This window comes from Variovorax sp. J31P207, from assembly GCF_030316965.1.
Lineage (GTDB): Bacteria > Pseudomonadota > Gammaproteobacteria > Burkholderiales > Burkholderiaceae_C > Variovorax > Variovorax ginsengisoli_B.
Window position 1 is genome coordinate 55,630 of record NZ_JASZYN010000010.1, and the last position, 57,671, is coordinate 113,300.

The 57,671-nt window shown below is 66.1% G+C and carries 48 protein-coding genes and 1 pseudogene (2 of these 49 only partly in view); 32 read left to right on the top strand and 17 right to left on the bottom strand.

Annotation, left to right across the window (positions count from 1 at the left end; translation table 11 throughout):
• Positions 1 to 1,189, top strand: partial view of an FAD-binding monooxygenase gene (locus tag QTI68_RS28560; protein ID WP_286526524.1) — the 3' portion only. The gene continues 737 nt to the left of window position 1, outside the view; only the last 1,189 of its 1,926 coding nucleotides appear in the window; the start codon falls outside the window, past its left edge; it ends in the stop codon at positions 1,187 to 1,189.
• 77 nt (positions 1,190 to 1,266) lie between these two features.
• Positions 1,267 to 1,845, top strand: a complete 579-nt coding sequence (gene msuE / locus QTI68_RS28565) for an FMN reductase (RefSeq protein ID WP_286526525.1) — start codon at positions 1,267 to 1,269, stop codon at positions 1,843 to 1,845.
• A gap of 35 nt (positions 1,846 to 1,880) precedes the next feature.
• Here msuE and QTI68_RS28570 read toward each other — a convergent pair whose 3' ends face one another.
• Complete coding sequence (locus QTI68_RS28570) at positions 1,881 to 2,867, bottom strand: CysB family HTH-type transcriptional regulator (RefSeq protein WP_286526527.1); 987 nt, start codon at positions 2,865 to 2,867, stop codon at positions 1,881 to 1,883.
• Between the two features lie 243 nt (positions 2,868 to 3,110).
• Between QTI68_RS28570 and QTI68_RS28575 the strand changes: the two genes are divergently transcribed.
• From QTI68_RS28575 to QTI68_RS28590, 4 genes are read left to right on the top strand one after another with little or no spacing between them, the layout of a single operon-like run.
• A complete protein-coding gene (locus QTI68_RS28575; RefSeq protein WP_286526529.1) occupies positions 3,111 to 3,995 on the top strand; it encodes a TauD/TfdA dioxygenase family protein in 885 nt (294 codons plus the stop codon).
• A gap of 8 nt (positions 3,996 to 4,003) precedes the next feature.
• On the top strand, positions 4,004 to 5,014 hold the full coding sequence (locus QTI68_RS28580) for an ABC transporter substrate-binding protein (RefSeq protein WP_286526530.1): 1,011 nt from the start codon (positions 4,004 to 4,006) through the stop codon (positions 5,012 to 5,014).
• A gap of 4 nt (positions 5,015 to 5,018) precedes the next feature.
• Positions 5,019 to 5,885: an ABC transporter ATP-binding protein gene (locus QTI68_RS28585; protein WP_286526531.1), complete on the top strand. Its 867-nt coding sequence runs from the start codon at positions 5,019 to 5,021 to the stop codon at positions 5,883 to 5,885.
• A complete protein-coding gene (locus QTI68_RS28590) occupies positions 5,882 to 6,754 on the top strand; it encodes an ABC transporter permease (protein ID WP_286526532.1) in 873 nt (290 codons plus the stop codon). The genes QTI68_RS28585 and QTI68_RS28590 overlap by 4 nt, the downstream gene beginning before the upstream one ends.
• Positions 6,755 to 6,762: 8 nt before the next feature.
• Here QTI68_RS28590 and QTI68_RS28595 read toward each other — a convergent pair whose 3' ends face one another.
• Positions 6,763 to 7,092 carry a hypothetical protein gene (locus tag QTI68_RS28595; RefSeq protein ID WP_286526533.1) on the bottom strand — a complete coding sequence of 110 codons (330 nt, stop codon included), beginning with the start codon at positions 7,090 to 7,092 and terminating at the stop codon, positions 6,763 to 6,765.
• 19 nt (positions 7,093 to 7,111) lie between these two features.
• Positions 7,112 to 7,393 carry a hypothetical protein gene (locus QTI68_RS28600; protein ID WP_286526534.1) on the bottom strand — a complete coding sequence of 94 codons (282 nt, stop codon included), beginning with the start codon at positions 7,391 to 7,393 and terminating at the stop codon, positions 7,112 to 7,114.
• A gap of 298 nt (positions 7,394 to 7,691) precedes the next feature.
• Here QTI68_RS28600 and QTI68_RS28605 point away from each other — a divergent pair, with 298 nt between their 5' ends.
• A complete protein-coding gene (locus tag QTI68_RS28605; RefSeq protein WP_286526535.1) occupies positions 7,692 to 12,248 on the top strand; it encodes a PAS domain S-box protein in 4,557 nt (1,518 codons plus the stop codon).
• Here QTI68_RS28605 and QTI68_RS28610 read toward each other — a convergent pair.
• The 3 genes from QTI68_RS28610 to QTI68_RS28620 all read right to left on the bottom strand — a co-directional run bounded on the left by QTI68_RS28610 (position 12,236) and on the right by QTI68_RS28620 (position 14,337).
• A complete protein-coding gene (locus QTI68_RS28610) occupies positions 12,236 to 13,618 on the bottom strand; it encodes a sigma-54-dependent transcriptional regulator (protein WP_286526536.1) in 1,383 nt (460 codons plus the stop codon). The two genes, QTI68_RS28605 and QTI68_RS28610, sit on opposite strands and share 13 nt — an antisense overlap.
• Positions 13,603 to 13,986 carry a histidine kinase dimerization/phospho-acceptor domain-containing protein gene (locus tag QTI68_RS28615; RefSeq protein WP_286526537.1) on the bottom strand — a complete coding sequence of 128 codons (384 nt, stop codon included), beginning with the start codon at positions 13,984 to 13,986 and terminating at the stop codon, positions 13,603 to 13,605. Before QTI68_RS28615 ends, QTI68_RS28610 begins: the two co-directional genes overlap by 16 nt.
• Before the next feature lie 99 nt (positions 13,987 to 14,085).
• Positions 14,086 to 14,337, bottom strand: coding sequence for a hypothetical protein (locus QTI68_RS28620; protein WP_286526538.1), 252 nt, complete (start codon positions 14,335 to 14,337; stop codon positions 14,086 to 14,088).
• Between the two features lie 215 nt (positions 14,338 to 14,552).
• Here QTI68_RS28620 and QTI68_RS28625 point away from each other — a divergent pair, with 215 nt between their 5' ends.
• Positions 14,553 to 14,936: a hypothetical protein gene (locus tag QTI68_RS28625; protein ID WP_286526539.1), complete on the top strand. Its 384-nt coding sequence runs from the start codon at positions 14,553 to 14,555 to the stop codon at positions 14,934 to 14,936.
• Between the two features lie 7 nt (positions 14,937 to 14,943).
• Here QTI68_RS28625 and QTI68_RS28630 read toward each other — a convergent pair whose 3' ends face one another.
• Together QTI68_RS28630 and QTI68_RS28635 are read right to left on the bottom strand one after the other, a co-directional pair.
• Complete coding sequence (locus QTI68_RS28630; RefSeq protein WP_286526540.1) at positions 14,944 to 16,221, bottom strand: toll/interleukin-1 receptor domain-containing protein; 1,278 nt, start codon at positions 16,219 to 16,221, stop codon at positions 14,944 to 14,946.
• Positions 16,222 to 16,273: 52 nt separating this feature from the next.
• Positions 16,274 to 16,486, bottom strand: coding sequence for a RyR domain-containing protein (locus QTI68_RS28635; protein ID WP_286526541.1), 213 nt, complete (start codon positions 16,484 to 16,486; stop codon positions 16,274 to 16,276).
• Positions 16,487 to 16,997: 511 nt separating this feature from the next.
• Between QTI68_RS28635 and QTI68_RS28640 the strand changes: the two genes are divergently transcribed.
• Positions 16,998 to 17,735: an ABC transporter substrate-binding protein gene (locus tag QTI68_RS28640; RefSeq protein ID WP_286526703.1), complete on the top strand. Its 738-nt coding sequence runs from the start codon at positions 16,998 to 17,000 to the stop codon at positions 17,733 to 17,735.
• 37 nt (positions 17,736 to 17,772) lie between these two features.
• Positions 17,773 to 18,435, top strand: a complete 663-nt coding sequence (locus QTI68_RS28645) for a MarC family protein (protein WP_286526542.1) — start codon at positions 17,773 to 17,775, stop codon at positions 18,433 to 18,435.
• A gap of 92 nt (positions 18,436 to 18,527) precedes the next feature.
• On the opposite strand, the gene QTI68_RS28650 is transcribed toward QTI68_RS28645, so the two are convergent.
• Together QTI68_RS28650 and QTI68_RS28655 are read right to left on the bottom strand one after the other, a co-directional pair.
• Positions 18,528 to 19,037: an HXXEE domain-containing protein gene (locus QTI68_RS28650; RefSeq protein WP_286526544.1), complete on the bottom strand. Its 510-nt coding sequence runs from the start codon at positions 19,035 to 19,037 to the stop codon at positions 18,528 to 18,530.
• An 84-nt stretch (positions 19,038 to 19,121) separates the two neighbouring features.
• A complete protein-coding gene (locus QTI68_RS28655) occupies positions 19,122 to 19,694 on the bottom strand; it encodes a TetR/AcrR family transcriptional regulator (RefSeq protein ID WP_286526545.1) in 573 nt (190 codons plus the stop codon).
• Positions 19,695 to 19,880: 186 nt separating this feature from the next.
• On the opposite strand from QTI68_RS28655, the gene QTI68_RS28660 reads away from it, so the two are divergent.
• The 17 genes from QTI68_RS28660 (at position 19,881) to QTI68_RS28740 (ending at position 41,914) form a co-directional block, all read left to right on the top strand.
• Positions 19,881 to 20,069, top strand: coding sequence for a hypothetical protein (locus QTI68_RS28660; protein WP_286526546.1), 189 nt, complete (start codon positions 19,881 to 19,883; stop codon positions 20,067 to 20,069).
• Positions 20,062 to 21,522, top strand: a complete 1,461-nt coding sequence (cls, locus tag QTI68_RS28665; RefSeq protein WP_286526547.1) for a cardiolipin synthase — start codon at positions 20,062 to 20,064, stop codon at positions 21,520 to 21,522. Before QTI68_RS28660 ends, cls begins: the two co-directional genes overlap by 8 nt.
• Before the next feature lie 143 nt (positions 21,523 to 21,665).
• A complete protein-coding gene (locus QTI68_RS28670; protein WP_286526704.1) occupies positions 21,666 to 22,835 on the top strand; it encodes an ABC transporter substrate-binding protein in 1,170 nt (389 codons plus the stop codon).
• 22 nt (positions 22,836 to 22,857) lie between these two features.
• Complete coding sequence (locus QTI68_RS28675; protein ID WP_286526549.1) at positions 22,858 to 24,693, top strand: ABC transporter permease; 1,836 nt, start codon at positions 22,858 to 22,860, stop codon at positions 24,691 to 24,693.
• 23 nt (positions 24,694 to 24,716) lie between these two features.
• A complete protein-coding gene (locus tag QTI68_RS28680) occupies positions 24,717 to 25,295 on the top strand; it encodes an OsmC family protein (RefSeq protein WP_286526551.1) in 579 nt (192 codons plus the stop codon).
• Positions 25,279 to 26,127, top strand: a complete 849-nt coding sequence (locus tag QTI68_RS28685; protein WP_286526552.1) for an ABC transporter ATP-binding protein — start codon at positions 25,279 to 25,281, stop codon at positions 26,125 to 26,127. The genes QTI68_RS28680 and QTI68_RS28685 overlap by 17 nt, the downstream gene beginning before the upstream one ends.
• On the top strand, positions 26,124 to 26,978 hold the full coding sequence (locus QTI68_RS28690; RefSeq protein WP_286526553.1) for an ABC transporter ATP-binding protein: 855 nt from the start codon (positions 26,124 to 26,126) through the stop codon (positions 26,976 to 26,978). Before QTI68_RS28685 ends, QTI68_RS28690 begins: the two co-directional genes overlap by 4 nt.
• A 12-nt stretch (positions 26,979 to 26,990) precedes the next feature.
• Entirely contained in the window at positions 26,991 to 27,875 is an 885-nt protein-coding gene (locus tag QTI68_RS28695; RefSeq protein ID WP_286526555.1) for a VOC family protein, read from the top strand.
• 41 nt (positions 27,876 to 27,916) lie between these two features.
• Positions 27,917 to 28,987 (top strand): putative FMN-dependent luciferase-like monooxygenase, encoded by a 1,071-nt coding sequence (locus QTI68_RS28700; RefSeq protein ID WP_286526556.1) that lies wholly within the window; start codon positions 27,917 to 27,919, stop codon positions 28,985 to 28,987.
• Positions 28,984 to 29,634: a CMD domain protein gene (locus tag QTI68_RS28705; protein WP_286526557.1), complete on the top strand. Its 651-nt coding sequence runs from the start codon at positions 28,984 to 28,986 to the stop codon at positions 29,632 to 29,634. The genes QTI68_RS28700 and QTI68_RS28705 overlap by 4 nt, the downstream gene beginning before the upstream one ends.
• Complete coding sequence (locus tag QTI68_RS28710; protein WP_286526558.1) at positions 29,631 to 30,245, top strand: alkylhydroperoxidase domain protein; 615 nt, start codon at positions 29,631 to 29,633, stop codon at positions 30,243 to 30,245. Before QTI68_RS28705 ends, QTI68_RS28710 begins: the two co-directional genes overlap by 4 nt.
• A 154-nt stretch (positions 30,246 to 30,399) precedes the next feature.
• The gene (locus QTI68_RS28715) at positions 30,400 to 30,552 is read left to right on the top strand and encodes a hypothetical protein (RefSeq protein ID WP_286526712.1); all 153 of its coding nucleotides are present in this window, start codon (positions 30,400 to 30,402) and stop codon (positions 30,550 to 30,552) included.
• A gap of 60 nt (positions 30,553 to 30,612) precedes the next feature.
• A complete protein-coding gene (locus tag QTI68_RS28720) occupies positions 30,613 to 31,350 on the top strand; it encodes a protein-L-isoaspartate(D-aspartate) O-methyltransferase (protein ID WP_286526559.1) in 738 nt (245 codons plus the stop codon).
• Between the two features lie 13 nt (positions 31,351 to 31,363).
• Positions 31,364 to 33,835 (top strand): spermidine synthase, encoded by a 2,472-nt coding sequence (locus QTI68_RS28725; RefSeq protein ID WP_286526560.1) that lies wholly within the window; start codon positions 31,364 to 31,366, stop codon positions 33,833 to 33,835.
• Positions 33,832 to 34,635, top strand: coding sequence for an alpha/beta hydrolase (locus QTI68_RS28730; protein WP_503011752.1), 804 nt, complete (start codon positions 33,832 to 33,834; stop codon positions 34,633 to 34,635). Before QTI68_RS28725 ends, QTI68_RS28730 begins: the two co-directional genes overlap by 4 nt.
• Positions 34,636 to 34,815: 180 nt before the next feature.
• Positions 34,816 to 35,316, top strand: coding sequence for a GNAT family N-acetyltransferase (locus QTI68_RS28735; protein WP_286526562.1), 501 nt, complete (start codon positions 34,816 to 34,818; stop codon positions 35,314 to 35,316).
• A gap of 412 nt (positions 35,317 to 35,728) precedes the next feature.
• Complete coding sequence (locus tag QTI68_RS28740; protein ID WP_286526563.1) at positions 35,729 to 41,914, top strand: autotransporter outer membrane beta-barrel domain-containing protein; 6,186 nt, start codon at positions 35,729 to 35,731, stop codon at positions 41,912 to 41,914.
• Positions 41,915 to 42,005: 91 nt separating this feature from the next.
• Here QTI68_RS28740 and QTI68_RS28745 read toward each other — a convergent pair whose 3' ends face one another.
• The 3 genes from QTI68_RS28745 to QTI68_RS28755 form a co-directional block, all read right to left on the bottom strand.
• Entirely contained in the window at positions 42,006 to 44,774 is a 2,769-nt protein-coding gene (locus tag QTI68_RS28745; protein WP_286526564.1) for an autotransporter outer membrane beta-barrel domain-containing protein, read from the bottom strand.
• Positions 44,771 to 44,881: an ESPR-type extended signal peptide-containing protein gene (locus QTI68_RS28750; protein WP_286526565.1), complete on the bottom strand. Its 111-nt coding sequence runs from the start codon at positions 44,879 to 44,881 to the stop codon at positions 44,771 to 44,773. The genes QTI68_RS28745 and QTI68_RS28750 overlap by 4 nt, the downstream gene beginning before the upstream one ends.
• 815 nt (positions 44,882 to 45,696) lie before the next feature.
• Complete coding sequence (locus QTI68_RS28755; RefSeq protein WP_286526567.1) at positions 45,697 to 45,885, bottom strand: ankyrin repeat domain-containing protein; 189 nt, start codon at positions 45,883 to 45,885, stop codon at positions 45,697 to 45,699.
• A 601-nt stretch (positions 45,886 to 46,486) separates the two neighbouring features.
• On the opposite strand from QTI68_RS28755, the gene QTI68_RS28760 reads away from it, so the two are divergent.
• The 3 genes from QTI68_RS28760 (at position 46,487) to QTI68_RS28770 (ending at position 51,468) form a co-directional block, all read left to right on the top strand.
• The gene (locus QTI68_RS28760; RefSeq protein WP_286526569.1) at positions 46,487 to 48,055 is read left to right on the top strand and encodes a hypothetical protein; all 1,569 of its coding nucleotides are present in this window, start codon (positions 46,487 to 46,489) and stop codon (positions 48,053 to 48,055) included.
• A gap of 945 nt (positions 48,056 to 49,000) precedes the next feature.
• The gene (locus tag QTI68_RS28765) at positions 49,001 to 49,297 is read left to right on the top strand and encodes a hypothetical protein (RefSeq protein WP_286526570.1); all 297 of its coding nucleotides are present in this window, start codon (positions 49,001 to 49,003) and stop codon (positions 49,295 to 49,297) included.
• On the top strand, positions 49,294 to 51,468 hold the full coding sequence (locus QTI68_RS28770; RefSeq protein WP_286526571.1) for a hypothetical protein: 2,175 nt from the start codon (positions 49,294 to 49,296) through the stop codon (positions 51,466 to 51,468). Before QTI68_RS28765 ends, QTI68_RS28770 begins: the two co-directional genes overlap by 4 nt.
• A 28-nt stretch (positions 51,469 to 51,496) precedes the next feature.
• Here the strand turns inward: QTI68_RS28770 and QTI68_RS28775 are convergent.
• A pseudogene (locus QTI68_RS28775) lies at positions 51,497 to 51,862 on the bottom strand (Tn3 family transposase); the annotation flags it as partial.
• Between the two features lie 47 nt (positions 51,863 to 51,909).
• Complete coding sequence (locus QTI68_RS28780; protein WP_286526572.1) at positions 51,910 to 52,599, bottom strand: hypothetical protein; 690 nt, start codon at positions 52,597 to 52,599, stop codon at positions 51,910 to 51,912.
• Between the two features lie 1,082 nt (positions 52,600 to 53,681).
• On the opposite strand from QTI68_RS28780, the gene QTI68_RS28785 reads away from it, so the two are divergent.
• Positions 53,682 to 54,671, top strand: a complete 990-nt coding sequence (locus QTI68_RS28785) for a Bug family tripartite tricarboxylate transporter substrate binding protein (protein WP_286526573.1) — start codon at positions 53,682 to 53,684, stop codon at positions 54,669 to 54,671.
• Between the two features lie 17 nt (positions 54,672 to 54,688).
• Positions 54,689 to 55,672 carry a D-2-hydroxyacid dehydrogenase family protein gene (locus QTI68_RS28790; protein ID WP_286526574.1) on the top strand — a complete coding sequence of 328 codons (984 nt, stop codon included), beginning with the start codon at positions 54,689 to 54,691 and terminating at the stop codon, positions 55,670 to 55,672.
• A 23-nt stretch (positions 55,673 to 55,695) separates the two neighbouring features.
• Here the strand turns inward: QTI68_RS28790 and QTI68_RS28795 are convergent, their stop codons facing one another.
• Positions 55,696 to 56,964 (bottom strand): PepSY-associated TM helix domain-containing protein, encoded by a 1,269-nt coding sequence (locus QTI68_RS28795; protein ID WP_286526705.1) that lies wholly within the window; start codon positions 56,962 to 56,964, stop codon positions 55,696 to 55,698.
• A 44-nt stretch (positions 56,965 to 57,008) separates the two neighbouring features.
• Positions 57,009 to 57,671 carry the 3' portion of a TonB-dependent receptor gene (locus QTI68_RS28800; protein ID WP_286526707.1) on the bottom strand. It continues 1,554 nt past the right edge of the window, so 663 of the gene's 2,217 nt are visible here — the last part of the coding sequence; its start codon lies beyond the right edge, outside the window — the gene reads right to left on this strand; it ends in the stop codon at positions 57,009 to 57,011.

Here is a 57,671-nt window from a genome sequence, read left to right on the forward strand (position 1 = left end):
GCTCATCCCGCGCGAGGGCGGCTACATGGTGCGGCTCTATGTCGACCTCGGCGACATCGACCCGAACCATCGCGAAGCCGTCAAGGACTTCACCCAGGAGAAGGTCATCGCCACCGCCCAGCGCGTTCTGCATCCCTACTCGCTCGACGTCAAGCGGGTGGTGTGGTTCGCGGTGTACCAGGTCGGCCAGCGCGTCACCGACCGCTTCGACGACGTCCCCGCGGACCAGGTCGGCTCGCGCCTGCCACGCGTCTTCATCGCCGGCGATGCCTGCCACACCCACAGCGCGAAGGCCGGCCAGGGCATGAACGTCTCGATGCAGGACGCCTTCAACCTGGGCTGGAAGCTCGCCTCGGTGCTCGAAGGGCGTGCCGGCCCTGAATTGCTGCGCACCTACAACACCGAGCGCCATGCGATCGCGCAGCGGCTCATCGACTTCGACAAGGAGTGGTCGAAGATCATGGCGTCGCCGCCCAAGGATCCGGAGCATCCGGAACTCGGCGGTGTCGATCCGCAGGAACTCCAGGCCTACTTCGTGAAGTCGGGTCGCTATACGGCCGGCGTCGCGACCCACTACACCCCGACGACGCCGCTCACAGCCGCAGCGACCCACCAGGACCTCGCCAAGGGTTTCACGATCGGCATGCGCTTCCACTCGGCCCCCGTCGTGCGCCTGGCCGATGCCAAGCCGGTCCAGCTCGGCCATGCGGCGCGCGCCGACGGGGCCTGGCGCCTCTATGCGTTCGCCGATTCGACCGGCACCCGCCTGCGCGACCTCATGGCCTTCCTGGCGGATTCGCCGGACTCGCCGATCCGCCGCTTCACGCCCACCGGGACCGATGTCGACATCGACAGCGTCATCGACGTCCGCGCGATCTTCCAGCAGGGGCACCTCGAACTCAAGGTGGAGGCGCTGCCTTCGATATTGATGCCGCGCAAGGGCTGCTTCGGCCTCATCGACTACGAGAAGGCCTATTGCCCGGATCTCAAGAACGGCCCCGACATCTTCGATCTCCGTGGCATCGACCGTGCGCAGGGTGCCATGGTCGTCGTTCGTCCGGACCAGTATGTTTCGAACGTGCTGCCGCTGGATGCGCATGCCGAGATTGCGGCCTTCTTCGGACGCTTCCTGCGTGATCGAAAGCCGTCGCGGACGCCGTCGCTTCCAGAGAATTCCGCATATGGATAACTGAAATGCTTCTGGCCCGACAGGGCCGGAACGCACGCGGCGGGGGCACAGTCAGGGTGCTCTCCTCATTAATCATCATGGCCAACACACTCAAGATCGTCGCCGTCTCCGGCGGCCTGCAGCGTCCGTCCCGCACCCTGGCATTGGTCGAGCATCTGCTCGAAGGACTGACCGATGCGCTTCCGGCCGAAGCGCGCCTGATCCAGCTCGGCGACATCGTGCCGAAGTTCGGCAACGTGCTCCAGCGCAAGCATCTGCCGGCCGAGGTCGAATCGCATCTGCGCGACATCGAGACCGCCGACCTCCTGCTGGTGGCGAGCCCGATCTACCGAGGCTCGTACACGGGCCTCTTCAAGCACCTGTTCGACTTCGTGCACCACGAGTCGCTGATCGATGTGCCGGTGCTGCTTGCCGCCACCGGCGGCAGCGACCGGCACGCGCTCGCGATCGACCACCAGCTGCGCCCGCTGTTCAGCTTCTTCCAGGCGCACACGCTGCCGATCGGCGTCTACGCGACCGACAAGGAGTTCGACGACTACCGTGTCGCGAGCGCGTCGCTGCAGGCGCGGATCGACCTGGCGGTCGAACGCGCGCTGCCGGTGCTGCGCCAGCGCGCGAAAGGCGCTGCGGCAGTGCCGGTGCTCTCGCTGGCCTGAGCCTCTTCGGCGCCTCGCAGCGCCGAACGGCCGCGTCAGTGCTGGGCGTGTGCGAGCAGCTGCTCCATCGCCGACGCGGGGACCGCCTCGCCCTCGTCGGCCGCAGGAGTCCCCAGTGCTTCTTCCACCGCCGCGCGCGACAGGGTGGGGGAGAAGGCTTCGATGAAGGCATAGACGTAGGCGCGAAGGTAGCTGCCGCGCCGCACCGCGACCTTGGTCAGGTTGATTCCGAACAGCCGGCCGGCATCGACCGCGCGCAACCGGGTGTCGCGCTCCGTTTCGAAGGCGATGCCGGCGACGATCCCGATGCCCAGGCCGAGTTCCACGTACGTCTTGATGACATCGGCATCCATGGCGGTGATGGCCAGGTTGGGTTTCAGGCCGGCCGCCGCGAAAGCCTTGTCGATGCGCGTGCGGCCCGTGAAGCCGCTGTCGTAGGTGACCAGCGGATAGGCCGCCAGCCGCTCCAGGGTCAGCGGGCCGTCGAGAAAGGGATGCCCGGGCGGCGCGATGATCGAATGGGTCCAGCGGAAGCTCGGCAGGGCGACCAGTTGCGGATAGTCGCTGAGTGCCTCGGTCGCGATGCCGACGTCGGCCTCGCCGTCCAGCAGCATCTGGGCGACCTGCTTGGGCGAGCCCTGCCGCAGGTGAAGCTGCACATTGGGAAAGCTGCCCCTGAACTCCTGCACCGCCACCGGCAACGCATAGCGGGCCTGCGAATGGGTGGCGGCGATCGACAGCAAACCCTCGTCCTGCGCCAGGAACTCCTGGCCGGCCTGGCGCAGGTTGTGGCTTTCCAGCAGCATGCGCTCGATGATCGGCAGCAGGTGATCCCCGGGGGCCGTGAGTCCTGTCAGCCGTTTGCCGACGCGGGCGAACAGCGCGACGCCCAGTTCGTCTTCGAGTTCACGGATCTGGCGGCTGACGCCCGGCTGCGAGGTATGCAGCGCATGGGCTGCTTCGGTGAGATTGAAGCCGCAGCGCACGGCTTCGCGCACGGAGCGCAACTGTTGGAAATTCATGGCGTCCAGGCAAGCAAGCAAGAAGGAGGTGCCCGATGGCACTCGGCGGCCGATTGTGCGATCGCCGCCCCGGATCTCGAACGAATGAATCGTTGATTTCAAATAAGCGAATGATCTGAGGCGCCGCCAGGCCAGGGACGGCGCTTCAGATGAGTTATTCATAAGCAAGCAAGAAATCAGTCGTTCCCCGTTGATTGCGCGATCCCTAGAGTGGCGGACTTGTTCACTTGTCCGTCGCTTCCAATGGCCGTCGCAACAGCCCCCACGGCACCCACCCAGACTTTCGAGGTTCGCCGCTTCGACGCACCCGTCGGCGCCGAGATCATCGGCCTCGATATCTCGAAGCCCATCAACGAGGTCGATTTCGCGCGCATCCACCGCGCCCATCTCGACCACCACGTGCTCGTCTTCCGCGACCAGCAGGTGGCGCCGGCGGACCACGTGGCCTTCAGCAGCCGCTTCGGGCCGCTGGAGATCCACGTGCTGCACCAGTTCCAGCTCCAAGGCCAGCCGGAGATCCTGATCGTCTCCAACATCAAGGAGAAAGGCGAGCCGATCGGGCTCGGCGATGCAGGCGTCTACTGGCACTCCGACATCTCCTACAAGGACAAGCCCAGCCTCGGCTCGCTGCTGCATGCGCAGGAACTGCCGAGCGAAGGCGGCGACACGCTCTTCGCCGACCAGCACCTGGCGTGGGAGGCGCTCGCTCCGGCGTTGCAGACGCGCATTCTGGGGTTGAAGGCCGAGCACAGCTATCTCGCCAAGTACGAGGAACTGCGCGCGAAGAACCCGTGGCGCCCCAAGCTCTCGCAGGCGCAGATCGACCAGGTCGCGCCCGCCATCCAGCCCGTGGTCCGCACCCACCCGGAGACCGGCCGCAAGGCGCTCTTCGTCAGCGAGCATTTCACGACCCGCATCGTCGGTCTGCCGCAGGACGAAAGCGAGGCCCTGCTGGCCGAACTTTTCGCCCACAGCGTCAAGCCCGAATTCGTCTATCGCCACCAGTGGGCGCCGCACGACCTGGTGTTCTGGGACAACCGCTCGCTCATGCACCTGGCGGCCGGCACGCCGGACGCGCTGCGCCGCAAGCTCTATCGAACCACCATCCAGGGCGACACGCCTTTCTGATCCGCACCATGAAGAACATCACTCGCAAGACCGCCGCGGTCCTCGCCGGCCTCGGCCTGCTGGCCGGCAGCCTGGCCGCCCGCGCCGAAGGCCAGATCCGCATCGCCGAACAGTTCGGTGTCGTCTACCTGCTGCTCAACGTGGCGCAAGACCAGAAGCTCATCGAGAAACACGCCAAGGCCGCCGGCATCGATGCGAAGGTCGAGTGGGTCAAGCTCTCGGGCGGCTCCGCGGTGAACGATGCGCTGCTCTCGGGCAACATCGAGATCGCCGGCGCCGGGGTCGGTCCGCTGCTCACGATCTGGGACCGCACCAAGGGCCGGCAGAACGTGAAGGGCGTGGCGTCGCTCGGCAACTTCCCGTACTACCTGGTCAGCAACAACCCCGCGGTGAAGAGCATCGCCGACTTCACGGACAAGGACCGCATCGCGCTGCCGGCGGTCGGCGTGTCGGTGCAGTCGCGCGTGCTGCAACTGGCATCGGCCAAGCTGTGGGGCGACAAGGACTTCGCCCGCCTCGACAAGATCAGCGTGGCGCTGCCGCATCCCGATGCAGCCGCGGCGATCATCAAGGGCGGCACCGAGATCACCGGCCATTTCGGCAACCCGCCGTTCCAGGAGCAGGAGCTCGCCGGCAACCCGCAGGCGCACATCGTGCTCAACTCCTACCAGGTGCTGGGCGGGCCGGCCTCGGCCACGGTGCTGTACGCCACCGAGAAGTTCCGCGCCGAGAACCCGAAGACCTACCAGGCCTTCATCGAGGCGCTGAACGATGCCGCGCAGTTCGTCGCGGCCCATCCCGAGCAGGCGGCCGACATCTACATCAAGGTGAGCAACGCCAAGATCGACCGCGACCTGCTGATCAAGATCATCAAGAACCCCGAGGTCCAGTTCAAGACCACGCCGCAGAACACCTACCAGCTCGCCGAGTTCATGCACCGGATCGGCGCCATCAAGAACAAGCCCGCCTCGGTGAAGGACTACTTCTTCGACGACGCCCAGAACGCGGCGGGGAACTAAGCGCATGACAACGACGATGCTGCGCGCCGGTCCGGCCTTCGCGCGGCCCGTGACCGCGCCGCAGCCCGCGCCCGGGCGCGCCGCGGAGGCCGCGTCGCTGGCTGCGCCGCTGCTGCAGGTCGACGGCGTGAGCCTCGAATACCGCACCCGCGAGCGCGTGGTGCGCGCCACGCACCGCGTGAGCTTCGACCTGCACGAGGCCGACCGCTTCGTGCTGCTCGGCCCTTCGGGTTGCGGCAAGTCGACGCTGCTCAAGGCGATCGGCGGCTTCATCCGGCCGGTCGAAGGCGAGATCCGGCTCGACGGCCGAGGCGTGAGCGTGCCGGGGCCCGACCGGATCGTGGTGTTCCAGGAGTTCGACCAGCTTCCGCCCTGGAAGACAGTCCATCAGAACGTGATGTTTCCGCTCCTGGCCTCGCGCACGCTGGGCCGGAAGGAAGCCGCCGAGCGCGCGCTGCACTACCTCGACAAGGTGGGCCTGGCCAGGTTCGCCGACGTCCATCCGCACCAGCTCTCCGGTGGCATGAAGCAGCGCGTGGCGATCGCCCGCGCGCTGGCGATGCAGCCGCGTGTGCTGCTGATGGACGAGCCCTTCGCCGCCCTGGACGCGCTCACGCGCCGCAAGATGCAGGAAGAGCTGCTCGCGCTGTGGGACGAGGTGCGTTTCACGCTGCTCTTCGTCACCCATTCGATCGAGGAGGCGCTGGTGGTGGGCAACCGCATCGCGCTGCTGTCGCCCCATCCGGGCCGCATGCGTGCCGAGATCAACAGCCACGGCTTCACGCTCGAAAGCCTCGGCGGCAGCGAGTTCCAGGCGGCGGCGCAGCGCATCCATCGGATGCTGTTCGAGGAAGAGGGCGCAGGCGCATGAGCGGTTTGCTGAATCCGCCGGTCCGCGGCGAATACGAGCGCAGGCTGGAGCCGTTCACCGAGCTGCCGGTCGAACGCGCGCTGCCTTTCGCGACCCGTGTCTGGGCGCAAGGCGGGGTACGCAAGGGACTGATCCTGGCGGTGCTCGCCGTGCTGTGGGAGTTGTTGGCGCGCTGGCAGGACAACGACCTGCTGTTGCCGACCTTCAGCGCCACCGCGCGCGCGCTGGTGGACGGGCTCGCGAGCGGCGAGCTGATCGACAAGGTGCGCATTTCCTTTGCCGTGCTGCTGCAGGGCTACCTGGCCGGCGTGCTGCTGGCCTTCGTCCTGACCACGCTCGCGGTGTCGACCCAGCTCGGGCGCGACCTGCTGGACACGCTGACCTCGATGTTCAACCCGCTGCCCGCGATCGCGCTGCTGCCGCTGGCGCTGCTGTGGTTCGGGCTGGGTCGCGGCAGCCTCGTCTTCGTCCTGATCCATTCGGTCCTGTGGCCACTGGCGCTGAACACCTATGCCGGCTTTCAGGGGGTGCCCGAGACCTTGCGCATGGCGGGCCGCAACTATGGCCTGCGCGGCCTGCGCTACGTGCTGCAGATTCTGGTGCCGGCCGCATTGCCCGCGATCCTGTCGGGGTTGAAGATCGGATGGGCCTTCGCGTGGCGCACGCTGATCGCGGCCGAACTGGTGTTCGGTGCCTCGTCGGGCAAGGGCGGGCTCGGCTGGTACATCTTCCAGAACCGCAACGAGCTCTATACCGACCGGGTGTTCGCCGGCCTCGCCATGGTGGTCCTGATCGGGCTGCTGGTGGAAGGCCTCGGCTTCGCGACGCTGGAGCGGCTGACGGTCCGGCGCTGGGGCCAGCAGCGATAGCGACCGGCTCAGGTCGCCGGGATGAAGCGGGCGACCGACAACAGCAAATAGATCACCAGGCACAAGGCAACGACGTCGAAGCCCTCGCCCCGAACGATGCCCAGAACGCGCGCGGCCCAACGGGAATCGCGCGGGCGAGCCGCCGCGTAGGCGGCCGGGAAGCGATAGCCGCAGCATTTGCAGGCCTTGGAATGGAGCCGGTTGGCGGTGCTGCACAGGCCGCAGACCTCCACCGTCGAGTGGGTGGCGGTGACCAACGCCAGATCGACGAGGCTGCCGAAGCCCGCGACGGAAGGCGTCGGTCGCGGGGCCGCCTGGGATGCGCGCGGAGGGATCATGGTCATCTCCTTGGCTGGGTCAACGTGACGCGATCCTGTGAACCTGCTCGCGCGGCAGCGCATGGGCGTCGCCGTGCCCCGTCAAGGCATGAATCACCTGCCGGACGAAATCGCGTGCCGACTGCTGCTCGTCCGTCTCGGCCCGGATTCCGGCCTGCTCGAAGCCTTCCTGCCGAACCCACGACAGCAGTGCATGGTCCGAGGCGGACAGCTCGGGGTTGCCCTGCGCCTCGCGATGCGCCAAGGCCACCCGCAACGAAAAGCGCCACTCGACAGGGATGCCGAACAGGTCGTCGAGCAACCTGCTGGCGATCCGCGCCGCCCGCGGTCCCAGGGCGCAGGCCGCACTGTAGTGCGCAGCAAGGGCGGCCGAGACATCGGGAGGGGTCATGGGGGCGGGTAGAGCAAGCCTTGGGCCTGTTCGATTTCCAGGCCGCGGCCGCCGGCCATCCTCGGCGCGTTGGCCGGTGACTGGCGCCAGCCCTTTCCCGGGTCGGCAAGTTGTGCGCGGCGCAGGCCGATCTTGCGGCAATCCTTGCATGCGGACGCTGCTTTTGCTGGGTCGGCGAATCGCATAATGAGTCTTGCGCGGAGCTGCCGTGACCGGCTCCGCCGGCGCCATGAAGACCCTGACCCCGGACCATCTCGAAGAGGAACTCGGCAGCCTGATCGACAACGTCGTTCCGACCCGCGGCTATGCCATGACGCCGCTGGTGGGCATCGGCGGCTCGGCCGGCGCCATCCCGGCCCTGCAAACCTTTCTGAGCAGCCTCCCACCCCACTCGGGCATCGCCTACGCGGTCGTCCTGCACCTGGCGGCAGAGCGCGAGAGCATGGTGGCCGAGATCCTGCAGCGCAGCACCTCGATGCCCGTGCTGCAGGTCAACGAGGCATTGAAGGTACAGCCCGACACCGTCTACGTCATTCCGCCCGGCAAGGCCCTCGAATCGGCGGACGGCTATCTGCAGCTGGCCGACCTCGACCGTGCCCCCGGCAAGCGCGTGGCGGTCGACCTGTTCTTCCGCGGGCTCGCCGACACCCATGGCCCGCATGCCGGCGCGGTCGTGCTGTCGGGCGGCGACGGCGACGGCGCCATCGGGATCAAGCGGATCAAGGAACGCGGCGGCCTCACCATCGCGCAAGATCCGGCGGAGGCCGAGCATGCCAGCATGCCCGCAGCGGCGATCGCCACCGGCATGGTGGACTGGATCCTGCCGGTCGCCGAGATCTCGTCCCGCCTGCTCGACTACTACGGCATCGAGAAGCGCCTGCGCCTGCCGCCGGAGGAGGGCCCGCATCCGGCCGTCGCGCCCGGCTCGGCGCAGGCCGACGAGGCGCCGCTGCGCGACGTCCTGGCCTTCCTGCGCGCACGCACCGGCCGCGACTTCGCCTATTACAAGCGCGCCACCATCGTGCGCCGGATCGCGCGCCGCATGCAGGTCAACGGGGTGGACAGCCTGACGGCGTACCTCGACTGCCTGCGCACCCGTTCCGGGGAGTCCGGGGCGCTGCTGCAGGACCTGCTGATCTCGGTCACCAACTTCTTTCGGGATGCCGAGTGCTTCGACGCCCTGAATCGCCACCTTCCGGCGCTGTTCGAGGGCAAGGGACCGAACGACGTCGTGCGCGTCTGGGTGGCCGCCTGCGCGACCGGCGAGGAGGCCTACTCGATCGCGATCCTGCTCCTCGAGTACACGCGCACGCTCGAGGCCCCGCCCACCCTGCAGATCTTCGCCTCGGACCTCGACGAGAGCGCCGTCCAGGCAGGCCGCGACGGCCGCTATCCGATGGCCATCGAGGCCGACCTGTCGCCCGAGCGGCTGCGACGCTACTTCATCAAGTCGCACGATGGCTACCGCGTTCGCCGCGAGGTGCGCGAGATGGTCCTGTTCGCCTCCCACGACCTGCTGCGCGACTCGCCCTTTTCCCGGCTGGACCTGATCAGCTGCCGCAACCTGCTGATCTACCTCGACCCCCTGGCGCAGGCGCGCGTGTTCGAGGTGCTGGGCTTCGCGCTGATGCCGCATGGCCGTCTGTTCCTCGGCGTCTCCGAATCGGTGGAGGACGGCAACCCGCATTTCCGCGTGCTCGACAAGAAGCACCGCATCTACGCCCGCCGCGACGTCCCGATCGCCGGCATCCCATTGCCGGCCGGGCCCAGCAGCCTGGCCCTCGCGATGGACGTGGGGCGCGCCCTGCGCGAAGCGCCGGTCGTGGCCGGGCATGTCTTCCAGCAGGCCGTGCTCGGGTCGAGCCGCGCCGGCCCGGACGGGCGCAACGCGTCCTGGGGCGACGTGCACCTGAAGCTGCTGGAGCACCTCTGCGCGCCGTCCCTGCTGGTCGATCGAAACGACGACATCGTCCATCTGTCGGCCAGCGCGGGCCGGTTCCTGCAGTACGGCGCCGGCGAGCCGACGCGCAACCTGCTGCGGCTCGTTCTTGCCGACCTGCGCATCGAATTGCGCGCGGCGCTGCACCAGGCAACGCGCACCGGCCTGGCGGTCGAGTCTCCACCCACCGCGGTCACGGTCGACGGCAGCGCGCGCCGGATCGCGATCCGGGTGATCCCGGTGCGGGACGGAGGGCTGGACTTCACGCTGGTCATCTTCGATTCCCCGCCCCAGCCGGCCGCCGACGCCGATGCGTCGCCGGCGGTGCGCGTGGATGCCGATCCGCTCGTCCAGCAGCTCGACCACGAACTCGAGCGCATGCGCTCCCACCTTCAGGACACGGTCGAGCAGTACGAGAACTCCACCCAGGAACTCAAGGCCAGCAACGAGGAACTGCAGGCGATCAACGAGGAGCTGCGCTCGGCCACCGAAGAACTGGAGACCAGCCGCGAAGAGCTGCAGTCGATCAACGAGGAGCTGACCACCGTCAACCACGAACTCAAGTGCAAGGTGGACGAACTCGCGCACGCGAACAGCGACATGCAGAACCTCATGAACGCCACCGCGATCGCCACCGTGTTTCTGGACCGCGACTTGCGCATCACGCGTTACACGCCCGCGGCGGTTCGGCTGTTCAACCTGATTCCAGGCGACGTCGGCCGCCCGTTGTCCGATCTCGCCTCGCAGCTGCAATACCCCGCGCTGGGCGATGACGCGGCCCATGTGCTCGACAAGTTGATTCCCATCGAACGCGAGGTCGGGCGCGACGACGGCAGCTGGTTCATGGCCCGCCTGCTTCCCTACCGGACCACCGAGGACCGCATCGCGGGCGTCGTGCTGTCGTTCATCAACATCACCGAGCGCAAGCAGGCCGAGCAGGTGAGCCAGTGGCTGTCGACGGTGGTCGCCTCGTCGGTCGACGCCATCATCAGCTTCTCGCTCGAAGGCCAGATCCTGAGCTGGAACAGCGGCGCGCAGCGCATCTTCGGCTATGCGGCCGAAGAGGTCGTTGGCCGCTCGATCACGATGCTCGCGCCGGATGGCGACCCGCTCGAGCGCCTCGGCATCCTCGAGCGCGTGAAGCACAACCAGAGCGTCGAGAACCTGGAGACCGTGTATGTCGCCAAGGACGGAACCCGGATCGAGCTGTCGCTCACGGTCTCGCCGATCGTCGATCCCCACCGCATCGTCGTCGGCGCCACGGCGACCGCGCGCGACATCGGGGAAGCCAAGCGTGCGCAGGAAGCGCTGCGCCGCAGCGAGGAACACCTGCGGCTGGTGGTCGAGAACGCGCGCGACTACGCCATCTTCTCCACCGACATCCACCGGGTCATCACGAGCTGGAATGCCGGCGCCGAGCGCCTGCTCGGCTACGCCGAGGCCGAGGTCAAGGGACTTCCGGCCGACATCATCTTCACGCCCGAAGACCGGGCCGCCAACGCGCCGATGCAGGAAGCCGAGACGGCCACCTTCAACGAGCGGGCCGCTGACGAGCGATATCACCAGCGCAAGGACGGCACCCGCTTCTGGGGCAGCGGCGTGCTGATGCGCATGCACGACGGCAGCGGGCGCGTGATCGGCTTCGTCAAGATCCTGCGCGACCAGACCGCGGCGCGGGAAGCGCGGGCCGCGCTCGAATCGGCGGACGCGGCCAAGGACCGCTTCATCGCCGTGCTGTCGCACGAACTGCGCAATCCCCTGGCCTCCATGGCGAGCGCCTCCGACCTGCTGACCGGCGACCAGGCGAACGCGGACGAGCGGCGGCGTGCCGCGCAGGTGGTCCAGCGCCAGGTGCGCAGCATGAAGCTGCTCGTCGACGACCTGCTCGATGTCTCGCGCCTGGCGATTGGGCAACTCGAGCTGCGCCGACTCGACGTCACCGTCGCGAACCTCGTCGGCGCGGCCGTCGAGACCGCCCTCCCGCTGATCGAGACCGCGGGACACACGCTCAAGATCGAACTGCCTTCGACGCCGGTCCATGTGCACGTCGATCCCTTGCGCATCGGCCAGGCCCTCGTGAACCTGCTCGCCAACGCGGCGCGCTACACGCCCGCGGGTGGCGCGCTGCTGCTGACCGCGCAGTTCGAGGCCGATTCGGTGCGGATCTCGGTGATCGACAACGGCGTCGGCATGGCGCCGGAAACCATCGCGCGCATCTTCGAGCTCTATGCCCAGGGCCCCGCCGCGGCGGACCGCACCAACGAAGGGCTCGGCATCGGCCTGGCCCTGGTGCGGAGCATCGTGGAACAGCACGGCGGGCGTATCGAGGCCTTCAGCGACGGCCTGGGCCGAGGCAGCCGGTTCAGCGTGACCCTGCCGCTGGCTGCGCCGGTGGCGGAGCCGGCCCAAGCCGCGAAGCCGGAACCGGCGCGCTCGCCAACGCCGCTTCGAATCCTGGTGGCCGACGACAACGTCGATGCCGGCTGGACTCTCGGCCGGCTGCTGCAGTTGGCGGGCCACGAGACCATGGTCGTCTCGAACGGCACGCAGGCGCTCGAGACGGCCGCACGCCTGCATCCGGATGCGGCGATCCTCGACATCGGCATGCCGGACATCAACGGCGTCGACGTGGCACGCGCCCTGCGGGAGCAAGCCTGGGCGGCGCGGATGGCGCTGGTCGCCCTCAGCGGATGGGGCGACGCGGCCACCCGTCACGACGGCGCCCAGGTCTTCGATGCGCACCTCACCAAGCCGGCGAGCACCGCCAAGGTGCTCGAGGCCGTGGTCCGGGCGCGGGAGGCCCGGGCCCGGGCTCAGGAAGACTGATACTCCTTGAGCCGGTTGTACAGCGTCTTCATGCTGATGCCGAGCAGCGCCGCCGTCGGCTCCTTGCGTCGTCGGCAGTGCTCGTAGGTGGCGAGGATCAGTTCGCGCTCGACCTCGGCCAGCGGCGTTCCCACCCTGAAACTGAGCGCCGGCGCGTCGGGATCGCCCGGCGATGCCGCCGCGGCCGCATCGCCGGCGACGGCGCCCGGCCCGTGCTGCCCGGGCGTGAGCCATCGCTCGTCGATCACCTCGCCTTCCGCCATGACCCAGGCGCGTTGCACGGCGTTGCGCAGTTCCCGCACGTTGCCGGGCCAGGGGTGGCCGGACAGGCGCGCGAGCGCGCCCGGCGCGAAGCGCTTGCGCTGGTGCTCCTGGTCCTCGAGTTCGCGCAGGAAGCTGTCCGCCAGCAGCGGCACGTCCTCGAGGCGCTCGCGCAGCGGAGGCAGGTGGATCGGGAAGACGTTGACCCGATAGAACAGGTCCTCGCGCAGCGATCCGTCGGCGACCGCCTGCGCAGCGTCCCGGTTGGTGGCAGCGATGATCCTGACGTCGGTCTGCTGCACCTGGGTCGACCCGACCCGCATGAAGGTGGCGCTTTCGAGAACGCGCAAGAGCTTGACCTGGAGCGCGGGCGGCATCTCGGTGAGCTCGTCGAGGAACAGCGTGCCGCCGCGGGCACGCTCGAAGAAGCCGTGGTGCTGGCGGTCGGCGCCGGTGAAGCTGCCACGCTCGTGGCCGAAGATCTCGCTCTCGATCAGGTTCGGCGACAACGCGCCGCAATTGACCGCGAGGAAGGGCAGTTCCCGGCGCCGGCTCAGGTCGTGCACGGCGCGGGCCACCAACTCCTTGCCAGTGCCGCTCTCTCCGTGGACGAAGACGGTCACGGCGGTGCCCGCGACGCGCGCGACCTGCTGGAACACTCTCTGCATCGACAGCGAGGCGCCGATCAGCGCCCCGAATTGGCCGGTCTCGCGCCACTGCTGATTCATCTGCTCGACCTGCGCCCGCAGCCGGGACGGTCGAATCAAGCGCGCCAGCAGGCCCTTGAGGTGCTCGGGGTTGATCGGCTTGACCAGGTAGTCGGCAGCCCCCAGCTGCAAGGCCCGGATGGAGGTCTCCAGGGTCGCATGGCCGGTCATGAGGACGATCTCGGTGTCTGAGAGCAGTTCGCCGCTCTCGAACATCTCAAGCCCGCTGCCGTCGGGCAGGTGCAGGTCCAGCAGCATGAGGTCCGGCTGCTGGGCCGCGAGCAGGCGACGGGCCGCATCCAGGGAAGGCGCGACCGACACCGTGTGGCGCTCGCGCGCGATCAGGCTGCCCAGCATGCGGGCCGCGTCCTCGTCGTCTTCCACGATCAGCGCGTGTCCCATGGGATCTGCCTCGCGTCCGCCGGGGAGGGTCGCGCCACCGGGCGCAGTTCCAGCGCCAGGTCGTGCAGGTCATCCGCCAGGCCGGTCAGGCGCGCCAGTTGCCGCGAGATCAGGCCCAAGGCTTCGGCCCGCAGGGCGGCGTCGTCGGGCGCGGCCTCGAGCAGGCTGACGGCGCTCATCAAGGTGCCCACGGGGGTGCGCAGGTCATGGTCGAACCGGGCCAGCCGCGCGGCCGCGTCGGCGCGTTGCGCGCGCGACCTCTCTCGCAGCGCCTCGGCGGTTTCGCGCGGGCCGGAGCGGGGTCGCGAAAGAACCATGCCGAGCAACGCGACCGCAACGACCGCGCCAAGAAGGTATCGATGCTTCATGAGGGCGTCCCCTGCCGGGGGACTGCAGAGTGTGCGCCGTCCCGCCCTGCTTGGCGACAGGGAACTGCCCGCCCGCGCCCGGCACCACCGTCGCAGGACTCAATGCGCGCCGTGAGGATCGGGCGGACAGGCCGCCGAATTCCCCACATGCCGCGAATAGAGTTCGTCCACGGTCTTCATCCAGACTTCGACGGCTGTTTGCAATTCGACATCGGCGTCTATTTCGTCCTGCGGCAACGGAATTCCTTCTTCCACGTATTTGTCGCTGAAGGGCAGTCGCCGCATCGGGTATTTCGGGATCCGTACATCGGCCATTCGCAGGACGGCCTCTTTGCGGTAGGTGGTCAGCATGCTTGTCTCCACTGTCATTTGAGAAAATACTAACCCATCAAGAGCGCGGATTTCCAGCACTGAATTGCGATGGACCCGGGCCACGGGGGCTTTACGGCAATTCGTACTGCAGTTTTTTCCGGCGCCTGGCAATCGCTGCCGGACAGCGATCCGAATTCAATTGCCGCTGTCGTTTCATTTGACTGTCGACCGACGACCGACGGCCGACGGGCCCCATGCCGTTCGCGACCTTCAACCCTTCGACCCACTGGATGAGGGCTGACAACGGCCAGTCGAGACGCTATATTTTTCAGCCGGAAGGGAGAGGGCAGGGCTCTTTGTTGGAGGTCATGGCGATGTCGCCCGACGCTGCAGTTCATCGGTTCGAATACGACGGCTGGTTTGTGGTGATTGAGTTGGACGGGTCCACCTCGGACGGCGTGTCCGCGGGGCACGCCGACCTTCAATGGAAGGACGGGCACCGATGCCGGATCGCCCTCGCCGGGAAGTACGCCGATCGCACGAGCGCCATCGCGGCGCTCGCCGAGAGATCGCGCGCCTTCATCGACGACTGGGACATCCGGCGGGCGGAGCGTGCTTCACCCTTCATCGATCAGTAGAGGGTCCTCAGAGCTCCGAGTTGAGGATCCGGCGGCGGAAAGGACGCACCAGCCGGTGCAGCACGCCGACCTGTTCGGCGGTGTCCGCGTAGCCGAGCAACTGGCCTGCCGCGCGCAGCATGAAAGGCGGGTTCCTCGCCTTGCCGCGGGAGATGAGCCGCACGTTGGTGCCCGCCGCCAGCGCCATGCCCGCCTCGATGCAACTGTTGACGTTGTCGTCCGTGATGTCGGCCATGACCAGGAATGCGTTGCAGATCTTCTCCATGATCGCCGCGTGCAGCGAATCGCTCTGAATCTCGTTGCCGATGACGACGGGCATGCCGCCGACCTGCTCGACCAGGCGTCGCATCGCGCCGCCCGCCGCCGCCGCAGGCGAATCGAGGTCCAGCGCCCAGAAGATGTACTGCGGCGCCGATGGGGCCACCCAGTCGTCCCACAGCCCGGCGATCGCGGCGGTGACGGCCTCCGGGCAAGCGGTCGCGTCGGTCTCCATCCGCAGCCAGTGGCTGTCCGGCCCGTCGCCGCGCGACACCCTCGGATCGGCAACGATGACCGAAGGCAGGCCCAGCGAAGCCGCGATGTCCATCTCGCGCAGGAAGTACTTGTAGGGGCCCGAGTCCCGGCGGACCTCGCCCAGGTCCTGCCGGTACGGAACGATGCCCACGAAGGCACCGCAACTCGCGATGATCCGCTCGACCCGGTCACCTCCGCCGAAGCCCTGCTGGTCCTTGGCGTCGCCGACCAGCCGCAGTCCCTGCGCCACCAGTTCCGAGCACACCGCGGCGGCGCTGGACTTGTCGGCAGCCTGCCAGGAACAGCTGACGTATACGTCCCGGGCGCCGGCCGGACTCGGCAGCTTGTTGGAGGGATAGAGCGCGGATATCAGGGCGAGCGCCATCGGCGCATCGAGGTCCGGCCCGGTCGTGTCGATCCAGGTGATGCCCCGCATGAAGTTCTTCACATCGGCGTTCGCGAGGCGAAGCGCGACGACGCGGAATCCCTCGACGTTCGCGCGCTCGTCCATCGCGCAGTTGTATTCGGCGGTGACCCAGCCTTTGTTGAGCGACTCCTCCGAGGCGACCAGCAGGATCCCGCGGCAACGCCCGATGGCGAGTCCCAGGTCCGTCGCCAGCAGGGAACCACCGGGCAGCTGGACCTCGTCGTGCCAGACCTTGAGCCCCGCATGCTCGGTCAGCCATCGGTACAGCTGCCGGACAAAGACCTGGTCCTTGTGGGCGTAACTCAGGAAGACATCGAAATCGCGCTTGTTCAGTGGAAGCGACATGAGCGGCCCCTGGCTGGTCTGCAAGAAGGCATGCTAGGTCCAAATGGCGGGTTCAGCCATTCAGCCCAAGCCGCTCGATCGCCGCGTAGACCGCGCGCACGGTGCTGCGGTCGAGCTCCTTGGCCAGTTCCGAAAGTTCGCCGTAGGGAACCATGAGCTCATCGCCGCGCTCGTCCTTGCGGGACGTCACGCCCTGGGAACGCTTGGTTTCCATCCAGGCGGAATGGACTTCCGCGGCGACGAGTTCGATGTCCGGCAGTTTCATTCCGTGGCCCGCTTCAAGTGCAAGTTTGCCGGACTTGGAGGCAACCGGCAGCGCACCGACGCGGACTGAACGGCTAGCAGTTGTGAAGATGCCCGCCGTGCAGCGCCACATGCCGCACGTAGTTTCGCCACGCTTCCTGGGCTGCCCGGGCGCTGGCTCTCGCCGTTTCGATGGTCTGGTCCGGGGACGCGACATCGTCGTATTTCAGGAACACCCTCAAGGCTTCATCGGCCGCCTGCTTCGCCCGTCTCGCCGCAGCATCCGCCTTCATCGCCGTCGCCCTGAGCTGGGCAGCATCGTCGCCAAGCGCTTCCATATGCACCTCCGTGTACGAAATAGGTTCTCACTACATGTAACGCACTGTACGTGTGTCGCAAAATGTGAGAAGACCACGGAAGAGATAGGCGAGACGGAGTATGCGGGCCGCAACGACGAAGTTACCTGCACCTGCCCAGCACGCTGCGCAATTTCGAGAAAATCAGCAACATCCTCAAGACCTAGGCCCGCCGCCATGACCATCGACTCCGCCATCGTCCAGGCATTCACTCCGAAGGGCGTTCTGCGCGCCTCGATCAACCTGGGAAATCCGATCCTCGCGAACGCGGACAAGACGACCGGAGCGCCTGGCGGCGTCTCGATCGATCTGGCCCGCGCTTTTGCCGAGCGACTGGGGGTCGGGCTCGAACTGGTGGTGTTCGACGCTGCCGGCAAATCGGTCGAAGCCGTTGCCAATGAGCAAGCGGACATCGGCTTCTTCGCGATCGATCCGGTGCGGGGCGCCCAGATCGCGTTCACCGAGGCCTATGTGCTGATCGAAGGCAGCTATCTCGTTCGCGAGAGTTCGCCATTGCGGCAGAACGAGGAAGTCGATCGCGAAGGACTGCGGGTGACGGTGGGCAAGGGCAGTGCCTATGACCTTTTCCTGACGCGTGAACTCAAGAACGCCAGCATCGTGCGGGCGCCGACTTCGCCCACCGTCGTGCAGACATTCCTGGAACAGAACCTGGATGTGGCGGCCGGCGTCAAGCAGCAACTGGAAGCGGACAGCCGCGCGCAGAAGGGCTTGCGGCTGTTGCCGGGCCGCTTCATGGTGATCCGGCAGGCGATGGGAACGCCCAAGAGCCGAGGCGCAGCGGCGGCTCGGGAACTGAGTCGCTTCGTGGAGGAGATGAAGGCCTCGGGCTTCGTGGCCGATGCGCTGCGCCGGCATCACATCGAAGGCGCATCGGTGGCGTCGGTCACCCGGTGAAGTGGCCTCGCGCTGACTCGGGAGCTCGACACCTCCCATGACTGCCGACCTCCATTTCCTTGTCCATCTGGTTTTCATCAGCGCCGTTGCGCTGTTCCCGGTGGTCAATCCGGTCGGCACCGCCTTCGTGGTCATGCCCTATCTGTCCAGCCTCGACGACGCGGGCAAGCGACGCGCCGTGCGCCTCATCACGCTCTATGCGTTCTGCGTGTGCACGATCACACTCCTGGTCGGGCACTGGATCCTCAGCCTCTTCGGGCTGTCCATCCCGGTGGTGCAACTGGCGGGCGGAATCATCATCTGCCGTTCCGGATGGGAGCTGCTGGGCTCGGGGATTGCGCGGCGCGATGCAAGCGGCGGCGACGTGGCGCCCGTCCAGCAGCGGGACATCGAGGACCAGCTGTTCTTTCCGCTGACTTTTCCGCTCACGACGGGCGCGGGAACCATCTCGGTGCTGCTCACCTTGAGTGCTCATGGCGCGAACGCCGATCTCGGGCGGCAATTGCTGAACATGGGTGCGATCGAGGCCGCGGTCGTCCTCATGTGCGCGCTGGTCTATGTCTTCTACCTGAACACGCAGCGCATTCAGCGCTACCTCGGCGCTCGGGGCGAAGTGATCTTCAATCGCCTGATCGCTTTTTTCATTTTCTGTGTCGGCCTTCAGATCGCCTCGTCGGGCGTGAAGGCGCTGTTCAAGTGAGCGGCTGCGCGAGTTCGGAGAGATGTCGCATTGCTTGCGATACGCGGCCAGTTCGGTGCTTCGGAAGTCACCCACCGGGATCCGCCTTTCCGTCAGGTTGCGAAGTGGTGCACGCCGCCCCAAATCACAAACAAGAGCAGGAGCAAGCCCACTGCGTAGGCCCAGAGCGTCGCCCTCAGCGACAGCCGCTGTTGGCGGATGCCCACATAGGAGATCAGGAGGGGAATCGGGTAGTACAGCAGTACCGATGTCACGAGGCCCGGCGAATAGTGACCCGAGGCCGCCGTGTAGTAGAGGTGACAGAAGAAGTCCCAGAACGTGTTTCCGCTGGCCCAGCAGGTCAGCCAGAAGGCCGAGCGCGGCGAGGGACGCAGCGTCGCCCATGTGCACAGGCCCACCAGGATCAGCATGAAGAAGGCGTTGTTGGCCAGGAAGATCGGCGCTGGCATCACGAAGCCACCCATCGTGTTGGCGACGTAGTGAGAAAAGTCGCCGATGAACTCCTCGACGATGTGCGGCGCGAAGGTAATGGGCCACAGCCAGATCAGCATTTCGAACGTGATGCCGGTGGTGCTGCGTTGCAGCTTGATGCTTGCGGTCATGATGGTGAGGATCAGGAAGGTCTGTTGAGCCGCCGGCGGTTTCCCCAACCTGGCGGAACGGCACGTGGGAATGACGGAATCGGGCTAGCGCCTGGCTGGCGACCTGGCAGGTTCGATCAGCAACTGGAACGCTGCATCCAGCGCGACCTTGACGCGCGCCTTGTTGTTGCGCCGACCAGTCGCCAGGTCGACGACGGCCAGGCCCACGAGTAGCGAGTGCACGAGGTCCAGTCGCGCGGGGGATGTCTCGATTCCGAGCTTCGTCATCAACTCGCCGAGCCGTTGCATGAGGCCGTCGGCCAGCTCGTTGAAGAGTGTGCGGACGGCCGGCTCCTGGTCCGCTGCCTGCGCCAGACTGACCAGGACGCGCGTGGTCTCGTGGCGCGTCACCAGTGCGCCAAGCGTAGCGATGGCCTTTTCCGTTCCGCCAACGCCGGTGGTCGTCCGTACCAGCGCGTCTGCCGCCGCCAACTGGCCGTCGACCGCGGCGCGAGCCACCGCGCACAGCAGGTCGCTGCGGGTCGGGAAGTAGTAGGTGAGATTGCCTTGGCGCAAGCCGACCCGGGCGGCTACCTTGGGCTGGGTAAACCCGGCCAGTCCTTCCTCCCGGAGGATCTGCAGGCCGGCATCGATCAGCGCTTGTCGACGGTCTTCCATTTCAATGATCTCGTATTGTGTAGGTTGACATACTAAGCAAGGGCGCGCGGTTCGTCAACCCAGGCCGGGATCAGCGCGGGTTCATCGCGGCCGAAATCCGCGCCAGCAAAGGCTCTTGGAGCAAACCGCATCTTTCTGCACGGAAAGGACGATTGCCCCAAACTCCACTCGATGGAGGAGATTTCCATGAACAGGCCACTCATTGCCTTGATGTCCGTGCTCTTCCTGGCCGTTGGCGCCCACGCGCAGGACCCTGCCGGCGCCTCGCCACAGGAACAGGTGATCACCAACAGCAAATCACAGGGCGCGAAGTGGTCGCTCGCATCTTGGTCGCGGGCCATCTCCGCGCTCGACCTTCGACGCCCCTATGCTTGACGCGCTCCGTCATTCGCTGATCGGCATTGCGATCGTCACGTTGCTCGAAATCGTGGTGATCGTTCGCATCCTCCTGCGGCCGAATCGTGATCCAGCGTCACGCATCGCGTGGATGGCGGTGGTCGGCGCACTGCCGTTCTTCGGAATGCTCGCCTACCTGCTGGTCGGAGAGGCCAACATTGGCGCAGCGCGCACAAAGCGGCTGGACGCGGTGTTCGTGCGCATCGCGCAGACCACGAGCGCGGCCGAAACCGGCAACGGACTCGCGTCGGTGCCTCCGCTCTGGCGCCACCTGTTCGAACTGGGTCGCTCGATCAGCGGTTTCAGTCCGATCGAGGGCAACCGAGCGCAGCTGATGGCAGACTCGAACGCGACCATCGACGCCATGGTGGCCGACATCGACGCTGCCCGCGACCATGTCCATCTGCTGTTCTATATCTGGCTGCCTGACAACAACGGCCGCAAGGTGGTTGAGGCCGTGAAGCGCGCCGCGGCGCGCGGCGTGACGTGCAGGGCGATGGTGGACGACCTCGGCTCGCGCAGCCTGGTGCGCTCCGACCACTGGTCAGAAATGCGCGCGGCCGGGGTCCGGGTGGCGACCGGACTGCCGATCGGACATCTGCTGCTGCGGCCCTTTCACGGCCGCATCGATCTGCGCAACCACCGCAAGATCGTGGTGATCGACGACCGCATCACTTACTGCGGCAGCCAGAACTGCGCCGATCCCGAGTTCCTGGTCAAAGCGAAGTTCGCACCTTGGGTGGACGCCGTCGTGCGCTTCGAAGGGCCGGTCGCACGGCAGAACCAGATCCTCTTCGCCAGCGACTGGATGACCTACGTCAATGACGACCAGGATGCGCTGCTTGCCCTGCTGGCCCGTCCGTTGCCGGAGGCCCTGCCTGATGGGGTGACGGCTCAGGTGGTGGGCACCGGTCCTACGGTGCGCTTCTCGGCCATGCCCGAGATGTTCGAGGCGCTGCTGTTCGCCGCGCGGCGCGATGTCGTCATCACCACGCCTTACTTCGTTCCCAACGACGCGCTGCTCAGCGCGCTGTGCACCACCGCCTACCGCGGCATCGACATCACGCTGGTGCTGCCGGCGCGCAACGATTCATGGATCGTCGGTGCGGCGAGCCGAAGCTACTACGCAGGGCTGCTGGCGGCGGGGGTGAAGATTCTCGAGTACGAAGGTGGCCTGCTGCACACCAAGTCGTTCACGCTGGACGGCGAAGTCAGCCTGATCGGCTCTGCCAACATGGATCGGCGCAGTTTCGATCTGAACTACGAGAACAACGTCCTGATTCACGATCCGGGGCTCACGGCGGCCATCCGCAATCGCCAGCAGCAGTACATCGCCCGCACGCATCCGGTCACGCGCGAGATGGTGGCGGGCTGGTCAATGCCGCAGCGACTGCGGAACAACCTCATCGCTACGCTCGGGCCGGTGCTTTGATGTCGGAACACTGACCTCCTGCGTGCGCGCCGCCTCCTGACGCCTTATGCGTTTTCCGATGAAAGTTGCGCTCATTTCTTCGTTCCCAAACGACATCGGGCCATCGAAGAATCGCAGTCTTTCGTTGCCCTGGAGCGCACCGCATGTTGCACCGTCAATCCTTTCTTCGCCTCGCAGCCGCGTTTCTGCTGGCACCCATCGTCGCCTCGGCGGCACCGGCTGCCGGCGAATCCGTGTGGTTCGGCGTCAGTGGCCCCTTGACCGGACAGAACGCGCAGTACGGCGCGCAGTGGAAGGCCGGCTTCGATCTTGCGCTGGAGCACATCAATGCCAACGGGGGCATCAATGGCCGGCCCCTGGCCTACGTATTCGAGGACAGCCAGAGCGATCCTCGGCAGGCCGTTGGCCTGGCGCAAAAATTCGTGAACGACAAGCGCATTCAGATTGAACTGGGCGACTTCTCCAGCCCGGCATCGATGGCTGCGTCGCCGATCTACCAGCGTGCAGGCCTCGTGCAGTTGGGCTTCACCAACTCGCACCCTGATTTCACGAAGGGCGGCGACTACGTCTGGAGTCCGTCCATCAGTCAGGCCGATGCGCAGCCGCTGCTGGCCGATCTTGCAGTCAAGACATTGGGATTCAAGCGCGTCGCGGTGCTGTTTCTCAACACCGATTGGGGCCGCACCAGCCGCGACGTCTTCGTGAAGGCTGCAGAAGCACGCGGCGCGGAAGTCGTCATCGCGGAAGGCTATCAGCCGGACGAGAAGGATTTCCGCTCGACGCTGGTGCGCGTTCGCGATGCCAACCCGGACGGCCTGGTGCTGATTTCATACTACCCCGACGGCGCACTCATCGCTGGACAGGTTCGCAACGTGGGCCTGAAGCAACCCATTGCAGCGAGTGGCTCGGTCTATTCGCCCAAGTTCATCGAACTCGGCGGCGCTGCCGTGAACGGTATCTACACCAACACGGCGTTCTTTCCGGAAGAGCCGCGCGCCGAGGTGCAGGACTTCGTCAAGCGCTTCCGCGCGAAGTACGGCAAGGAGCCGGATGCCTTCAACGCCTATGCCTACGACGCCGTCGTCATTGCGGCGGCGGCCTTGCGTGAAGCGGGCCCGAACGGCGACCGCAAGGCAGTACGCGATGCCTTCTACAAGATCAAGGACGTGCCGAGCGTGGTCTTCGGCAAAGCCAACTTCGATCCGCAGACGCGCCGCGTGATCGGCGTGAAAAGCGTCGACCTCGTCGTGAAGGACGGCAAGTGGGCGCTCGGCGACGCGAAGAGCAGGGCGACCGTCGCCTCTGTCCGTTGAGAGCGCGGAGCCTGCGGTCCTGATGCATTCCTCGTTCACTTCGTTCTTCGACTACACGGTCAACGGTCTGATCATCGGCAACATCTATGCGCTGCTGGCGGTCGGGCTGGCGCTGATCTTCGGCGTCTCGCACCTCATCAACTTCGCGCACGGGTCCGTCTACACGCTCGGCGCCTACATCGGCTGGGCCTCGATCACCTTCCTGCACACGCCGCTGCCGCTCACGATCGTGATGGTGGTGCTGGGCTCGGGCGCGCTCGGCATGCTGATCGAGCGCGTCGGCCTGCGCCCGCTGCAGGGTGCCGCGCGCATCGCACCGCTGCTTGCGACCATCGGCATCAGCTTCGTGCTCGACATCCTGGTGCAGCTCATCGCGAGCCCGGACCCGCGCTCGCTGCCGACGCAGTTGCCCGACTGGCGTCTGCAGATCGGCACCGGCACCGTCGGCGCGCTGGACCTCCTGATTGCCGGCATCGGCCTGGGCAGCGCGGCGCTTCTGTTCGGGTTCCTTCGCTTCACCAGGCTGGGTTGGGCGGTGCGCGCCACCGCGCAGGACCGGGACGCCGCCCAGCAAATGGGCGTGGATGTGAACCGCGTGAACCAGAGCGTGTTCGCCATCGCATCGGCGCTGGGTGGCCTGTCGGGCCTGCTGGTGGGCATGTACTACAACAACATCAGCCCTGCCATGAGCTTCCAGGCCACGCTGAAGGGCGTGGTGGCGACGGTGGTCGGCGGTGTAGGGAACGTGCCGGGCGCCATCGTCGGCAGCATGCTGCTGGGCCTGACGGAGAGCTACGGCGTTGCCCTGTTCGGAACCCCGTACCGCAATCTCTTCGCCTTTGTCCTGCTGCTGCTGATCCTGGTGTGGAAGCCCAACGGGCTGTTCGGCCGCAAGCGCGCGTGGCCGCCGGAGCCGCTCACCGGGACTTTCATCGCCCCGAGCAAGCCCTGGCGCGTGCCGACCTGGCTCCTGGCGGCACTCTTCGTGGCGGCCGCAGTGCTGCCGCTCTTCGATCCGTCGCCTTACCTGCTGCAGACCCTGACCAACTCCTGGCTCTACGCGGCATTGGCACTGAGCCTCACCCTGGTGGCCGGCACGATCGGCCAGATTTCCCTGGGGCACGCCGGCTTGCTCGCCATCGGCGCGTATGCGTCTTCGCTGCTCGTGCTCGATCTGCACCTGCCGGTGGGAACCAGCATCGTTCTTGCGGGGCTCATGACCGCGGCGATCGGCACCGCGCTGATCTTTCCGGCATTCCGCCTGCGCGGGCACTATGTGTCGATCGCGACGCTGGGCATCGGCGAGATCGTGGCGCTCACCATCCTGAACTGGGAAAGCCTGACGCGCGGCCCCATCGGCGTCTCGGGCATTCCGCCGCTTTCGCTGTTCGGGCGGGACGCCTCGTCGAACAGTGCCTTCTACTGGGCCGCATTGGGCGCCATGGTGCTGCTTGCGCTGCTGCAGTGGCGGCTGCTGCGTTCGCATCTGGGGCGTACGTTCCGGGCGGTGCGCGAGGACGAAGTGGCGGCGCGCGCCTACGGCGTCAGCCCCGACCGCTACAAGGCGCTGGCCTTCGGCTTCGGCGGCTTCGCGGCCGGCATCAGTGGCGCCTTCACGGCGCACCTCTACTCCTACATCAACCACGAGACCTTCACGTCGCAGATCTCCATCCTCGCGTTGACGATGGTGATCCTCGGCGGCCTCGGCAACATCAGCGGCGCCTTGCTCGGTGCCGTGGCACTGGTCAGCCTGCCCGAGCTGTTCCGCATCACGGCCGAGTACCGCATGCTGATCTACGGCATCGCACTGCTGCTCCTCATCCGCTTCCGCCCGCAGGGATTGCTGGGCACCGTCTGAATCCATCACACAGGACACGCACCATGAGCCAACTCAACGACTACCTTGCCGAGAAGCGCGCCGCCGTGCTCGCGCGCAATGCCGCCATCGAGGCCGGCAGCGCACAGCCGCTCCAGCTCAAGGCCCATGTGCGCGCCGAAGGCCGCAGCGGCGTGCGCCGGCTGCGCATTCGGGATCACCAGGTCATCAGCGACAGCCCGCCCGATTTCGCGGGCTACAACCTCGGGCCGAGTTCGCCGGAATTGCAACTCGGCGTGCTCGGCACCTGCGTCACGCACATCTTCCTGATCCAGGCCGCGGAGCGACAGGTTCCGCTGGAAAGCCTCGAAGTCGAGGTGACCGGCATCATCGACCCGCGCGGCGGCAAGCCGGGGCACGAGCAGACGCCGATCTGGCCCCACGAGATCGGCTACACGGTGCACATCGATTCACCGGCGAGCCGCGAAGACATCGATGCGCTGTTCGAGGCGGTCGAGCGCAACTGCCCGATCCTCAACCTGCTGCGCAATCCGCAGTCGATACGTGCCGAGGTCAAGCTGGTCAATTCGAAGGCCGACGCCGCGAATGCCAGCCGGAAGGAAGCCGATGTCCTCGCTGCTTGAGATCGCCGGATTGACGCGACGCTTCGGCGGCCTCACCGCGGTCAATGCGGTCGACCTGAAGGTGGGCGAGGGCGAACTGGTCAGTGTGATCGGACCCAATGGCGCGGGCAAGACGACGCTGTTCAACCTCGTGACCGGCCTCGACCAGCCCGACGGAGGCCAGGTGCATTTTGATGGCGAAGACATCACCGGCTGGCCGGCGACGCGGCTCGCGGAGCGCGGACTCGCGCGAACCTTCCAGCACGGGCGGGTGTTCGCCAACCTCACGGTGCTGGACAACGTGCTGGTCGGCGCCCACACGCGGCTGCGCGCGGTGAAGCCGCGCATGGGGGGCGTGCCGGGCGTGGCGGCACTGGCCGAACTCGCACTGGCGTTGGTACAGCCGCCCTCGGTCACGCGCGAGGAGAAAACACTGCGCGAAGAGGCGCTCGCGATCATCGCGCTCTTCGGCGAGCGGCTCGCACCGCGCATCGACCATCCGGCGTACAGCCTCTCGTACGCGAACCGGCGCCGGGTGGAAATCGCACGTGCGCTCGCGTCGAAGCCACGCCTGCTTCTGCTCGACGAACCCACGGCCGGCATGAACGAGAGCGAGACGGTCGAGATGCTCGAAATCATCCGCACGCTCAAGGCGCGCGGCCAGACCATCCTGCTGATCGAGCACAAGCTCGACCTCGTGATGCAGCTTTCGGATCGCGTCGTGGTGCTCGACGACGGCGGCAAGATTGCGGAAGGCCTGCCGGAAGCGGTGCGCAACGACGCACGGGTGATCGAGGCCTACCTGGGTCATCGTCACGTCGGCAGCGCGCTGCCAGAGGCGGTGGCAGGATGAGCGTGCTCGCCTCCACGGTCGCCCGCACGGGTTTGGCGCCGACATCCGGTTGGGGCGGAAACCGGGACGAGGGCGCTTTTCTACCGTCCGCCCGGTCGCAAGGCGAGGGCGGCCGGCACGCGCTGCTCGAACTCAAGCAGATCAACAGTTTCTATGGCCCGGTGCAGGCGCACTTCGATCTCGACCTCGAAGTGCGTCCCGGCCAGATCGTGAGCCTGCTCGGCGGCAACGCCAGCGGCAAATCGACCACGATGAAGGTCGTGCTGGGCTTGCTCAAGCCGCGCTCGGGCCAGCTCCGTTTCGACGGGCAATCGATCCTCGGCCTCGGCACGCCCCAGGTGATCCGGCGCGGCATCGGTTCGGTGCCGGAGGCGCGCCGCCTGTTCCCGGCGATGACCGTGCGCGAGAACCTGCTGATGGGCGCCTACGCACGAAACGACCGCAAGGCCGTGTCGGAAGACCTCGGCCGCATGCTCGAACTCTTCCCGCGCGTGGCCGAACGCATCGAATTCCAGGCCGGCACCCTGTCGGGCGGCGAGCAGCAGATGGTGGCGATGGCGCGTGCGCTCATGGGCCGGCCCAAGCTGCTCTGCATGGACGAGCCGACGATGGGCCTGTCGCCGCTGTATGTGGACAAGGTGCTGGAACTCATCGCCCGCATCAACGGGCAGGGCGTCTCGGTCTTCATGGTCGAGCAGAACGCGAGCCTGGCGCTGCAGATCGCGCACTACGGCTATGTGCTGCAGACCGGGCGCATCGTGCTGCAGGGCTCCGCCAGGCAACTGCTGGCCGACACGCGCATCCGCGACGCCTACCTCGGGGGCGGCGACGCCGCCCGCACCGCCTCCTGAAAGACCCGCCTCATGACACTTCAACTCGACCACATCGTCATCGCCGTCAACGACCTCGAAGCGAGCATCGACGACTACACGGCGCTCGGATTCAACGTGCAGCGCGGTGGCGACCATCCGGGGCGGACGACGCACAACGCGTTGGTGGTCTTTGCCGACGGCAGCTACTTCGAACTGATCGCATGGAAGGCCCCGGCTCCCGGAGAACGCTGGTGGCAAGTCCTTCAGCGCCACGGCGAAGGCATCGTGGACTTCGCCCTGCTGCCGCAGAGCACCGCCGAGGCCGTGAAGGCAGCCGCCCGCCGCGGCCTCGTGCTGGACGGCCCGCTCGACGGCGGGCGCGTGCGGCCCGATGGCGAGCGCCTGCGCTGGCAGACGGCGCGGCCGCCGTCGCCGGATCTTCCCTTTCTGTGCGGCGACATCACGCCGCGCAAGCTTCGCGTGCCGGAAGGCGATGCCCGCGTCCATCCCAATGGCGCGACGGGCGTGGCCAGCCTGTCGATCGCCGTGCGCGATCTCGATGCCACGCTGGCGCGCTACAGGGCACTGCTCGGTGATCCGGAAGCTGCCGGCTCCGCGCGCGTCGGCGGCGCAGTCACGTTGCCCGGAGGACGCTCGAAATTGGCGCTGATCGAACTCGGCAGCAGCACGCTGGTGCTGTCTTCGACGCGCGGCGCACAGGAGAGTGTCGACCTGGAGGGCGAGGGCGCCGATCCGATCGGCGCGCGACTCGCGCTGCACGGAGAAGGCCCCTTCGCCGTCGTGCTTCGGACTTCGCTGGCCGGTGCGCCCCTGTCGCCGGACCTTGCGCGCACGCACGGCGCGAGCATCGAGTTCGACGGACACGGCGAATCGCCACGCAGGCACGAGGCTTCGGCCCGACCTGCCTTCCTTTGACACCGGACGATCCGCAGTCCAGGAGACCTTCCATCTTGTCTTTGCGTTCTCTCGCCTCCGCGGCGGCCCCGACGAAAAAGCGCCTTGGCTTCTTCAGCCGCCTTCTCGACGACGCGCCGGCCGCCGAACGCTATCGGCTGGTCGCCGAGCAGATCGCGCATGCCGAGGCCTTCGGTTTCGATTCCGCCTGGGTGGCGCAACACCACTTCCACGAGGCCGAGGGCGGGCTGCCGTCGCCCTTCGTCTTCCTGGCCCATGTGGCGGCGCGCACCCGTCGGATTCGCCTGGGCACGGGCGTCGTGACGCTTCCGCTGGAGAACGCCGTCCGCGTGGCCGAGGATGCGGTCGTGTTCGACCTGCTGTCAGGCGGTCGTCTCGAATTCGGCGTCGGGACCGGCGGAACGCCTTCGTCCTTCACTGCGTTCGGACTTTCGAGCGAGGCGCGTGCGGAAGTCTTCGCGCGTCACCTGGCGCTGGTGCGCGACGCATGGGCCGGACGTCCGTTGCCCGGTGGCGACCAACTCTATCCCTCGTCCCCGCAGTTGCTCGACCGGGTCTGGCAGGCGACGTTTTCCGAGGGTGGCGGCATTCGGGCCGGGGAGGCCGGTGACGGGCTGATGCTCTCGCGCACCCAGCCTCGGCCCGGTGCTGCCCCTCGCGCATCGCTGGCCGAACTCCAGGATCCCATCATCGACGCGTATCTCGAACGGCTGCCCGCAGGCCGCGCGCCGCGCATCATGGGCTCCCGCTCGGTGTTCGTCGCCGACGACCGTGCAGAGGCGCTTCGGCTGGCCGAGCGCGGCCTGCGCCGCAGCGTCGCGCGCTTCGGCGACCCGAGCCGTCCCGGCGCGGACGCCTCGCTGCAAGAGCTGATTGCCGGCTACGACGTCCACGTCGGCACCGTCGAAGACGTCATCGCCTCGCTCAGCGCCGACCGCGTGCTCGATCGGGTGACCGACATCGTGTTCCAGGTGCATTCGGTCGATCCGCCGCATCCACTCATTCTTCGCTCCATCGAACTCATCGCCACCCGGGTCGCACCGGCCCTTGGCTGGTCGCGGCAGGAGCCGTCGCCAGCAGTCAACAACCCAACCCAACCGCTTGCCGCATGACCACCCACACAACGACACCCGACGTGATCGACCAGCTGTCCGGCATCGCGCCGGGCCAGCCGCTCGACGCGATACGCGCAGGGCGCGCGCAAGCGCGCATCCACAGTCAGCAAAGCTACCTGGCCTTGTTCGAGCCCCAGTTGCTCGCAGCGGGCGACTTCACCCTGGAGGAGCGATTCGCGATCGCCACTTTCGTGACGGCCGTGCAGGGACAGGCGCAGGCCAGCCGCTTCTACGCGGACGGCCTCGCCCGGCAGGACGCCTCGCAGCGCTTGATCGATGCCCTCGCCGTCGAGGCCGCAGCGGGCACTGCCGCGGGGCCCTACGGCCGGTTCCCGGCGGGCCCGTTGAGCAGGGAAGACGCGCCGGGGCTGTCCTGGCGGGTCAGCGACGCGGGGAGAGCCATCCTCGGCGCGCGCCTGTCTGCCGCGCTGGTGCATGCGCACCTTCTCGTGTTCCATCCGCGGGATGCCGGCGCGCAGGACTTGCAGGCCCTGCTCGATGCGGGTTGGACTCCGACGGACATCGTGACCCTGTCGCAACTTGTGGCGTTCCTCACGTTCCAGGTGCGCGTGGTGACGGGCCTTCAGGTGCTGGCGGACCATCCGGCCCCTGGGGGTTCGAAGCAGGAGCCGTTGGCATCATGACGCTCGCGACATTGCAACACCCGGGCAACATCGCGCCCAACGCGTTCACGCAGGACGAGCTCGATTGGCTGCCGTGGCTGCCGCCACTGCCCGAGGCCGAACTGACCGACCGGCATCGGGCGGGACTGGTGGACGCATCACGCGCGAAGTCGCCGTACTTCATGCTGCTGGCGCGCGACCCGGACATCCTCGGTGCCCGAACGCGCACCGACAAGGACATCTTCTACAACCCGGAAGCGGGCCTGCCGCGCGCCGAACGCGAACTGGCAGCCGCCGCGACCTCGCGGCACAACGGTTGCATCTATTGCGCATCGGTGCATGCGCGCTTCGCGTCGCACTTCTCCGGTCGCAGGAGCGACGTGCAGCGCTTGCTGGACCAAGGCGTGGGCACCGGAATCGACGAACGCTGGGACGCGATCGTCGAGGCGTCGGTGGCCTTGACGTCGACGCCGATCGCCTTCGGCCCGGACCACGTGGCGCGGCTGCGTGCAGCAGGCCTGGACGACCTCGCAATCTCGGACGTCATCCAGGGGGCCGCGTTCTTCAACTGGGCGAACCGGCTCATGCTCTCGCTTGGAGAGCCTGCGGCGAGGAGCGCACCTCGTTCCTGAAGCCGCATATGCCCCGACCGGATTTTTGAGTCCGGGGATGGTCTGCCCCTATGGCGCCGGAATCCGAAGCTCCCATAATTTCTGCAGCCCTGACCTTGGCGCCCGGGCCGGCACGCAAACTCCAACTCCGATCGGAGGAAATATGTCCAGACGCATGACCTGGCCACCACGCGACGTCGACCCGCTGCACGGCGCCAGCAACATCAGCAAGCAGACAGCCTTGATCGAGAAGGGTCAGGTCGTTGAAGGCCGCGGCGACACGCCGAATCGCCACGACATCCTGACCGGCTCGCGGGCTTCGCGGTGAACTGAGCCGCGGGCGCCTCGGCCGGCAGTGCGGCCCGGCGCCTCGAACCGGACAAGCGCGATGATCACGCCGAAGGTCCGTGCCATGGCTGCGGCGCTTCTCCTGGCGGCGGCAGGAGCCCAGGTCGCGGGCGCCGCGGATTTCGCCGCCGAGCGCCGGCGGATGACGCAGGAGATCGATTCGCTGGCGCGCCAGACCGGCGCCGAGACCGGCCGGCCGGCCTTCGACACCCGCGTGATGACGGCGATCGACACGGTGCCGCGGCACGAGTTCGTGCCCGCGGAGCAGATCGACGTCGCGTATGCGAACCGGCCGGTGCCGATCGGCCATGGACAGACCATCTCGCAGCCCTACATCGTGGCCCTCATGACGGAGCTGGCCAAGGCCGAGCCCGGCCACAAGGTGCTCGAGGTGGGAACCGGCTCGGGCTACCAGGCGGCGGTGATGGCGCAGCTGGCCCGGGAGGTCTACAGCATCGAGATCGTCGAGCCGCTCGGACAGCAGGCGATGCAGCGCCTGCGGCGACTGGGCTACGGCAATGTCCAGGTGCGGCTGGGCGACGGCTACCACGGCTGGGAGGAACATGCGCCCTTCGACGCCATCCTCGTGACTGCCGCGGCCAGCCACGTCCCGCCGCCGCTGATTCGCCAGCTCAAGCCCGGGGGCCGGATGGTGATCCCGGTGGGCGCGGCGTTCATGGTGCAGCAACTGATGCTGATCGAGAAGAATCCGGACGGAACGGTGTCGACGCGCCAGATCCTGCCGGTGGCCTTCGTTCCGCTCACCGGCGGGCGCTGAGCCCGGAGCGTCGATGGCCGCCGCGCCGCTGATCGCCGTGGCCCTGGTGTCGGCGGCGGCGCTGGCCTACGAGCTCCTGCTGATGCGGCTGTTCTCGGTCATCCTGTGGCACCACTTCGCCTACATGATCATCAGCCTCGCGCTGCTCGGCTGGGGTGCCAGCGGTGCGCTGCTGACCCTCGCGCAAGCCGCGGTGCGGAAGCATTTCGCACCGCTCTTCTGCGCCGCCGCCTCGGGCTTCGGGCTCGGTGCGATCGCCTGCTTCATGCTGGCGCAGCGGGTACCGTTCAATCCGCTGGAGATGTTCTGGGACCCGCGCCAGCCGGGATGGCTGCTGGCGGTCTACCTGCTGCTCCTGCTGCCCTTCCTGTGCGCCGGCGCCTGCGTCTGCATGACCCTGTCGCGCTTTCGCGGCCAGGTGTCGCGCATCTACAGCGTCGACATCCTCGGCGCCGGCGCGGGCAGCCTGGGCATCGTTGCGCTGCTGTTCGTGCTGTCGCCGGCCGACGCGCTGCAACTGATCGGCGCGCTCGGCTGCGTCGCGGCGGCGGTCGGCTGGATCGAATGCGGCGGTCGCCGGCGCTGGCCGGCGCTGGCGCTGCTGGCGCTGGCGGGTGTGCCCTTGCTGCTGCCTGCGGAATGGATGGCGCCCGCGATGTCGCCCTACAAGGAGCTGTCGCAGACTCTGCGCATCCCGGGCGCCCGGGTGGTGGCGCGGCGATCGAGCCCCCTGGGCCTCGTCAGCGTGGTCGAGAGCCCGCGCATCCCGCTGCGCCATGCACCGGGCCTGAGCCTCACCGCATCGACCGAGCCGCCGCCGCAATGGGGCGTGTTCACCGATGGCGAGGGGCTCAATGCACTGACCCGTTTCGACGGCCGGCGCGACAGCCTGGCCCATCTGGACCAGATCAGCTCGGCGCTGCCCTATCACCTGCTTCGCGCGCCGCACGTGCTGGTGCTGGGCGCCGGCGCCGGGCAGGACGTGCTGCAGGCGCACTATCACGGCGCGCGCCGCATCGATGCGGTGGAGCTGAATCCGCAGATCGTCGAGCTGGTGCAGGGCCCGTTCGCGGCTGCGGCGGGGGGCATCTATGGGCCGATGGCGCATGTCCACGTGGCCGAGGCGCGCGGCTTCATCGCCGCCAGCCGGCAGCGCTATGACCTGATCCAGGTCGCGCTGCTCGATTCCTTCAGCGCCTCGTCGGCCGGCCTCTACGCACTGGCCGAGAACTACCTCTACACGGTCGAGGCCTTGCAGGACGACCTGCGCCACCTGCAACCCGGGGGCCTGCTCGCGGTCACGCGCTGGGTCACGCTGCCTGCGCGCGATGCACTCAAGCTTTTCGCCGCCGCGGTGGTGGCGCTGGAGCGATCGGGCGTCGGCGACCCCGCTTCCCGGCTGGCATTGATACGAAGCTGGAAGACCAGCACGCTGCTGGTCAAGAACGGCGCGTTGACCCCGGAGGACATCGCGGCCATCAAGGCCTTCTGCCTCGCCCGCTCCTTCGACCTGGCCTTCTACCCCGGCATGCGGCAAGACGAAGCGAATCGATTCAACGTGGTCGAGGGGCCGGACCTGTTCGACGGCGCGCAGGCGCTGCTCGGTCCGGGGCGCGGCGAATTCATGGCGCGCTACAAGTTCCACATCGAGCCGGCCACCGACGACAAGCCGCACTTCTTCCACTTCTTCAAGTGGCGCTCGCTGCCCGAACTGCTGGCCTTGAAGGAGCAGGGCGGCCTGCCGCTGCTCGAATGGGGCTACCCGGTGCTCGTCGCCACGCTGGTCCAGGCGCTGGTCGCGAGCCTGCTGCTGATCGGGCTGCCGCTGGCATGGGTCGCGCGTTCCGGCGCGCTGCGCGGAGTGAGCGCAACGCCCGGCGTGTCGCGCGGGCGCGTGCTGGTCTATTTCCTCGCGATCGGCTTCGGCTTCATGTTCATCGAGATCGCGTTCATCCAGAAGTTCGTGCTGTTCCTGAGCCATCCGCTGTACGCGATCGCCGTCGTGCTGTTCGCGTTCCTGCTCTTCGCCGGCATCGGCAGCGGCGTGTCGGCTCGGCTCAAAGGAGGCCCGGTGGTAGCGGTGGCGGGCGGCATCGCTGTGTCGGCGGCGCTCTGCCTGCTCGTGCTGCCCTGGCTCTTCGAGCACGCGATGGGCTTGCCGGATGCGGCGCGGATCCTGATCGCGGTGGCCCTCATCGCCCCGCTGGCCTTCTGCATGGGCATGCCCTTTCCGCTGGGCCTGGCCCGGGTGGAAGCGGCCGAAGCCCGGCTCGTTCCCTGGGCCTGGGGCATCAACGGCTGCGCCTCGGTCACGGCCGCGGTGCTGGCCACGCTGCTCGCGATCCACATCGGCTTCACCGCCGTGGTCGTCGCGGCGCTGCTGCTGTATGGCGTGGCGGCCGCGGCGCTTCCCGGCGGGCTTGACAGCGCATCGGCTTCGCCGAAGGATGATCGATCGTCGAAGCACCTTGACCCAAGAGGATGAAACCTGCCGCGATCATGCTTTGGCTCGTCACTGCCTGCGCGATGGCGCTGGCAGCACCCGCCATGTTCCAGGACCGCCTGCTCTACCACCCCGCCCGCGCGCCGGCCGCCGAGATGGCGTCCGCCGGCCTCGTCGCGTGGCCGGCGGAGGGCGAATTCCGTGGCCTGGTGGCGGAGCCGCCAGGCGCTGCGCGCGGGACGGCGATCGTCTTCCACGGCAATGCCGGGCACGCCGGGCATCGCGGCTACTACGCCGCGATGCTCACCCGCCTCGGGTTGCGCGTCATCCTGGCCGAGTACCCGGCCTACGGTCCGCGCGACGGCGCGCTGGGCGAGCGCAGCCTGGTCGATGACGCTGCGCAGACCATCGCGCTGGCGCATCGGCTGCACGGCTCGCCCCTGCTGCTCATTGGCGAATCCCTGGGTGCTGGCGTGGCCGCCGCGGCGGCCGCGAGTCAACGCGAGCAGGTTGCGGCCCTGATGCTCATCACGCCCTGGGACAGGCTCGAACAGGTCGCGGCTCACCACTATCCGTGGCTGCCGGTCGGCTGGCTGCTGCGCGACCGCTACGACAGCGTCGTTCACCTCGCGCAGATCGGACGCCCCGTGCTGGTGGCCGTCGCAGAGAAAGACCGCATCATTCCGGCCCGTTTCGGCACGGCGTTGTACGAGACGCTGCCCGGACCCAAGCGGCTCGAGGTGGTCCGCGCCGCCGACCACAACGACTGGATCCGCTACGTCGACGATGCCTGGTGGCGCAGCGCATTGGGCTTCCTGCTCGGCGAGCCTGCTTCGCGCTGATGGACCGGGGTCAGGCCAGCAGGGCGGTGTTGGGCTGGGCCATCTACTCGTTCTGCCAGGGTGGCAGCGGCGCACCACAATCGCTGCAGAATCGCTGAGGACGGCCCTGACGCCGATCTCGGTCAGGGATCTTCTTGGCGTGTGCAAAGCCGGATTCGGCCGTTGAGGTATCGTTGCGCGGTGACCTCACTGAATGTTCGCCACTTGCGGGCTGACGAAGCCGATCTGCACCGACAGCTTCGGCTCGAAGCGTTGAGGGAATCGCCACGCGCCTTCGGCGACACACTGGAATCGCTCGAGCGCAAGGACGCTGACTATTGGAATGCTCTGACGCAGCGCGTGTGCTCGGTGGACGCGATGGTTGTCGCGCTCGACGGCGAACGCCCGATCGGAATGATCTACGGATTGCAGGATCGTCAGATTCGCCAGGGGGCAAGGCTTGGTGGTGTCTGGGTCGATGCGCAATACCGGCGGCGCGGCGCAGGAAGCTTGTTGGTGCACAACGTCATCGGCTGGGCGCAATCACAAGGTCTTGTCATGGCCCGCCTTTGGGTTGGGCACGACGAGGAGGCTGCGATCGCCCTGTACGAGCGCTGCGGCTTTGTCTTTACCGGGGTGGCGCGGGCGCTGGAAGAGAGGCCCTCGATAGTGATCCGCGAGATGCGGCGCGCTTTGGCATAACAGCCGACCCCGGACGGGTTTTTCGGATGCCGCCCACGGCACTCACTTTGGGGAATTTCCGGGGCGCGAAGCTGGAGGGGAGTGTCTGGGTCCGCGATGCGCTTCCGCCGAAAAATGCCTGATGCGACAAGCACGTACGAATGCTCGTCTTCGCGCGAAGGCCATCCGACGCAAGCTATTGATCTTCAAGGGGAAATTTCGCTCAAGCGTGTCAATTTTTCGAGCCGCTCACGGACTTCATGATGATCTGCGGCAAGCGAGAAATGGACGATGGCAATGAAACGTCTGATACTAAGAAGCGGAAAAGTGGTCGCAGGAGGAACTGCATGAAGCCATGGAATCCACGCCACGCAGGGGGTACCTTTGATTTGCCTCTCACCCCATCTCTTCGCGCATTCCGAAAGGTCTTGCGATGAAGACCATTTTTCGCCTCGTCTGGAATTCTGAAGCTCACGCCTGGGTGCTCGCGCCGGAGACGGCCAAGAGGCACACGAAGGGGAGCTCCGTCAGCAAGCTGGTAGCAGCCTTGGTCGCGACGAGCGCCGCGGTCGCGAGCCTTGTCGATAGTGCCGTGGCCCAGACCGTGGCACTTCCGATTTTCGACCCCACAGTCAACGACAACCTCGTGGGTTCGACCGTCGTTTCCGGTGGTGCAACGGTGACGCTGCAGGGGTCCGCGACGCAGATCACACCGGGCATCACCGGCAGATCGATCATCTCGTTGCCAAACCTCTATGCAGCCGGATTGACCACCGACCCGCGTGCCAATCCGGCCGATCCGGCATCGCTGGTCATCAATACCGGCGCGCGGTCACAGATCCTCACGTTGAGCGACCCGATCACCGGAGGCACGACAAATATTGCGGTCTTTGACAATGCGAACATTGTCGATACCCGGGCGGCTTCCGCTGATGGAATTGGCTATACCGTTCCGCTTAATGGCCCCACCAATGGTCAGCAGTACATCAGCGCTCGCATTGGCGAGGTGGACGCGACTGGCGGGACGCTGAATGTGGCGATTGGCTCCCTGGCGGCACCCACGAATTCGGCGGCGAACTTCATCAACATGGGGATGGCGAAGCAGACCTCGTTGTTCTTCGCCAATGGCACCGGAGCTGCCCCCAGTACAGTGGTTTGGCAAGGCTCCAATCTCGTCGACATGGGCAGTGCGCTGGGGGCGATCAATGCGAGTGGGCCCGGGCCAGCGCAATCGACCGGCAGCTTTGAATTCTTTAGCTACGTCGGCACCTTCACCGCCCTCGATGGAAGCAGCCGCACGGTGAACAACGCGGCGGACCTGCAGGCCTACAACGCCTTCCTGATCGCGCAGTTGCGGAACGGTGCACTCAATCCGAATCAGTATGAAGCGGAATTTGACAGGGCATTTACCAGCGCCAGAGCCCCAATCACCTATACCAATGGGCCACCCCTGCCGGACGAGGGGTACGAGCCCATCGGCATGAGGGCGGTCATCCACGCTGACGGCGCCAATGCCCAGGGGATCATTGCGGCGGGCGCGCGACTTGACGCCTTCATCGTCAGCAACATCTCACCCGGTATTACCAGCGGCGGGATGGCCGCAACAAATGGTGGCACCGTCTTCAACAACGGCCAGCTCTCGTTCCGACGTGGTGGTTACGACGTCGGCGCCGCGATGGCGATCGGGACCGGCGGCCATGGCATCAACAACGGCGTCCTCAACGCCGGCTTCGTCAGTGGCCTGGACGGAGCCGTGGACCCGTCGGTCCCCGTGTTCGAGGTTTCCACAATCGGGGCCTACGTGACCGGAGCGGGCTCGACATTTGCCAACAATGCCGGTGGCATCGTCAACGTGGCGGGGTCAGGCAGCCGGGGCGTCGAGATGCTGTCAAACGGGAGCGGCACAAATGCCGGAACCATCAACGTCGGCGTCGTTTCGGTTGCTTCGACCACCGCCGGAGCCCGTACGGAAGGGGCGCGGGTCACGTCGGGCGCGCAGTTCACCAATCTGGCAGGTGGACTGATCTACCTTGGCCGCCAGCCGCAATACGCGGACGCAGCCGCGGTTCCGGATGTCGCCAACAACGCGACGCCATTGGCAGGCATCATCATCTTGAACACTGGAGCGGCCACCAATGCCGGCACGATCACGATCGGCACCTTGACTCAAGGCAGCGCCGGCATCTTCGCGAGCGGATCGACCGGTGCCGTCATCAATAGCGGCACCATCAACGTCAATGGCGCGGCGAGTGCGAATCCCACCCAGAACCAGGGCATCAACGTTGAGGGCGGCACGAACGTGACCAACTCCGGCACGATCAACGTCAACGGCGTCAATGGCATCGGCCTGAGGCTCTTCTCCGGCAACACAACGCGCGCGACCTCGTCGGGCACGATGAACGTGGCCGGCGGCATAGGGCCGACGGGCTTGCGCAACTACGGCATCTGGTCGGAGGGCAACAACTCCCTGGCGACCCTCAGCGGCAACGTCAACCTCAGCGGTGTCGGTGCGATTGGCGTGCACGCGCGCGGCGGCGGAGACGTCAACATCACCGGTGCCGGCAACGTCAATTTCGTCAACGGCTCAAACCAAATCGGCTACTTCATGTTCGGTGCCGGTTCGACCATCAACTACAGTGGCACCGCAGGACAGAATGTCAGCACGACAGACTCGACCCTGTTCCGCGTGGAGGACGGTGCCGTCTTCAACGGCGGCACCAGCGGCGCGGCCTTCACCGCCTCGGGGACGGGCTCGATCGCCTTCGACATCACTGGAGCGCCGAGCACCTTCAGTTCTGGCAACATGACGCTCAACCTCTCCGGCCAGGGCGCCAAGGGCGTCTTGATCGAGGGCGGTGCGGTCGGTACGATCACCAACACCGCGACCATCAACCAGACAGGCGCAGGCTCCGTCGCCGGCATCGTCGATGGTCAGAAGCATGGTCTGGATGGTTCACCCGTCGGCGCCCCCAATGCATCGACCTCGCTGAATTCGGCGGCGACCCTGACCTCGGCGCTGGACAACGTCATCGGCTACATCGCCCGCAACCAGGGCCAGCTCACCAACTCCGGCAGCCTGAACTTCACCGGCGCCCACACCACCGGGATCCAGGTGGAGACCGGCGCGACGGCGACCAACTCGGCTCGCATCTCGATTACCGGCGGCGGCACCGGTATCTTCGTTAGCGGTCCGGCCGGCGGCCGGGCGACCACCGCCAACAACAGCAGCACCATCACCGTCAACGGCGGAAACACCCCCGACCGCACCCGGGGCGTCGTCGCCGACGGTACACAGGCCGTGGCCAACATGCAGACCGGCTCGACTCTCGACCTCACCGGTGTCGGCGCGATCGGTGCAGAAGCCCTCGACGGCGGCCATGTCACGGTCGCGGGCACCGCCACGCCGGTATTCGGCAACACCGACCAGATCGCCTTCCACGCGCTCGGTGCCGGCTCGACGGTCAGCAGCACGGCCACTGTGCTCAATGCGACTGGAGTGCGCTCGACGCTGTTCCGCATCGAGGACGGTGCAACGCTGACAACGTCCTCGGCCCTGGCGGCCTCGGGCCAAGGCTCGGCGGCCATCGTGTCCACGGGCCCTGGCGCGCTGGCGGCGCTGACCGGCGGATCCCTCAATATCACCGGCGCCGATGCGCGCGGCATCGTCGTCGAAGGCGGCGCCACCGGCAGCATCGCCGCGGGCACCGCGGTCACCCTGACCGGCGCCAGCGCAGTGGTCGGCGTCGCCGATGGCCAGAAGCATGACCTCTCCGGCGCCCCGGTTGGCGCACCGAACCCCGCGACGACCCTCACCAACCAGGCGTCGATGAGCCTGTCCGGCCCTGGCGCGCTGGCCTTCATCGCGCAGAACCAGGGCACGCTGGTGAACCAAGGCCGTATTGCCATGGCGGGTGCTGGCGCCACCGGCGTACACGTCCTCTCCGGCGGCGTGCTGGACAACCAGGCCGACATCTCCGTGGCCAAAGGTACCGGCATCAACATGGAAGGCGCCAACTCGCTGGTGCGCAACAGCGCCACCGTCCTGGCCAGCGATGGGGTTGCCGCGCTGCATGTGCACGACGGCGGTGGCGGCGTGGTCGGCGGCAGCTTCGTCTCCGACGGCAGCGCGCACACTATCCTGGTGGGCAGCGGTGCGACCGGGCTCAACGCCAGCGGCGTGACCCTGACGAGCAACGGAGTGGGAAACGGCATCGAGAACGCCGCCGAAACCGGCGCGATCACGCTGGCCAACACCACGATCAACGTCGGCAGCGGAGCAGGCATCCGCACCGCGACCGCCCTCGATCCGGCCTCTAGCGTGACGGTCAATGTCTCGGGCGCCGGCACGGGCCTGGCGTTCCAGACCGCCACGGGGGCCCTCACCAGCGGCCGCCTGGACCTTGGCTCGGGCTACGCGATTGCTGGCAACGGCGCCGGTGCGACCGGCATCCTGGCCAACACCGCCGGTGCGGTCACCAGCGCGGCCAACGTGACGATGAACAACGCCGCCGCCGGCGCCGCACTCGTCGCGGGCACCGCCAGCTCGAGTCTCAACGCCGGGGTCCTGAAGTCTTCGAGCACGGTCTCGCCCGTGGTGGACCTGTCCAACGGGAGTGGCACCACCTTCACCAACCAGGGCACGGTGTACGCGATCGACGTGGCGCACCACGCCATCCTCGGCAGCGCCGGCAACGATACCGTGAACATGCGCGCCGGCGCCGTGCAGGGCGTCGTCGCGATGGGCGCTGGCGCCGACTCAGTCAACTGGAGCGGCGGCAGCCTGAACGGCAGCATCGAGATGGGTGCGGGCAGCAACGAGGCCCTCAAGGTTGCCGGCGTCGATCTGTCGACCACCTACCATCTTGATGGCGGCACGGGCTCCAACAAGACCCTGACCCTGGAGGGCATCCAGCACAAGGGCGGCACCTTCGCTGCCGACAATCTGACCAAGGGCGTGAACCTCGGGCAGAACTGGGGCACCATCAACTTCCACAACGGGGCGAACTTCACCCTGACCGACAAGCTCAGCCTGGGCGGCTCGACAGTCAACATCGATGCGACGAGCCAGGTGAACGCCGGAGCTGGCGTGCTGAGCGTGATCCGCTCGATCCAGGCGAACGATCCGGTGACCGTGAACAACGCGGGCACCCTGAGCCTTGTCAATGGCGCCAGCGGCCCCACGGACCGCCTGATCATCGTGGGCAACTACGTGGGCCAGAACGGGCGCCTGGCCATCGACAGCGTGCTCAACGAAGGCGAGCCCAACTCCGTCTCGGACATGATGGTGCTGGACGGCAGCAACGGGGGCGCCCGGGCCTCGGGCCGCACGGCGGTGAACGTCAACTACCAGGGCGGAGGCGCACTCACCACGGGCAACGGCATCCGCGTGGTGGACACCGTGAGCGGCGCCACCACCGATGCGGGCTCCTTCGTGCTGGGAGGCCGCGTGGCGGCGGGGGCCTACGAATACGTGCTCGAGCAAGGCGGACGCGCCTCGACCGGCGGCAACCCCGGTGACCAGAACTGGTACCTGCGCAACACCATCAACATTGCGGATTCGCCGCCGCCACCCGTGGAGCGCCCGAACTACCGCGTGGAGGTGCCGCTGGACATGGTGGTGCCGGTGATGGCCAACCGGTTCGGTCTGGCGCTGCTGGGCACGTACCACGATCGCGTGGGCGAGGACCATGGCGATGCGCTCAAGCCGCGCGAGCCGGCGGGGCCGGCGCTGGGCAAGGACGGTCTGGGGAGCTGGGGGTGGGCGCGCGTGTTCGGCGAGAACGGCGACACGGGCTATGAGGGCGGCACGCGCCTGGGGCGCTTCAGCAGCTTCCTCGAGAACGGGCCGTCCTACGACTACAAGGTCGCGGGCCTGCAGGCGGGCATCGACGTGCACCGTCAGGTGCGCGAGGACGGCTCGCGCGACATGGTGGGCGTCACCGTGGGGGCGGGGCGCATCGACACCGACGTGCAGGCCGTCTTCGGCGGCAAGGCGGGCTTCGCCTACGCCGAAGGGGGTGCCTTCGGCGGCTACTGGACCCGCAAGGGAGCCACGGGCTGGTACATCGATGGGGTAGCGCAGGCCCTGCGCTACGGGCGCATCCGCACGAGCTCGGTGCTCGGCGAAAACCTGGACACCACGGGCTGGGGTGCACTGGCCTCGCTCGAAGGTGGCTATCCGTTCTCGCTGGACAACGGCTGGACCGTCGAGCCGCAGGCGCAGCTGGTGTACCAGCACACCTCGATCAGCAACAACCTGCGCGATCACTTCGGCCTGATCCAGTACGGCGACACCGATGCGCTGTACGGGCGCCTGGGGGCGCGGCTGACCAAGAATTGGAACAGCGACAGTGGCCGCCCGATCACGGGCTGGGCACGTGCCAATGTGTGGCACCACTTCGGCTCGGATGCGTCCACCACCTTCGCCGCGACGAGCGGGCTGAACCCGGTGACGCTGACCACGGACCTGGGAGGCACCTGGGGTCAGCTGGGCGTGGGCATCTCCGCGCGGGTGGCGCAGAACACAAGCGCCTTCGCCTCCATCGACTACAACGCAGCCTTCGGCGGCGGCAAAGGCTCCAGCGTCAGTGCCAGGGCCGGCTTCAGAGTCGTCTGGTAGCGAGGCCTCGGCCATGGAGCAGCGCCGCTGCTTCACGGCTTGCAGCTTGCCGTGCGCGAGGACGAACAAGGCAGCCAGCGCCCCGGCCTGTTTACCAGGAGTACTTGACGCCCACCTGCGCCTTGGCCGAACGGTAGTTGTTCGAGCCGGCCTCGAAGCCCACCGACGCAAACGCGCTGACGGCCTTGCTCAGGTTACCCTGCAGGCCCACCTTGCCCTCGAATCGATTGGCCGGCAGGGCATCGTTCACCACGACGTTGTCAAACCCCGCCGTCTGCGTGGCCGGGCCGTGCCACCAGTTCAGTTCCGCGAACGGGCGCATCTGCCTGTTGCCGGCGTCATCGGGCATGTTCCCGTGCATGCGAACGCCCAGTCGCGTCGTCACGTTCGTGGAAGACAGGTTGGAGACGACCGTGCCGTTCTGCTCCGTGTGATCGCCCGCCCGATAGTTGGACACGATCACCTGCGCTTGCGGCTCGACATACAGGGTGTTGCCCTTCTCCTTGTCCTCGTGGATCTTGAACGAGTAGCCGGCTTCCAGCGACGCCGAGAGGTTGTTCGAGCGATAGCTTTCCGTGGCCAGGCCCTGGCCGCTCACCTTGTTGTTGAACGCGCCGTACATCACCCAGCTGTCCATATAGGGGCCGGCGAGGATGTCGCGATGGCCGTACCAGGTCGCATACGCACCGAGGCTGTAGCCATCGACCGTGCCCTTGGAGCTCAACGTCCCGTTGTTCGAGAAGTTGGTGCCGCTGCCGTAGGCACCCATGGCGCCGACGCGGATGCTGCCTTCGCCGCCGTCGCTGAAACGCGCGATGTCAGCTCCACCGTGGATCAGGGAGGTCGTATCCGAACTGTGCAGCGCGCCATCACGCTCGCTCGTCTTGCCCGCGTTGATGGCCGTCTTGCCGGAGTAGGTCAACGCATCGCCTGCGGTCAGCGTGCCCGTGCCGTGCTTGATCAGGTCACCCGAGCCCGAGACGGCATTGGCCAGCGTCCAGTCGGTGGCGGTGTCCACCACCAGCTGGCCTTCGTTGGCCACGCTCGCCGTGCCCAGGTTCTTCGCCTCGGACACGGTCAGGACCGTGCCGGCGGCAGTGGAGAACTGGCCCGCGAAGCTGCTGTTGTCGCCCGCAGCGTTCACGTTGGCTGCATCGAGCAGGTTCACTGTGCCGGCGCCGCTGATGTCGTTGACCAGCGTGCCTGTGGCGCCGTTGAGCGCCAGCCTGCCGTCGTTGGCGATCTTGCCGCTGCCAAGGCCCGCCGCGTCGTCGACCTGCACGGTCGCGCCAGTGGCGATGCCCGTGGTGGCCGTCAGGGCGCTGTTGGCGCCTTGCACGTCCAGCGTGCCGGCTTGCACGTTCAGCTGGCCGGCACCGGTCAGGGTGCCTTGCGAGATGCCGCCATTGGCGATGTTCAGCGTGCCGCCGTTGACGTCCAGCGTCGAGCCGGCCTGGCCGTCCAGCGCACCGATCGTCTGGGTCCGGCCGTTCAGGTCGGTCGTCGCCTTGTCGGCAATATGCAGCTCGCTGGTCTGGCCCAGGGCATCGTCTGCCTGGAGCTGCAACGTGCCGCTCTTGACCGTCGTCTCACCGGTGTAGGTGTTGGTACCCGAGATCGATACGGTGCCCGCGCCCGCCTCGACGGCGAGGTTGCCGGTGCCGATGATCTTGGCCGACATGTCTGCAGCACCCTTGGTCGCGCCCGGCGCCTGCTCCAGCGTGAGCGTCTGGTCCTGCTGCAGGTCGAGTTGCTTCAGGCCATAGCTCGCGTACAGGCCGTCCTGCTGGGCGCCGGTGCTCAGGCGATAGTCGTACGTGCCCTTGGCCACGGTGTTGCCGCCCTGGGCAATGTCGACTCCGCTCTGGTCGGTGATGACGTTGCCGACCTGGTCCTTGAGCACCAGGTCAGCGGCGCCGCCGATCGGGCTGCCGCCGCCGGTCAGTTCGACCAGCTTCACCATGACGTTGGCGTCGTCCTGCTCCAGCAGGTTGGCGGTGTTGGGCGTACCCGGTGCGCTCGGCACGTAGGGCGCCGGCACCTTGACCACCACATTGCCGGTGCCGCTGACATCGAGCTTCTCGGTCTGGATGACCCCGCTGGCCACCGTCTGCTCGGGCAGCGAGGCGTTGAAGGCCACGGTGCCGCCGTTGAACTTGAGGCCGCCGATCTGCTGCACACCATCGCCAACGGTAGTGACGCTGTCCCGGCCCGCTTCCAGGGTCGCGCTGGTCAGCGCCGTGGTGTTCACGCCGCTCAGATCGAATGTGCTGTTGCCCAGAGCCAGCGTGCCGGTGAAGTTCGCACCGGTGCTGGCGGCATTGGCCGCACCGAAGCCGAAGGCATCGCCTTGCGTATCGGTGGAAACCGTACCGGCGCCGCTGAGCGGGTTGTCCAGCACGAAGGCGCCGGAGGCGCTCGGGGCGACCGCGAGGGTGCTCGCGGCATCGATGTCGATCAGGTTGCTCAGCCGGCCGTCCGCGACATTCATCTTCTCCTTCAGCGTGACGGTCGAGTTGTTCGACAACTGCACCGTATCGAAATTCTGGATCGCATCGATGTCGCTGTAGGTGTACTGCGCGCCATCGAAGACCAGCCGGTCGGTGCCGCCGACGCCGCCATCGACGGTGGTGAAGCTCGCGTTGTCATGCACGGTGACCGTATCGTCGCCGGTGCCGCCCAACAGCGTGCCGTTGAGCACGGAGCCCGTCTTGAGCTGCGCCGTGTTGGTGCCATTGCCCATCGCCACCTGTCCGGTGATCTTGCCGGTGGTGTCGTTCACGAAGGCGTGACCGTTGTGGTCCAGGTCGATTGCCTTGGCGAGCGTGCTGGCCGCGGCGAGCGTGCCGGCGTTGGTCAACCCGCAACAACCACGCCGCCGCTCTGCTTTCTGTTCGCCTTTGCCAACTCGGAAGCGACCACCAGCTTGCCCGAAGAATCGCGAAATACTCTATAGATCTTGTTCACATGTACTCCTAGTTTTGAAGGCGATGCACTTGTCTTGCAGGCGCCCGTTCACAATGAGTACATTGTTATTGGTAGGTGTAAACCTTCATATGAGACAAGTCTGAAAAGCGCTAAGCGACGACACTCCGGACCGAGCGAGCGTGATCCATGCCTCGGACAGTTGCGTGATAAGGGCCGATCATCCTTTTCGTGCGCATTGATACGGTTTGCCAGAAAAATACCAATACTGACAGCGACTTGGAAATCGAACACTTTCCCGAGGCCTGTCCTTTTCGTGCATGCATGGACCCCGCGCTTTTTGCAAACTCTTTTCGGGTTGTCGTCCTTTTCGTGCAAATTGGTGCGCTTTTCCCGCAAAGCCTTTGCCGCTGCGGCTTTGCACGCGGTCGAGGTGATTTAAACCGCGCCTTGAAGCGGCCCGTTCGGGGTGGACACGGTTTGTGGCCGTGAGGTCCTGCGTGATGACCAAGACCGACACACTTGGCCGCTTCATCCGATGGTGTGCCGGGCAGGGCAGTAGCTCAGAGTTGGGCGTGGTTCAGATGCGGCATGGAATGGCGTACCAAGGAGTCGCCGACTTAATGAAATTCTCAAAGAAGCGCAGCTTTCTTCTGATCGCAATTCCGTTGTCCTCTTTTGGCCGGAGTGACCGCTCAAGCGAAAAATGCGGGCTGCTTCGAATGACAAGGCCTTCTTGAAGGGAACCGACGCTTACGCTTCCTCCAACAAATCTCTCGGGCAGACGCCATGCTGATTCGACTTATCCGGATCTGCGTCCCTCTTCAGCAAAAAGGCCAACAATCGCCGAATCAGGGCTATGCTCCCATCGCTGCCCGCCACAAAGTCGTATTACCCTGGTTGTCGATAGCGTCGACATCGGCCCCGCTATCCAACAACAGATTCGCAATGCCTTTGTCGCCGGTGAGGGCGGAAAAATCCAACGCCGTGAATCCAGACCCGTCTTTGGCGTTGACATCGCAGCCAATCTTGCCGAACTTTTCCAAAAGTCCTATTTGCTTGAGATCTCCCTTTTATAGCAGAGGGCAAAGGAGTTCGTCATCGAATTTGGTCATGTACCTCTCCACGTCGCCGTCGTTCGCCCTACGCGCGACAGTCGACCTTTCTGTCAGCCCCACAAGCGGGCGACATGCCAATTGGGCCACAACCGCGGCTTGCTGACCAAAAGACCAATCTGAGATCTGGTGGGATGCATCTGCCGACCATCCGAAAGGCACTGGGTCTCCGAGTTGGGCTGTAGGGCAACTTGACGCTCCGCACGGCCTTTCGGAGATGACGGCTGACTAGCCAGAAGCCTCAAATTCAGATTGGTCTGATGGTCAGCAAGCCGTCCGCGTGGCCCAATTCACGGGTCGCCATCCCAGTTGCGCGAGGATGGCGACATTCGCCAACGTCAGCTAAAGAACTGCTTGATCCGGACGCGTCTCATTTAACACAGACCCGTGGCGCGGTTGTCAGTTGAACCGCTTCAGGTGAAGCACGAGCACAAGGTGCCGGCGTGTGCTTACAGGGGCGGCACGATTTGACAGATGCCAGACCCCCTCCTCCACATCAATGACCCCTCATCAATCTTCATTTCGACCACGAATGCTTGCCGGTGTTTGGCTGGGCCTCGGGCTGGCACTTAGCCTTCCGCCCTCGGCAGTCCTCGCTACAGAAAGCCCGCTTCCCATCGCGACTGCCAGCGGAACGATTGGCAAGCTGCAGTTGAGCGACGCTCCGACCTCCCTGTTCGACGGGCGCCTTAACGTGCACCTGCCGGCGCCAGGCGAATCAGGAAAGCTGACGCTTCGCTGCAATACCTGCAAGCCCCAGGAACCGACGAACGGGAAGATCACCCATGTCGTCGTGGAAACCTCGAACGAACGCCTGACGATGGATGCCTCGAAATCCTATCGGTTGACCGGAGGACGCTTCATACAATCCGTGCACGAAGATCTCGCGGCATCCTGGGATGCCAAGACCGTCGCGGAGGCCTATCCTGAGCCGTTCCGCGTGCCTTCGCCGCTTTCGGCGATTGCGGTGGAATTCTCCCCGCTGGACGCCGAAGATCAGGCGGATCGCAAGGTCAAGGGGCGGTATCTTCTCTTGCTCTACATACTCGCTCCGGACGACACGGTCCACAAGCTGTCGTTCTCGGCAAATCGGGAAGCCCTGAAAGATGACGCCGGTGTCGCCGGGCTCGCAAGGAAGATCGCCGCCAGCGTGACCGCTGGCCAAGTGCCCTCGTCAAAGGACAAGCCTTCGACGCCCGGCTTCGCGTCCGCGGGCCCCTGGAAGAAGATGGACCTGCTCGAAGGGCGGCTTCAGATCAGCGCACCGTCGGCTGTCAGGTACGACAGCGCTCCCACTGGCCGCGGCATCATGGGTGCGCCGGAGTTCCCACGGGCGGTCTTCCATCGTCTCGCGTTGGAAGCGGAGGGCGACCTTCACCTGACGGTGGCGGTTGCGGAGAGATTCCGCACCTCGGAGTCCCTTGCAGACGATCTGCAGACCCTGATGCCCAACTGGCAATTCACGTCCCTGGCCGCACGCGACGGATTGCAAATCGTCGACTCGGTTCGCGCCGGATTGCCGATGCACGCGGAAAACGATCAACGCATACGAAGCGTCTGGACCCGGCACCCCGATGGCACCGTGCAGCGGCTGGACTTCTACCTGAGCCGGGAGGCATTGAAGCACCTGGACCAGGCCAACAACATAGTTCAACGCATGGTCGAGTCCCTGCGCCCCGGTGAGCGGCGGTTGAGCATCAAATCCGACGCTTCGACCGACTACGTTTCGTATGAGGAGGGGGCCTACGATTTTTCCGTCACTCGCTTCCGCCGCGTAGTGCCGCTTCTGGCAACCGGGGGAAATATGCTCATCTATCGCGGCAATCACGGACACAGCAGCGCTCCGGCATCGGCGACCGTTGTGCCCGGCGAATTGCTGGGCCAGCGCGATATTTGGAGGGTGTGGAGGGATAAGGACAAGGACAAGGACAAGGGCAAGGGCAAGGATTCGTCCCCGACGTACATGATGGAGGCGTTCGTCCAATCGCCCGCCGGCGGAAACCAGACCCACGTGCAGATCGCCGCCATCTCGGAGGAAGAGCGGGACGCCTTCCGCCGGATTGCTGAACGGCACCTGGGAGGCGTGTCGTCCGTCCCATGATCTCCGGGGTCATCGACGCCATGCCCACGCTCGACGACATTGGGCCGGCGCCACGATGGCGCCGGCAGCAACCAGGCCGAACTTCCAAGGCCCTCGATAGAGCATCAGGAACGGCTTCGACATCCTCCCCCTCGCTGCGGGTCTCCTCATCGGCAGCGTCGGATCGAAACTACTCAACAAGAGAAGGGCGCTTGTGCATCCCCACTGAAATGAAGACTCGCCGCCGGGCCCTTGTTTGCTCCTTGCTGATGGGCCTGACCGCCCTGGGCATCCTCGGCGCCTGCAAACCCACCCCCCCTTCGCAGGAGGCATTGGCAAGCGTTGCAAGGACAAGCGGTTCGACAGACGACGCATCGTCAAGCGCCGGTGCGCGGAGCGATGCACCGGCGGCTCAAGCGGTCGGCCGCAATGCCGAGCCCAAGACGGTCGAGATCAGATTGCCTGATTCTTGTCGACCGCCACCGTCCAGAGAAGACAGCGAGCGAACCCATTTGCTCAACTTCCTGCACCGCGAATACGGGCCGCAGGCGACGTACTCCGCCAGGAGCAGGGCCGTGTAGCGCCAGCACCGCGTTCTGTTCGATCGAAAGAATTGGCGCCCCAAGCTGAGGCAGAGTGACATCGCATGCCCCAGTGTCAAGAAACTTTGGCCTGAATGACCAACCAGACCCCCCCTAAATCGGCGCCGTGCGCCCCGCGCTCGATCGGCATCGCGACCGCTTCGCTTTCGCGATCCAAGCGTACGAAAGAATCCGTTTCTTGAGGGCACCCCGACCCCAACGGTGAGTACTCCCGGCACACTTTCAGAAGAATATGAGTAACCGACGTTCGATTCACTGCTTGTGGTGGATCGCTGGCATCGTTCTGACAATCGCGTGCGTGGCGTGCAGCCGCTATGTGGAGGAGCCACTGACTCATCAACCGGAAATGCCGGAACCGACGCAAGTGAGCAACGCCCAGATCTGTCAGGAGATCGCCAACTCCTTGAGTGGCGAACCGTCCCTTGCGATGGAGGTAGCCTTCTGGCCCCAACGCCTCGTACCCGGCCTCGACGCCGGCGTAGACGCGTTTGATTCAAAGTGGGAACCAGGAGGCCGCTTCGAATGGGTGAAACTTGGGCCTGAGCTGGAGTATCTGGCCGTTCTTGACGATGGCGAGCCCAACGAATTCAGCCGCAATCGGGGTCCGGGGAACAACGGAACTGCAAACCGACTTCCGCAGGTCAAGGTCGACCCAACATGAACGATTCTCTCGCTGGCCGCGCCTCAAGAAGGCGCTGGGTCCGGCGTTTCGCAGTTGCATCGCTGGTGCTGGTGTGCGCGGCCTGTAGTCGTTCACCCGAAGAGCTCAAGACAAGCCAACAGACAGAGCTGGCGAGCCTCCAAGCAAGTGACGACCAGGTCTGCCAAGAGGTCGCCGACACCTTAAGCGGCAAGGCGTCCCGCGCGACGGAGACACCCTTCTTGCCCGCACGCCTGGTGCCCGGTCTTGACGCGGGGGGTCATTTGGACTTTGATCCGAATTCGGAGTTTGAGGACCGATTCGCTTGGGTGACGCTCGGCCCGGAGGGCGAGTATCTGGCCGTTCTCGACGACGGTGAGCCTTCCCTGCTGAGCGGCGATCCCAAGCGCCAAGCGCAACGACCACGATCGATACGGGTTGTCGATGCGCCAGGGCCCTTTCCTGGCGAGCGCCTGTTTTACGTGGGAAAGCGACCGATCGCTGTCTCGTCCGATCGCAGCGACGCGAAAGTCTGGGACTACGCTGGGGGGCGGGCCCGCCTTCTGTGTGCCTTGACCTCCGCAGGACATCGCAAGAAGTTGTTGCCCCGCGTGATGCAACAACGCAGCGCCCTCCGCGACCCGGAACTCTGCGCGCTGGCCGCCGCTGATTCACTGGCCAAGGTTTCGACCAACGAGACGTTCCGCCTGCATAGAGACGACGCCCACATGCAAGGTGTTGCGGCCACGAAGGATTGGCCAGTGTGGCGTCTGCATTATCCCGACGGAGATGAATCACTGACGCTGGCGCGCATCTCGGGACGCCGACCTGTAGATGGAGCCTCGGCGTGGTTTGTGTCACTGGACAAGCATGGGCGGGTGTTGCCGGATGAACGGAAAACAAAGGAGTGGGAGGAGGTGCCGGGGTACACCAACTTCGGATTCGATGATCTGGCAAATCCCGAGCTTTTGCAGCAAGGCAATGAGTACTTCATCGAAGCAGCGGTTAACAACGCCTTGCGTTTGTTATCTGTTTACCCCTCGGACATGTCTACATTTCCGAATGGGCTGGAAGACCTTTGTCGGTTCGAGCTGGTGCCGATCTTTCGTGCCGGGGTCTCGTCGTCGCGGGCGATTTCGAGCTCACCGCCCTTGCCCTTGAGTGATCGCCGGATGTGCGAAGAGGTGAGTAACGCTCTGACCGGCGAGCCCAGCCTGACGTCGGCGCCTTCACTTTCTCGTTTCCGCTCCTTGGTGCCTGGACTTTCGGATGAGGAGCGGACTTCGCTGCTTAGTTCTGGGGAAATCGGATACGGATACGAAATGGACCTGTTGTACGCGCTCGTACGGCTGGGGGTTGGACCAGAGCGCCTGGTGACGATGGACACTGGCGGCGTTGGCGGCCTGTGCCCGTCGGAATCCATGTCGACTGCCGAGACGGCGGACGACTTCCCCGGCAATCGCTTGTTCTTCATCGGGGGGCGACCGGTCGCAGTCAATCTCCAGAGCCGTGAGCATGCCGATGTCTGGACCTTTGACGATGGGCGCACGAAGCCGCTGTGCAGACTCGCCTTCGATGGCTTTCGCAACCGTCTTGCTCCTGCATGGACGCGCCGGCCCGGGTATGAGCCAGATCTGTGCGCGATGGCTGAACGCAATGGCTTGACCGAAGTCGCTCCCACCGGCACCTTCCGTTTGCGGAAAGAAGACGCCAGCCGTTTGTACTCCGACAACACCGGTGAGCGCCCCTTATGGCATCTGTCCGCAAGGCCCGAAGCACCCGCGCTTGACCTTGTGCAGCTGAAGGAGGACTACGGTGGTCACAAGGGTAGCTGCAGGGACGAGAAGGAGAGCAGAACCTGGCTCTTTCCGATCGAAGACGGCCGCATCGCATCCAAAGACCGGCGTCGCGAGGATTCGCCTGTGGGATTCATCGGCCTGCCACCCGCCGGCCCTGGGGATGGCGGAGTTTCCTTCGTCGCGCAATCGGGCGGCAGCCTGGACTGGGCGCGGTTGCTCAAGCGCAATGACGAATACTTCATCGAGGCAGCACCCAACGGAAGCGAGAACGCGACCGGACTCTATCGCTTGCGCGGCAATCTCCCGCGGGAAGTTTGCAGATTCAAGCGGCTTCCGAACTACCGTGTTCTCTTGTCCTCAACCGGCGAGTTGGTGCGGCCCGAGAGGCCCTGATGAGGTAGCCCCCTGATTCCCCGGCCCCGTCGCGCCTCCGGCCGCACTCTGGCGCAACCTTGCCGCTGTACACCGCGCGCTGGAGCTGATGCACCGATTCGCCCCGGTTCAGTAGCGTGTGGATCTCGCGCCGGAAGTCCTCGATGGCGATTCGCACAGGCGTCCCAGCCGCGCTCGATGGCGCTCAGCGAGACGCTCCTCACGGTGACTGCTTCGAGGCCCGCTGGGACCCTGAAGACGCGCGGCAGGTGCAGCGCAGGCGCGGACACAGGTCAAAGCCCAGCAGCTTGGCGATGGCCATCGCCGGATTCATGTCCCCATGGGTATCTACCGCCACCAGTGTTAGCTGCATGAGGTCCTCGCCGCGGTTGTTTGTCTCTACACCCTTGACGGCGTCGAGCCCGCGCTAAGCCAATGTGAATTCCGCCAGAACGTCCTTCGCTATTTCAATGAAACTTGTACGACATTCAGTACATACGAAATGCTTAGGTCGAAGCCATTGCCGTTACTCGCAGTGATCTGCAACATATGGCTCCCTAGGCTCAGATTTTCAATTTTTGCGTAGTAACCATCATCGACGGATGGCGAAAAGATTCCAGGTCGCTGACCCTTGGGGCGAACCTTCCTGCAGAAATCGACAAAGATGTTCTTTTCTGGCAATGCAGTAACAAATGGCACCGACTTAACTCTGGAAATGCTTCCAGCAGCAACGCCATCAACTGTAACCGTCTTGATCGTAATTCCGTCGATGAATCCGGCATTGTTCTTTCGCATCGTATCGACATCCAAGGTCACGCTTGAATCTTGCCCGCAGTCGCCCGGTGTATTCACTTGCACACTGTTAACGACTGGGAAAAAGAGGGTCGTGCCATGCGGAATGCTGCAGGTACGACTGGCGGCGCCACCAAACGTCCCGGCGAGAAACCAAATTGGCCCGCGCTGGCCCACCCTGCAATCGTCGCCGCTGATGTCCAGGTTGGGATTGTCTTTTTCCGGGATGGAGAGCAACCACTGCCACCACTGCGCACTCAACTCGTCAAGTGGCACAGCATCAGCCCTGCCGATAGCGGGCACAATCAACGCCGATGCGACTACGAGCGCTCGACATACATCTCTTAGCTTCTTATTCACGGTGAACTCCTGTCAGGTTGGATTGAACGACTCGACAATAAAACCGCAAGTTGGGCAATGAACACTGCCTTGGATGACCTCGCTTGGCGCTGACTGGCGGCGGAGATTAGGCCGATGCCTGACCACTGTCAATGCGTCAATTAACTGTTCCAACAAGAGGGGCGCTGTCTCTCAGAAAGAAAGTGACTCGAAGGAATTTTTATTCCGTAACTTGAGAGTGACACTGCACTGATTTGGCGCTAAAAAGAACGCAATTCGTAACTATTGAGTGATACGGGAGAAACGTACTGGCGTCCTTGCACCATTCGCTGTAATGTCAAGTGAATGACAGGTAGTTGAAACCGAAAGCGAGACCAGCATGTCGATCAAAGCTCTAGTCTCGGTCGCGTTCGTGGCACTTGCCGTAACGGTACTGCCGGCAGGAGGTGCCACCTTTCGTATGCAGCAGGACGCGCCCCGCGTGAGTACCGGCAACGCGTCGGTCGTGTCGAGCGAGCGCCCGAACGACGCCCTGATGACGACGCGTACCGAGGGTGACGCAGACTTTGGGGGGGCGGTATACACCCCATTCGCTGAGGCCGCCGCGAAGCCAGTGCGCCGAGACAACCGAATGAGCGGGGACCAGAACGCGGAGAGAGCCGACCTGACTCTCAGTACGCTCACCGTACTGGCTGCAGTCGGGGCGCTCATCTACCTGGTGCGTCGGGCTTGGTCTGCCTAGTAGTCCACCCGCGCACTGAGCAAGACAAAGTCGCGGGCAGGTTGCCTCGCCCACAACCCCGCTGGCTCCGCCAGATCGATCACGTGGGAAGTCAGTAGTCGCTCGACAGCATCTGCGCTTTTTCCGGCGCAGCGGTCCGCCCGAACCTCGTCTGATGTGGCGCTGCAGGGCTGCTGGCAGGCTGCTGGTCCGACGCGGCCCCTGAGGCCCTTCACGAGAACTCGGTCCGTCTCCCTCCGAAGCGCGCCCTTCAATTCCACGCAATGGAATGAGCCGGATGCGGCCGGTGCACCCTAGACCTAGACTGACGCGTCGAGTCAAAAGATGTTTGCACGCAGCGATGCATCCCCAAGGAGACCCCATGCCCCCCACTCCCGCCCCCTCCCGGCGTCATTTCAACGCCATGGGAGGCGCACTCGCGCTCATGGCACTTGCCCCGCGCGCCTGGGCCGACGCCTTCCCATCGAAGCCGGTCCGCATCGTCGTGCCGTTCTCGCCCGGCGGCCCGACCGACCTCATGGCGCGCGCGATCGGGAAGATCATGTCGACGCACCTGGGCCAGCCCGTGATCATCGACAACAAGCCCGGCGGTGGCGGCGTCATCGGCATGAGCGAGGTGAAACACCAACCGGCCGATGGCTACACGCTGGTGTTTCCGTCGATCCTGGCGGTCACCAATCCGGCGCTGATGCCCGGCTACCCCTTCGACACCCTGCGCGATTTCTCGCCGTTGACCGTGGTGGGTTTCGTGCCCCACGCCGTGGTGGTGCGCGCCGATTTCCCCGCGCCTGATCTGCAGGCACTGGTAGCGAGCGCGAAGGCCAGACCAGACGGTCTGTCGTACGGCTCGTCCGGCAACGGCACCTCGGCGCACCTGGGCGCGGCGCTGTTCGTGCAGCGTGCCGGCATCCGCGCAACGCACGTGCCCTACCGGGGCGCCGGCCCCGCGGTGCAGGACCTCCTGGGCGGGCAGATCCAGTTCATGTTTCTCGACATGAGCAGCGCCCTGCCGTTCATTCAGGCGGGCAAGCTGCGCGCACTCGCGGTGGCGACGGCCACGCGCTTCGACGGACTCCCCGCCGTGCGGACCGTGGCCGAGCAGGGCTATCCCGGCTTCGAGGTGCATGGCTGGTACGGCCTGCTGCTCAAGGCCGGCACGCCGGCGGCTGTGACGCAGCGCCTCTACGCCGAAGTCAAGCGCGCCCTCGACACGCAGGAAGTGCGCGATCTCTTCAAGGCCCAGGGCATCGCTCCCGGCGGCATGCCGCCCGAGCAGTTCACGACGCTCGTGCGCAACGACCTGGCGATGTGGAGGCGCACGGTCGAAGAACTTCACATCACGCTTCAATGAAAAAGGAGCGCTCTCACATGCACGTCGCCATCCCTGATGACTACCAGGACTGCGTCCGCGGCCTGGACTGCTTCTCGAAACTCGATGCCCACGAGGCGCGCATCTTCAACGACACGGTCGAGGGCACCGACGCGCTGGCCGAGCGTTTCGCCGATGCCGACGCCATCGTGCTGACGCGCGAACGCACGCGCATCGATGCGGCGCTGCTCGACCGCCTGCCCAAGCTCCGACTGATCAGCCAGACCGGCAAGCTCGCGGGCCACGTCGACCTGGCGGCCTGCACGGCGCGCGGCGTGCTCGTGGCCGAAGGCAGCGGCGCAGGGTCCGCCACCGCGGAACTGAGCTGGGCGCTCGCGCTCGCGAGCCGGCGCCATCTGGTCGACGAGGCCAACCGCATGCGCCAGGGGCTCTGGCAGGGGCACCTCGGCCAGCAACTCGGCGGACAGCGCCTGGGCGTCTGGAGCTATGGACGCATCGGTCGCCAGGTGGCCGCCTACGGCCGGGTGTTCGGCATGAAGGTCTGGGTCTGGGGCCGCGAGGCATCGACCGGCGCGGCGCGTGCCGACGGGTTCGAGGTTGCACCGTCGCGCGAAGCCTTCTTCGCCGAAAGCGACGTGATCAGCCTGCATGTGCGGCTCACCGAAGACACCCACGGACTGGTCACGGCCGACGACCTCGCCCGGATGAAGCGCACGGCGCTGCTGGTCAACACCAGCCGCGCCGAACTGGTCGCCAAGGGCGCCCTCGAGCAGGCGTTGCGCGCGGGCCGTCCCGGGTTCGCGGCGGTCGACGTCTACGAACAGGAGCCCGTCATGGCACGGGATCATCCGCTGCTCGCATTGCCCAACGTGCTGTGCACACCTCACATCGGGTACGTCGAGAAGGACAACTACGAGCGCTATTTCGGCATCGCCTTCGACAACATCAATGCGTTTGCCGAAGGGAGGCTAGTGGATGTCGTCAATCCTGAGGCGCTGGAGGCCGCGCGCCGCAGGGCCTGAGCGACACCGGACTCCAGAGCGGCTCAGGCTTTCGCAACGCCGCGCGCCCGGGGCTTCGGCTTCAGATGCCGCGCCCTTCTCTTGCGCAGCCAGATCACGATGCCGGTCACCGACAGCGTCGCCACCATCAGCCCCATCAGCGACATCAGGATACGTCCCGGCAGCCCGAGGATGCGGCCCGAGTGCAGCGGGAATTGCAGTTGCACGAAAACGTCGGCGGCAGTGCCGTGCCAGGGCCGGTTCTCGCTCAGCACCCGGCCGTCCTGGCTGTCGATGTAGAGATTGCTCAGGCCCATGCCGCCCTGGCTCGCATCGCCGCCGGGCGGAAAGAAGGACACGTTGTAGAAGCCGCCGCGCCGCTCGTGGTAGATGCCGCCGAGCGGCGTGGTCCAGCCGCGGCGCCGGGCCTCCTCACCGGCGATGCCGATCGCCTGCGCGAAATCGAGTCTGGCCGCGATGGTCTGCCCGAGCCGCGCGAACTGGCGCGTCTCGTACGGTCCGGGCGTGGTCTTCGACACCAGCGACAGCACCGGATAGAAGACCTCGCGGTACAGGTTCAGCGAGAACGAGGTGAAGGCGATGACGAGGATCGGTATCCAGACCCAGAGGCCGCCGGCGCGGTGCAGGTCGAAGTTGAGCTTGTAGCCGCCGGCGCTCCAGCGCATCAGCCAGGAAGGCTTCCAGCGCGCCCACCAGGTCGCGGGCTTGCGGTGCGGCTGAGTCGGCGGGGTCGAGCGCGGCCGCAGCCGCCGCGGCGTCGTCAGGTAGAACGCGACGAAGCTGTCGAGCAGCCAGATCAGCGCCACGCCGCCCATGATCCAGTAGCCGATGCGCTCGGTGCCCCACAGCGCGGGGATGTGCAGGCTGTAGTGCACCGTGCGCAGGAAGGGCATCAGATTCTCGCGCGACAGCGACACCGCGGTGGTGTCGCGCCGTCCCATGATCCGGCCGCTGACCGGATCGACGTGGACGTTGTTGTAGTCGAGCGCGAAGGGCCTGCCGGTGGCCGGATCGATGCGCGGCTCGACGAAGAAGCCGGCGCTGTGGCCCGGCTCGAAGTTGAGCGAGACATAGGTGACCTCGGCGCGCGCATCGGCGGCTTCGACCCGTGCCGCCAGTTCCAGCGGATCCTTGAAGGGGCCGCGGCTGTCCGTGTGGTAGAGGCTGCTGTTGAGCCATTCGTCGAGCTCGTGGTCCCACGAGGTCACCGTGCCGGTCAGGCCGGCAATGGTCAGGAAGACCGCGATCGCGAGGCCCACCCAGCGATGGACCACGGTCCAGAAAGCGCGCAGCACCGTTGAAACTCCCCTCGTCGGCGCGCCGTTCGGGCCGTCCTTCAAAAGTCGATCGTACCCGTCAGCACGAAGGTGCGCGGCGCGCCGAGCACCAGGTAGCTGGCGCCCGGATAGCCGCCCGCCGACGCCCAGTAGGACTTGTTCAACAGGTTGTCGATGCGGCCGCGCAAGGTCAGCACGCGGCCGTTGCCGATGTCCATCAGGTAGCGTGCGCCGATGTCGAAGCGGTTCCAGCTCGGCACCGTCTGCGTGTTGGCCGCGTCCGCGTACTGCGAGGCGGTGTAGATGAAGCGGCCGTTGATGGCCAGGCCGCGCACGCCCGGGATGTCCCACTCGGCGCCGAAGTTGAACTGCTGGCGCGGCACCCCGATCGCCTCCTTGCCGTCGAGCAGGCCGCCGGGGCTCGCGGTCTGTTCGGCGTTGATCAGCGTCAGGCCGCCGAGCAGGCGCAGGCCATGCACCGGTTCGCCGTACAGCAGGAACTCGGCGCCTCGATTGCGCTGTTCACCGAAGGTGCCGTAGACCTGGTTCTGCACGAAGGCTTGCGGCTGCGTGATCTGGAACAGCGCGGCGCTGGCGCCCACGGTGCCGCTTTCGTACTTGACGCCGATCTCACCCTGCTGCGCGGTGAACGGCGCGAAGATCTCGCCGGCATTGAGCACCGGCAGGTTGTTGACCACCGCCGGAGCCACGCTGCCCTGCTG

Excerpts from the sequence above, each read along its gene's own strand:
- QTI68_RS28730 (WP_503011752.1), top strand. The coding sequence starts at position 33,832 with ATGAAACCTGCCGCGATCATGCTTTGGCTCGTCACTGCCTGCGCGATG.
- QTI68_RS28675 (WP_286526549.1), top strand. The coding sequence starts at position 22,858 with ATGCATTCCTCGTTCACTTCGTTCTTCGACTACACGGTCAACGGTCTG.
- QTI68_RS28695 (WP_286526555.1), top strand. The coding sequence starts at position 26,991 with ATGACACTTCAACTCGACCACATCGTCATCGCCGTCAACGACCTCGAA.
- QTI68_RS28660 (WP_286526546.1), top strand. The coding sequence starts at position 19,881 with ATGAACAGGCCACTCATTGCCTTGATGTCCGTGCTCTTCCTGGCCGTT.
- QTI68_RS28645 (WP_286526542.1), top strand. The coding sequence starts at position 17,773 with ATGACTGCCGACCTCCATTTCCTTGTCCATCTGGTTTTCATCAGCGCC.
- QTI68_RS28650 (WP_286526544.1), bottom strand. The coding sequence starts at position 19,037 with ATGACCGCAAGCATCAAGCTGCAACGCAGCACCACCGGCATCACGTTC.
- QTI68_RS28710 (WP_286526558.1), top strand. The coding sequence starts at position 29,631 with ATGACGCTCGCGACATTGCAACACCCGGGCAACATCGCGCCCAACGCG.
- QTI68_RS28705 (WP_286526557.1), top strand. The coding sequence starts at position 28,984 with ATGACCACCCACACAACGACACCCGACGTGATCGACCAGCTGTCCGGC.
- QTI68_RS28680 (WP_286526551.1), top strand. The coding sequence starts at position 24,717 with ATGAGCCAACTCAACGACTACCTTGCCGAGAAGCGCGCCGCCGTGCTC.
- QTI68_RS28770 (WP_286526571.1), top strand. The coding sequence starts at position 49,294 with ATGAACGATTCTCTCGCTGGCCGCGCCTCAAGAAGGCGCTGGGTCCGG.
- QTI68_RS28625 (WP_286526539.1), top strand. The coding sequence starts at position 14,553 with ATGCCGTTCGCGACCTTCAACCCTTCGACCCACTGGATGAGGGCTGAC.
- QTI68_RS28635 (WP_286526541.1), bottom strand. The coding sequence starts at position 16,486 with ATGAAACTGCCGGACATCGAACTCGTCGCCGCGGAAGTCCATTCCGCC.
- QTI68_RS28570 (WP_286526527.1), bottom strand. The coding sequence starts at position 2,867 with ATGAATTTCCAACAGTTGCGCTCCGTGCGCGAAGCCGTGCGCTGCGGC.
- QTI68_RS28785 (WP_286526573.1), top strand. The coding sequence starts at position 53,682 with ATGCCCCCCACTCCCGCCCCCTCCCGGCGTCATTTCAACGCCATGGGA.
- QTI68_RS28715 (WP_286526712.1), top strand. The coding sequence starts at position 30,400 with ATGACCTGGCCACCACGCGACGTCGACCCGCTGCACGGCGCCAGCAAC.
- QTI68_RS28595 (WP_286526533.1), bottom strand. The coding sequence starts at position 7,092 with ATGATCCCTCCGCGCGCATCCCAGGCGGCCCCGCGACCGACGCCTTCC.
- QTI68_RS28670 (WP_286526704.1), top strand. The coding sequence starts at position 21,666 with ATGTTGCACCGTCAATCCTTTCTTCGCCTCGCAGCCGCGTTTCTGCTG.
- QTI68_RS28640 (WP_286526703.1), top strand. The coding sequence starts at position 16,998 with ATGACCATCGACTCCGCCATCGTCCAGGCATTCACTCCGAAGGGCGTT.
- QTI68_RS28760 (WP_286526569.1), top strand. The coding sequence starts at position 46,487 with ATGCTTGCCGGTGTTTGGCTGGGCCTCGGGCTGGCACTTAGCCTTCCG.
- QTI68_RS28615 (WP_286526537.1), bottom strand. The coding sequence starts at position 13,986 with ATGAAGCATCGATACCTTCTTGGCGCGGTCGTTGCGGTCGCGTTGCTC.
- QTI68_RS28655 (WP_286526545.1), bottom strand. The coding sequence starts at position 19,694 with ATGGAAGACCGTCGACAAGCGCTGATCGATGCCGGCCTGCAGATCCTC.
- QTI68_RS28630 (WP_286526540.1), bottom strand. The coding sequence starts at position 16,221 with ATGTCGCTTCCACTGAACAAGCGCGATTTCGATGTCTTCCTGAGTTAC.
- msuE (WP_286526525.1), top strand. The coding sequence starts at position 1,267 with ATGGCCAACACACTCAAGATCGTCGCCGTCTCCGGCGGCCTGCAGCGT.
- QTI68_RS28585 (WP_286526531.1), top strand. The coding sequence starts at position 5,019 with ATGACAACGACGATGCTGCGCGCCGGTCCGGCCTTCGCGCGGCCCGTG.
- QTI68_RS28685 (WP_286526552.1), top strand. The coding sequence starts at position 25,279 with ATGTCCTCGCTGCTTGAGATCGCCGGATTGACGCGACGCTTCGGCGGC.
- QTI68_RS28610 (WP_286526536.1), bottom strand. The coding sequence starts at position 13,618 with ATGGGACACGCGCTGATCGTGGAAGACGACGAGGACGCGGCCCGCATG.
- QTI68_RS28725 (WP_286526560.1), top strand. The coding sequence starts at position 31,364 with ATGGCCGCCGCGCCGCTGATCGCCGTGGCCCTGGTGTCGGCGGCGGCG.
- QTI68_RS28580 (WP_286526530.1), top strand. The coding sequence starts at position 4,004 with ATGAAGAACATCACTCGCAAGACCGCCGCGGTCCTCGCCGGCCTCGGC.
- QTI68_RS28590 (WP_286526532.1), top strand. The coding sequence starts at position 5,882 with ATGAGCGGTTTGCTGAATCCGCCGGTCCGCGGCGAATACGAGCGCAGG.
- QTI68_RS28790 (WP_286526574.1), top strand. The coding sequence starts at position 54,689 with ATGCACGTCGCCATCCCTGATGACTACCAGGACTGCGTCCGCGGCCTG.
- QTI68_RS28575 (WP_286526529.1), top strand. The coding sequence starts at position 3,111 with ATGGCCGTCGCAACAGCCCCCACGGCACCCACCCAGACTTTCGAGGTT.
- QTI68_RS28690 (WP_286526553.1), top strand. The coding sequence starts at position 26,124 with ATGAGCGTGCTCGCCTCCACGGTCGCCCGCACGGGTTTGGCGCCGACA.
- QTI68_RS28740 (WP_286526563.1), top strand. The coding sequence starts at position 35,729 with ATGAAGACCATTTTTCGCCTCGTCTGGAATTCTGAAGCTCACGCCTGG.
- QTI68_RS28720 (WP_286526559.1), top strand. The coding sequence starts at position 30,613 with ATGATCACGCCGAAGGTCCGTGCCATGGCTGCGGCGCTTCTCCTGGCG.
- QTI68_RS28620 (WP_286526538.1), bottom strand. The coding sequence starts at position 14,337 with ATGCTGACCACCTACCGCAAAGAGGCCGTCCTGCGAATGGCCGATGTA.
- cls (WP_286526547.1), top strand. The coding sequence starts at position 20,062 with ATGCTTGACGCGCTCCGTCATTCGCTGATCGGCATTGCGATCGTCACG.